Origin of the sequence: Kribbella sp. NPDC050820, from assembly GCF_040653975.1 — a bacterium.
Lineage (GTDB): Bacteria > Actinomycetota > Actinomycetes > Propionibacteriales > Kribbellaceae > Kribbella.
The window spans coordinates 55,747-102,659 of sequence record NZ_JBFAHB010000024.1; the positions used below are offsets into that span (position 1 = coordinate 55,747).

At 68.9% G+C, this 46,913-nt stretch carries 49 protein-coding genes (1 of these 49 running past the window's edge); 22 read left to right on the top strand and 27 right to left on the bottom strand.

The genetic code is table 11. The annotated features are described in order from the left end of the window. Positions 1 to 415, bottom strand: partial view of an HAD domain-containing protein gene (locus AB0H36_RS21655; RefSeq protein ID WP_360525974.1) — the 5' portion only. The gene continues 83 nt to the left of window position 1, outside the view; only the first 415 of its 498 coding nucleotides appear in the window; its start codon is at positions 413 to 415; the stop codon falls past the left edge of the window. A gap of 117 nt (positions 416 to 532) precedes the next feature. Between AB0H36_RS21655 and AB0H36_RS21660 the strand changes: the two genes are divergently transcribed. Genes AB0H36_RS21660 through AB0H36_RS21670 form a run of 3 tightly spaced genes read left to right on the top strand, consistent with a single transcriptional unit; the run spans position 533 to position 2,541 of the window. After that, positions 533 to 1,075, top strand: a complete 543-nt coding sequence (locus tag AB0H36_RS21660; RefSeq protein ID WP_360525977.1) for a TetR family transcriptional regulator — start codon at positions 533 to 535, stop codon at positions 1,073 to 1,075. Between the two features lie 33 nt (positions 1,076 to 1,108). After that, entirely contained in the window at positions 1,109 to 2,329 is a 1,221-nt protein-coding gene (gene xseA, locus AB0H36_RS21665) for an exodeoxyribonuclease VII large subunit (RefSeq protein WP_360525980.1), read from the top strand. Beyond that, a complete protein-coding gene (locus tag AB0H36_RS21670; protein ID WP_360525983.1) occupies positions 2,326 to 2,541 on the top strand; it encodes an exodeoxyribonuclease VII small subunit in 216 nt (71 codons plus the stop codon). Before xseA ends, AB0H36_RS21670 begins: the two co-directional genes overlap by 4 nt. 9 nt (positions 2,542 to 2,550) lie before the next feature. Here AB0H36_RS21670 and AB0H36_RS21675 read toward each other — a convergent pair whose 3' ends face one another. From AB0H36_RS21675 to AB0H36_RS21695, 5 genes are read right to left on the bottom strand one after another with little or no spacing between them, the layout of a single operon-like run. Then, on the bottom strand, positions 2,551 to 3,429 hold the full coding sequence (locus AB0H36_RS21675) for a carbohydrate ABC transporter permease (protein ID WP_360525986.1): 879 nt from the start codon (positions 3,427 to 3,429) through the stop codon (positions 2,551 to 2,553). Next, positions 3,426 to 4,400 carry a sugar ABC transporter permease gene (locus AB0H36_RS21680; protein ID WP_360525989.1) on the bottom strand — a complete coding sequence of 325 codons (975 nt, stop codon included), beginning with the start codon at positions 4,398 to 4,400 and terminating at the stop codon, positions 3,426 to 3,428. Before AB0H36_RS21680 ends, AB0H36_RS21675 begins: the two co-directional genes overlap by 4 nt. After that, entirely contained in the window at positions 4,397 to 5,470 is a 1,074-nt protein-coding gene (locus AB0H36_RS21685; protein WP_360525992.1) for an ABC transporter ATP-binding protein, read from the bottom strand. The genes AB0H36_RS21680 and AB0H36_RS21685 overlap by 4 nt, the downstream gene beginning before the upstream one ends. 10 nt (positions 5,471 to 5,480) lie before the next feature. Then, positions 5,481 to 6,881 carry an extracellular solute-binding protein gene (locus tag AB0H36_RS21690; protein WP_360525995.1) on the bottom strand — a complete coding sequence of 467 codons (1,401 nt, stop codon included), beginning with the start codon at positions 6,879 to 6,881 and terminating at the stop codon, positions 5,481 to 5,483. A gap of 57 nt (positions 6,882 to 6,938) precedes the next feature. Next, on the bottom strand, positions 6,939 to 7,574 hold the full coding sequence (locus AB0H36_RS21695) for a TetR family transcriptional regulator (RefSeq protein WP_360525998.1): 636 nt from the start codon (positions 7,572 to 7,574) through the stop codon (positions 6,939 to 6,941). A 119-nt stretch (positions 7,575 to 7,693) separates the two neighbouring features. On the opposite strand from AB0H36_RS21695, the gene AB0H36_RS21700 reads away from it, so the two are divergent. Continuing rightward, complete coding sequence (locus tag AB0H36_RS21700; protein WP_360526001.1) at positions 7,694 to 8,293, top strand: flavodoxin family protein; 600 nt, start codon at positions 7,694 to 7,696, stop codon at positions 8,291 to 8,293. Further along, the gene (locus AB0H36_RS21705) at positions 8,293 to 8,613 is read left to right on the top strand and encodes a multidrug efflux SMR transporter (RefSeq protein WP_360526004.1); all 321 of its coding nucleotides are present in this window, start codon (positions 8,293 to 8,295) and stop codon (positions 8,611 to 8,613) included. Before AB0H36_RS21700 ends, AB0H36_RS21705 begins: the two co-directional genes overlap by 1 nt. Here AB0H36_RS21705 and AB0H36_RS21710 read toward each other — a convergent pair whose 3' ends face one another. After that, complete coding sequence (locus tag AB0H36_RS21710) at positions 8,614 to 9,291, bottom strand: nucleotidyltransferase family protein (protein WP_360526007.1); 678 nt, start codon at positions 9,289 to 9,291, stop codon at positions 8,614 to 8,616. A 146-nt stretch (positions 9,292 to 9,437) separates the two neighbouring features. Beyond that, positions 9,438 to 10,049, bottom strand: a complete 612-nt coding sequence (locus AB0H36_RS21715; RefSeq protein WP_360526010.1) for a DUF4245 domain-containing protein — start codon at positions 10,047 to 10,049, stop codon at positions 9,438 to 9,440. Positions 10,050 to 10,109: 60 nt separating this feature from the next. Here AB0H36_RS21715 and glpX point away from each other — a divergent pair, with 60 nt between their 5' ends. From glpX to AB0H36_RS21730, 3 genes are read left to right on the top strand one after another with little or no spacing between them, the layout of a single operon-like run. After that, the gene (gene glpX, locus AB0H36_RS21720; RefSeq protein ID WP_360526013.1) at positions 10,110 to 11,144 is read left to right on the top strand and encodes a class II fructose-bisphosphatase; all 1,035 of its coding nucleotides are present in this window, start codon (positions 10,110 to 10,112) and stop codon (positions 11,142 to 11,144) included. After that, positions 11,141 to 12,085, top strand: a complete 945-nt coding sequence (locus tag AB0H36_RS21725) for a carbohydrate kinase (protein WP_360526015.1) — start codon at positions 11,141 to 11,143, stop codon at positions 12,083 to 12,085. The genes glpX and AB0H36_RS21725 overlap by 4 nt, the downstream gene beginning before the upstream one ends. Beyond that, positions 12,085 to 12,555 (top strand): hypothetical protein, encoded by a 471-nt coding sequence (locus AB0H36_RS21730; RefSeq protein ID WP_360526018.1) that lies wholly within the window; start codon positions 12,085 to 12,087, stop codon positions 12,553 to 12,555. The genes AB0H36_RS21725 and AB0H36_RS21730 overlap by 1 nt, the downstream gene beginning before the upstream one ends. Here AB0H36_RS21730 and AB0H36_RS21735 read toward each other — a convergent pair. Continuing rightward, complete coding sequence (locus tag AB0H36_RS21735) at positions 12,552 to 13,220, bottom strand: FCD domain-containing protein (protein ID WP_360526021.1); 669 nt, start codon at positions 13,218 to 13,220, stop codon at positions 12,552 to 12,554. The genes AB0H36_RS21730 and AB0H36_RS21735 overlap by 4 nt on opposite strands. A gap of 60 nt (positions 13,221 to 13,280) precedes the next feature. Between AB0H36_RS21735 and AB0H36_RS21740 the strand changes: the two genes are divergently transcribed. The 3 genes from AB0H36_RS21740 (at position 13,281) to AB0H36_RS21750 (ending at position 15,719) form a co-directional block, all read left to right on the top strand. Then, the gene (locus AB0H36_RS21740; RefSeq protein WP_360526024.1) at positions 13,281 to 14,621 is read left to right on the top strand and encodes a 2-isopropylmalate synthase; all 1,341 of its coding nucleotides are present in this window, start codon (positions 13,281 to 13,283) and stop codon (positions 14,619 to 14,621) included. Between the two features lie 124 nt (positions 14,622 to 14,745). Then, a complete protein-coding gene (locus AB0H36_RS21745) occupies positions 14,746 to 15,222 on the top strand; it encodes a hypothetical protein (RefSeq protein ID WP_360526027.1) in 477 nt (158 codons plus the stop codon). Further along, positions 15,222 to 15,719, top strand: coding sequence for a hypothetical protein (locus AB0H36_RS21750; protein ID WP_360526030.1), 498 nt, complete (start codon positions 15,222 to 15,224; stop codon positions 15,717 to 15,719). The genes AB0H36_RS21745 and AB0H36_RS21750 overlap by 1 nt, the downstream gene beginning before the upstream one ends. A 375-nt stretch (positions 15,720 to 16,094) precedes the next feature. On the opposite strand, the gene AB0H36_RS21755 is transcribed toward AB0H36_RS21750, so the two are convergent. Both AB0H36_RS21755 and AB0H36_RS21760 read right to left on the bottom strand, forming a co-directional pair. Beyond that, a complete protein-coding gene (locus AB0H36_RS21755; RefSeq protein ID WP_360526033.1) occupies positions 16,095 to 16,502 on the bottom strand; it encodes a DUF6326 family protein in 408 nt (135 codons plus the stop codon). A gap of 52 nt (positions 16,503 to 16,554) precedes the next feature. Then, entirely contained in the window at positions 16,555 to 17,244 is a 690-nt protein-coding gene (locus AB0H36_RS21760; RefSeq protein ID WP_360526036.1) for a DUF1707 domain-containing protein, read from the bottom strand. Between the two features lie 346 nt (positions 17,245 to 17,590). Between AB0H36_RS21760 and AB0H36_RS21765 the strand changes: the two genes are divergently transcribed. After that, positions 17,591 to 19,255: a fumarate hydratase gene (locus tag AB0H36_RS21765; RefSeq protein ID WP_360526039.1), complete on the top strand. Its 1,665-nt coding sequence runs from the start codon at positions 17,591 to 17,593 to the stop codon at positions 19,253 to 19,255. A gap of 15 nt (positions 19,256 to 19,270) precedes the next feature. Then, positions 19,271 to 19,699, top strand: a complete 429-nt coding sequence (locus tag AB0H36_RS21770) for a nitroreductase/quinone reductase family protein (protein WP_360526042.1) — start codon at positions 19,271 to 19,273, stop codon at positions 19,697 to 19,699. Here AB0H36_RS21770 and AB0H36_RS21775 read toward each other — a convergent pair. The 9 genes from AB0H36_RS21775 to AB0H36_RS21815 all read right to left on the bottom strand — a co-directional run bounded on the left by AB0H36_RS21775 (position 19,696) and on the right by AB0H36_RS21815 (position 28,325). Then, positions 19,696 to 19,854 carry a hypothetical protein gene (locus AB0H36_RS21775; RefSeq protein WP_360526045.1) on the bottom strand — a complete coding sequence of 53 codons (159 nt, stop codon included), beginning with the start codon at positions 19,852 to 19,854 and terminating at the stop codon, positions 19,696 to 19,698. The two genes, AB0H36_RS21770 and AB0H36_RS21775, sit on opposite strands and share 4 nt — an antisense overlap. 57 nt (positions 19,855 to 19,911) lie before the next feature. After that, positions 19,912 to 20,445: a hypothetical protein gene (locus AB0H36_RS21780; RefSeq protein ID WP_360526048.1), complete on the bottom strand. Its 534-nt coding sequence runs from the start codon at positions 20,443 to 20,445 to the stop codon at positions 19,912 to 19,914. A gap of 1 nt (position 20,446) precedes the next feature. Further along, positions 20,447 to 21,085 carry a DUF402 domain-containing protein gene (locus tag AB0H36_RS21785; RefSeq protein WP_360526051.1) on the bottom strand — a complete coding sequence of 213 codons (639 nt, stop codon included), beginning with the start codon at positions 21,083 to 21,085 and terminating at the stop codon, positions 20,447 to 20,449. 44 nt (positions 21,086 to 21,129) lie between these two features. Next, positions 21,130 to 22,545 carry a class II fumarate hydratase gene (locus AB0H36_RS21790; RefSeq protein WP_360526054.1) on the bottom strand — a complete coding sequence of 472 codons (1,416 nt, stop codon included), beginning with the start codon at positions 22,543 to 22,545 and terminating at the stop codon, positions 21,130 to 21,132. A gap of 21 nt (positions 22,546 to 22,566) precedes the next feature. Further along, on the bottom strand, positions 22,567 to 23,214 hold the full coding sequence (locus tag AB0H36_RS21795; protein ID WP_360526057.1) for a hypothetical protein: 648 nt from the start codon (positions 23,212 to 23,214) through the stop codon (positions 22,567 to 22,569). A gap of 12 nt (positions 23,215 to 23,226) precedes the next feature. Beyond that, positions 23,227 to 23,808, bottom strand: a complete 582-nt coding sequence (locus AB0H36_RS21800; RefSeq protein ID WP_360526060.1) for a dihydrofolate reductase family protein — start codon at positions 23,806 to 23,808, stop codon at positions 23,227 to 23,229. Between the two features lie 100 nt (positions 23,809 to 23,908). Next, positions 23,909 to 24,607 (bottom strand): hypothetical protein, encoded by a 699-nt coding sequence (locus tag AB0H36_RS21805; RefSeq protein WP_360526062.1) that lies wholly within the window; start codon positions 24,605 to 24,607, stop codon positions 23,909 to 23,911. 174 nt (positions 24,608 to 24,781) lie between these two features. Next, the gene (locus tag AB0H36_RS21810; protein ID WP_360526065.1) at positions 24,782 to 26,116 is read right to left on the bottom strand and encodes a PhoH family protein; all 1,335 of its coding nucleotides are present in this window, start codon (positions 26,114 to 26,116) and stop codon (positions 24,782 to 24,784) included. Positions 26,117 to 27,545: 1,429 nt separating this feature from the next. Further along, positions 27,546 to 28,325, bottom strand: coding sequence for an isoprenyl transferase (locus AB0H36_RS21815; protein ID WP_360526068.1), 780 nt, complete (start codon positions 28,323 to 28,325; stop codon positions 27,546 to 27,548). A 259-nt stretch (positions 28,326 to 28,584) separates the two neighbouring features. Between AB0H36_RS21815 and AB0H36_RS21820 the strand changes: the two genes are divergently transcribed. The 3 genes from AB0H36_RS21820 (at position 28,585) to AB0H36_RS21830 (ending at position 31,142) form a co-directional block, all read left to right on the top strand. Further along, positions 28,585 to 29,277: a hemolysin III family protein gene (locus tag AB0H36_RS21820; RefSeq protein ID WP_360526071.1), complete on the top strand. Its 693-nt coding sequence runs from the start codon at positions 28,585 to 28,587 to the stop codon at positions 29,275 to 29,277. A gap of 84 nt (positions 29,278 to 29,361) precedes the next feature. Beyond that, complete coding sequence (locus AB0H36_RS21825) at positions 29,362 to 30,549, top strand: phosphotransferase (protein ID WP_360526074.1); 1,188 nt, start codon at positions 29,362 to 29,364, stop codon at positions 30,547 to 30,549. A 74-nt stretch (positions 30,550 to 30,623) separates the two neighbouring features. Next, positions 30,624 to 31,142: a hypothetical protein gene (locus AB0H36_RS21830; protein ID WP_360526076.1), complete on the top strand. Its 519-nt coding sequence runs from the start codon at positions 30,624 to 30,626 to the stop codon at positions 31,140 to 31,142. Here AB0H36_RS21830 and AB0H36_RS21835 read toward each other — a convergent pair whose 3' ends face one another. The 3 genes from AB0H36_RS21835 to AB0H36_RS21845 all read right to left on the bottom strand — a co-directional run bounded on the left by AB0H36_RS21835 (position 31,143) and on the right by AB0H36_RS21845 (position 36,920). Continuing rightward, entirely contained in the window at positions 31,143 to 32,558 is a 1,416-nt protein-coding gene (locus tag AB0H36_RS21835) for a M28 family metallopeptidase (RefSeq protein WP_360526079.1), read from the bottom strand. It abuts the gene before it with no gap. Between the two features lie 95 nt (positions 32,559 to 32,653). After that, on the bottom strand, positions 32,654 to 34,729 hold the full coding sequence (locus tag AB0H36_RS21840) for a M4 family metallopeptidase (protein WP_360526082.1): 2,076 nt from the start codon (positions 34,727 to 34,729) through the stop codon (positions 32,654 to 32,656). Positions 34,730 to 34,952: 223 nt separating this feature from the next. Next, on the bottom strand, positions 34,953 to 36,920 hold the full coding sequence (locus AB0H36_RS21845) for a thioredoxin domain-containing protein (protein WP_360526085.1): 1,968 nt from the start codon (positions 36,918 to 36,920) through the stop codon (positions 34,953 to 34,955). A 144-nt stretch (positions 36,921 to 37,064) separates the two neighbouring features. On the opposite strand from AB0H36_RS21845, the gene AB0H36_RS21850 reads away from it, so the two are divergent. The 4 genes from AB0H36_RS21850 (at position 37,065) to AB0H36_RS21865 (ending at position 41,609) form a co-directional block, all read left to right on the top strand. Beyond that, the gene (locus tag AB0H36_RS21850; RefSeq protein WP_360526088.1) at positions 37,065 to 38,201 is read left to right on the top strand and encodes an aminopeptidase P family protein; all 1,137 of its coding nucleotides are present in this window, start codon (positions 37,065 to 37,067) and stop codon (positions 38,199 to 38,201) included. 154 nt (positions 38,202 to 38,355) lie between these two features. After that, positions 38,356 to 39,819, top strand: a complete 1,464-nt coding sequence (locus AB0H36_RS21855; RefSeq protein ID WP_360526091.1) for an APC family permease — start codon at positions 38,356 to 38,358, stop codon at positions 39,817 to 39,819. Beyond that, positions 39,816 to 40,262: a hypothetical protein gene (locus tag AB0H36_RS21860; RefSeq protein WP_360526094.1), complete on the top strand. Its 447-nt coding sequence runs from the start codon at positions 39,816 to 39,818 to the stop codon at positions 40,260 to 40,262. Before AB0H36_RS21855 ends, AB0H36_RS21860 begins: the two co-directional genes overlap by 4 nt. Before the next feature lie 6 nt (positions 40,263 to 40,268). After that, on the top strand, positions 40,269 to 41,609 hold the full coding sequence (locus tag AB0H36_RS21865) for a dipeptidase (RefSeq protein WP_360526097.1): 1,341 nt from the start codon (positions 40,269 to 40,271) through the stop codon (positions 41,607 to 41,609). Here the strand turns inward: AB0H36_RS21865 and AB0H36_RS21870 are convergent. The 3 genes from AB0H36_RS21870 to mca all read right to left on the bottom strand — a co-directional run bounded on the left by AB0H36_RS21870 (position 41,606) and on the right by mca (position 43,977). Beyond that, entirely contained in the window at positions 41,606 to 42,631 is a 1,026-nt protein-coding gene (locus AB0H36_RS21870) for a CopD family protein (protein WP_360526100.1), read from the bottom strand. The two genes, AB0H36_RS21865 and AB0H36_RS21870, sit on opposite strands and share 4 nt — an antisense overlap. Before the next feature lie 148 nt (positions 42,632 to 42,779). After that, complete coding sequence (locus AB0H36_RS21875; RefSeq protein WP_360526103.1) at positions 42,780 to 43,082, bottom strand: hypothetical protein; 303 nt, start codon at positions 43,080 to 43,082, stop codon at positions 42,780 to 42,782. Between the two features lie 31 nt (positions 43,083 to 43,113). After that, on the bottom strand, positions 43,114 to 43,977 hold the full coding sequence (mca, locus tag AB0H36_RS21880) for a mycothiol conjugate amidase Mca (RefSeq protein ID WP_360526106.1): 864 nt from the start codon (positions 43,975 to 43,977) through the stop codon (positions 43,114 to 43,116). A 168-nt stretch (positions 43,978 to 44,145) separates the two neighbouring features. Here mca and AB0H36_RS21885 point away from each other — a divergent pair, with 168 nt between their 5' ends. Then, positions 44,146 to 44,598 carry a DUF4307 domain-containing protein gene (locus AB0H36_RS21885; protein WP_360526109.1) on the top strand — a complete coding sequence of 151 codons (453 nt, stop codon included), beginning with the start codon at positions 44,146 to 44,148 and terminating at the stop codon, positions 44,596 to 44,598. A gap of 49 nt (positions 44,599 to 44,647) precedes the next feature. Here AB0H36_RS21885 and AB0H36_RS21890 read toward each other — a convergent pair whose 3' ends face one another. Continuing rightward, the gene (locus tag AB0H36_RS21890; RefSeq protein WP_360526112.1) at positions 44,648 to 46,000 is read right to left on the bottom strand and encodes a hypothetical protein; all 1,353 of its coding nucleotides are present in this window, start codon (positions 45,998 to 46,000) and stop codon (positions 44,648 to 44,650) included. 283 nt (positions 46,001 to 46,283) lie between these two features. Here AB0H36_RS21890 and greA point away from each other — a divergent pair, with 283 nt between their 5' ends. After that, complete coding sequence (gene greA, locus AB0H36_RS21895; RefSeq protein WP_132324853.1) at positions 46,284 to 46,796, top strand: transcription elongation factor GreA; 513 nt, start codon at positions 46,284 to 46,286, stop codon at positions 46,794 to 46,796. The last annotated feature ends 117 nt before the right edge of the window (positions 46,797 to 46,913 follow it).

Consider the following 46,913-nt stretch of genomic DNA (forward strand, 5'->3'; position numbering starts at 1 on the left):
TTCGCGCGTCCACACGGTGCACCACCCCACGCCCGCCGAGCCTCGCCTGATCCTCCGCCCCCACCTCGTCATCCACCCAGACGAACGGGCGGTCGCCCACCCACCCAGCGACGTACGGCGTCTTCCACGACCCCCGCCGTACCGGCCTCCGATCCGGCCACTGGATCACCGGCAAGCGCGGGAGCCCGAGCCGCGGGGCCAGCAAACGGTTCGCGCCGTGCTCCCACGAGGTCGCCCAGACCAGCTCGAACACCTCCGCGAGCGCGTTGAGCTCCACGCCGTGCTGCGGATTCAGCAGCACCACCCACGACCTGTCCCCCTCGACGATCTCGTGTCGCTCGTAGCCGGCCGGAATCCCCTGCGCACGATGCGGATTCAGGGGTCCGTCGAAGTCGAGGAGTAGGAGGGGGTGCATGTCAGGCCTGATGGTAGGTGAGTACGGCGACGCCGGTTGTGCAGCGTCTCCGGGTACTTGGTGAAACCACTCCAGACAGAGCACTATGCACGAAGTGGTTTACCAAGGGAGAAGCTGATGCGGACCAATCCGGAACGGCGGACCGCGCTGGTGGACGCGGCGATCGAGGTGCTCGCGGCCGAGGGCGCGCGCGGCCTGACCTTCCGATCCATCGACCTGGCGGCGAACGTGCCGAACGGGACGACGTCGAACTACTTCGCCAACCGTGACGACCTGCTGCTGCAGGCCGGGATGCGGGTCCACGACCGGCTCGGCGCCGATCCGGAGCATCTGGACCAGCCGCCGTCGACCGAGTCCCTGACCGCGCTGCTCCATCTCCTGCAGGAGCGGCTGACCAAGGACCGGGCCGGTTACCTGGCGCTCCTCGAGCTCCGCCTCGAGGCCACGCGCCGGCCCGCACTCCAGGAGGCGCTGGCCAAGCGGGTCCGGGAGAACCTGGACGAGAACATCCACTTGCACCGCGAGCACGGCCTGCCTGGCGACCCGCTCCTGCTGTACCTGACCGTCGGCGGCTACATGCTGGAGCAGCTGACGCTGCCCGGCGTACTCCCGGACGGCCTGCTCGAAAAGGTGATCCGGCAACTGGCCGCGCCCGGCTGAGAGATTGTCGGCGCGGGGCCGTAGGGTCTGGACGTGGCTTTGGAGACCTCGCCGGATGCGCCTGCAGCCGTTCGCACGATCGCGAACGGTATTGCCAGCTGGATCAACCAGCTCGGCGCGGTGTGGGTCGAGGGGCAGCTGACCGACGTGTCGATCGGGCGTGGGACGACCACGGTGTTCGGCACGTTGCGCGACACCGACGCGGACATCTCGCTGCGGTTCACCTGCAACCGCCGGGTGTTCGAGGCGGTCGACCCGCCCGTCACCGACGGCTCCCGCGTGGTGGTGAACGCGAAACCCAACTTCTTCGCCCGCCGCGGCACGCTCGCGCTCGCGGTCAACGAGATCCGGCACGTCGGGATCGGCGAGCTGCTGGCCCGGATCGAGCGGCTGAAGCAACTCCTTGCCGCGGAAGGCTTGTTCGCGTCGTACCGGAAGAAGGCGTTGCCGTTCCTGCCGCACACGATCGGGCTGATCTGCGGTCGTGACTCCGCGGCCGAGCGGGACGTGCTGGAGAACGCGAAGCGCCGGTGGCCGGCGGTGGCGTTCCGGGTGGAGTACGCGTCGGTGCAGGGGCCTGCGGCGGCGGGTGAGGTGATGACGGCGCTGCGGAAGCTCGACGGAGACGAGTCGGTCGAGGTGATCGTGATCGCGCGCGGCGGCGGATCACTGGAGGATCTGCTGCCGTTCTCGGACGAGGGCCTGATCCGCGCGGTGTCCCAGGCGCGGACGCCGGTGGTCAGTGCGATTGGCCACGAGCCGGACTCGCCCTTGCTTGACCTGGTCGCGGATCTGCGCGCGTCGACACCGACGGATGCGGCGAAGCGGATCGTTCCGGATGTGCGCGAGGAGCTGGATGGCGTGCGGCTGCTGCGGGAGCGCGGTCTGCGGGCGATCACGGGCTGGCTGCAGCGGGAGATGCATGCGCTCGCGGCGATTCGGAGCCGGCCGTCGCTCGCGGCACCGGTGACCGACCTGCAGCGGCGGTCCGACGAGATCACGGCCCTGGTGGAGCGGAACCGTCGTACCTTGACCCATCGGCTGGATCGGGCGAGTGACGACATCACGCACCGGCTGGCGAGCGTGCGGGCGCTCAGCCCGAAGGCGACGCTGGAGCGGGGGTACTCCGTGCTGCAGCTGGCAGACGGGACCGCCGTACGGGAAGTGGCGCAGGTGGCTGCCGGCGATCTGCTGCAGGCACGCGTCAGCGACGGCCGATTCGCTGTCGAAGTCAAGTCCGAGGAGAACACGTGAGCGGAGACCGACCGGAGATTTCCTACGAGCAGGCCCGCGAGGAGCTGGTCGAGGTGGTCCGCAAACTCGAAGCCGGCGGCACCACCCTCGAGGAGTCCCTCGCCCTCTGGGAACGCGGCGAAGAACTGGCCGCCACCTGCCAGCACTGGCTCGACGGCGCCCGCGAACGCCTCGCCAAAGCCCAAGCCACCCACGAGGAAAAGTCCGACTGACCTTCAGGCTCAGCCCTTGACGGCTCCGTGGGTGAAGCCGGTGATGAAGCGTTCCAGGAAGAGGTTGAAGACGAGGGCGATGGGGACCGCGACCAGGACGGTGGCGGCCTGGAGGGACTGCCAGAAGAAGACGTCGCCGCGGACCAGCGCGGTCGGGACGCCGGTGCTGATCGGCTTCTCGCCGGACGGAGACACGAAGGCCAGCGCGTAGATGAACTCGCTCGCGGTCAGCGTGAACGCGAAGACCACCACCGCCACCACGCCGGGGAACACCAGCGGTACGACGGTACGCACGAAGGCGCCGAGCCGGCTGTAGCCGTCGACCATCGCCTGTTCCTCGATGTCCTTCGGGATCGACCGCAGGAAGCCCATCAGGAGCCAGACAGAGACCGGGATCGTGATGGTCGGGTAGACGAGCACGAGTGACCACGTGCGGTCCTGCAGCCCGGCGGCCACCACCACCCGCGACAGCGACAGGAACAGCAGCGTCGGTGGAACCAGGTAGACGAAGAAGATCGCGATGGCCATCGGTCCCGACCACGGGCGGTCCAGCCGGGCCAGACTGTACGCCGCCGGGAGACTGAGACCGAGCGTGATCGCGGTGACCAGCAGACCGACCCAGACCGTGTTCCACACGAACGTCGGGAACTCCGTGCTGTTGAACAGGTAGTCGACGTGCTCACTGGTCGGCGTCAGGTTGAACAGGAACGGGTTGTTGGTCCGCCGGTAGAGGTCGCGGTTCTCCTTGAACGCGGTGATTCCGGCCCAGATGAACGGCCCGGCAGCGCCGAGCGCGGCCAGGATCGCCAGCAGGTACACGGCGATCCGGGACGCCACGTGACGCCGGCGCGCCTGCCGCCGCAACTGCTCGATCTCGGCTGCCTTCACGAGACGTCCATCCGCCGTACCGCCCGGAGAATCGCGATCGCGGCTGCCAGCAGCAACGGGAACAGGAACAACGCGATCGCCGCGCCCTGGCCGACGTCGCCACCCTCGATCCCGCGGAAGAACGCCCAGCTCGCCAGCACCTGGGTGGAGTTGGTCGGGCCGCCCCGAGTCAGCACGTAGACGACGGCCATGTCGGTGAAGGTCAGGATCGCCCCGAACAGCGCCGCCACCGCGATGATCGGCAGCGTCAGCGGGACGGTGATCTCGAGCATCCGCCGCCAGAAGCCGGCGCCGTCCACCGCCGCGGCCTCCTGGACGTCCTTCGGGATGGCCACCAGCCCGGCCATCATGATCACCGCGGCGAGCGGGACCAGCCGCCAGACGTGCACCAGGATGACCGACCCGATCGCGAGGTTCGGCTTGCCGAGCCAGTACATGTTGGCGTCGATCACGCCGAACTCGCGCAGTACCCAGTCGATCGGCGAGAACACCGAGTCCAGCAGCCACAACCACGCGATCGTGGATAGCGCGACCGGCGTGGTCCAGGGCAGCAGGACCAGGAACCGGACCACCCACTTGCCGTGGAAGTCGGCGACCAGGATGTTCGCCAGAATCTTGCCGAGAACAACGATCAGCACCATCGAGACGACCGTGAACACGATGGTGTTGCGCAGTGATCGCCAGAAGACCGGGTCGTCGAAGACGTTCTGGTAGTTCCCCAGCCCGGCCCAGTCGAAGCTCGGGTCCCCGGCCGTGACGTCGCTGAAGCTGAACGCGATCGCGAGGAAGAACGGGACCGCCACCAACGCGACGATGTAGCCGACCGACGGCAGCAGGAACACCCAGGCGAGCAGCCCCTCGCGGTCGGCGAACCGTCGCCGCACTCCCAGATCGACCGGCGGTGAGACCTCGGGTCGCACCTCGGCCGGCTGACTGGGTGGGCGTGGTGGGAGGAGGGCGGGATCGGTCATGACCCGGTCCGCACCGATACGGGCTCGGTCCGCTGGCCGCTGTCCGCGTCGAAGAACCGCAACCGCTCGGCGTGTACGGCGAACTCGTGCTCCTCACCCGGCTCGACCGGAGCCGTCACGGTCGCCGGCAGCCGCGCGATCACCCGCGTCTCCGCCCCCAGCCCGCGGACGACGCCGTACAGGTGCCGGTCTCCGGACAGGTGCTCCACCCGGTCGACCTGGAACGGCACCAGCAGCCGGTCGTCACCGTGCACCAGCGACGCCGGCAGCAGATGTTCGGGCCGGAAGCCGACGAGTACGCCGTCTCGTGGCACGAGGTTCATCGGCGGCGACCCGAGGAAGGTGGCGACGAAGGTGTCCGCGGGCTCGTCGTACACCTCGACCGGTGGACCGAGCTGCCGAATCCGGCCGGCGTACATGACCGCGATCCGGTCGCCCAGGCCCATCGCCTCGACCTGGTCGTGGGTCACGTAGATCGTGGTGGTCCGGACCCGGCGCTGGAACCGCTTGAGCTCGTCGCGCGCGCTCGCCCGCAGCTTCGCATCCAGGTTGGACAGCGGCTCGTCGAGCAGGAACACGCTGGGCTCGCGGACCAGCGCCCGGGCCAGCGCGACCCGCTGCCGCTCGCCGCCGGACAGTTGCCGAGGCCGCCGGTCGAGCAGGGACCCGATTCCGAGCAACTCGGCCGCCCACTGGGTCTTGCCCGCCCATTCCGCCTTGTCGATCCCTTGTGCCTTGAGCGGGAACACGATGTTGGCGCGCACCGTCTTGTGTGGGTACAACGCGTAGCTCTGGAAGACCATTGCGACCCGGCGGGCCCGCGGCGGCAACTCGTTCACGACGTGCCCGTCGATCCGGACCTCACCGTCGGTCGGTCGCTCGAGGCCCGCGATCGTCCGCAGCAGCGTGGTCTTCCCACAGCCCGAGGGGCCGAGCAGCACGAGGTACTCCCCCTCGGCCGTCGCGAGGTCGACCCCGTCGACTGCGTCGACCCGGCCATGTGCGCCGCGACGGCGGGCCCGGCCGCCGTCGAACACCTTGCGCAGGTTGCGGACTTCGACGACAGCCACTCGACCTCACCTACACTCCGCCGACCAGACCGCGCTGCCGCCACTTGTCGAAGATGGGCTTGATCTGCCGCTCGGCATCGGTGACCGCCTGCTCGGGGCTGAGCTCGCCGCGGGCCGCCTTCGCGAACATGTTCGGGATGACGAACGTCGCGAAGACCTCGCCCTCGGCCGTGTTCGCCGGCCCCGGGTAGCCGATGTTGGTGCTCCACTCGATCGCGTTCTTCAGCACCGACAGCTTGTCGGCCGGCTTCGCGCCGAACGGATCGTTGTCCAGCCAGCTGTTCAGCTGCGGCACCAGCTTCGGGAACGCCGGCAGGTCGTAGAGCTTCGAGTGGTACGTCGCCGACGGCCAGTTGGCGGTGTAGTGCAGCAGGAACTCCTTCGCCGCGTCGACGTTGCGCGCGTGGCTCGGGACGATCCAGTTGTACATCACGTGCTGAGCGGCGAGTCCGGCCTTCGGGCCCTTCAGCGCCCGCACGAAGTAGATGTCGTCCGCAACTTCCGGGTTGGCCTCCTGGGCGGTGCGCCAGGCCGAGATCGAGTTCAGGATGTAGGACATCTGGCCGGCGATCAGGCCCTGGTTGTTGGAGGCGGGGTTCCAGGAGAAGACCTCGTTCGTCATCGTGTCCTTGAACAGGCGCTGCATGAACTCGACCGCAGCGATCGTCTCCGGCGAGTTGATCACCACCTCCTCGTTCTCGTTCTGGATCGAGGCGCCGTACGACCACATCAAGGCCCGGCCGGCCATGTTGGAGTCGATCTCCTGGGACATGCCCACACCCATCTGGATGCTCTTGGCCTTCTTGATCTCCGCGCCGCCGCGGTGCAGGTCCTCCCACGACGCCGGGCCGTCGGCCAGGCCGACCGACTCCCACAGGCTCTTGCGATAGTCGCCCGGATCCGGCACCCAGCCCGGCGAGTACGCGTAGTGCTTTCCGGTGGCCGGGTTCTGGCTCGACTTCACACACAGCGCCAACTGCTCGCCGTGTCGCCGCTGGGCCTCCTGCGCGACGTCCTTGAGGTCGACGACACTCGGCTCGAACTGCGACAACGGCGCGATGTACTGGATCAGGTCGTGCCCCTGCTTGGCCTGGATCTCGGCCGCGGTCCGGGCCACGATCTCGGTGTTGTTGATGTGGTCGACGGTGACGTTGACGCCGACCTCCGAGCCCCAGTTCTTCGCGAACGGGTCGAACCACGCGTCGTGGCTCGGCACGAAGTGGCTCCAGAGCAGGATCTTCAGGTCGCCGGACAGCCTCGACGTCGGTGAGGCCAGGGTCGGGCTCGGCGCGGGAACGGTCGCCTCAGGCGGCCCCGCGTCTTCTGCCGCATCACCACACGCCGCGGCACCGGCCGCAACAGCAGTCAGCCACAACAGGCTCCGTCGGGATATACGAGTCGGCTCGTCCATCGCGGACCTCCAGCACGAGACTCTTCTCCCCAGCCTGTTCACGGAGATCCGGTTGGGTCAACTTGTCGAGAGTCGCAGCAGCGACTCGGCGGCCTGACCGAGTCCGGACTTCATCCGGGCCAGGGCGAAACCCCCGATCCGGAGCGCATGGTGCAGGTCAGCGGCCAGCGGGGCCAGGAGCAGGTGCGCCGTGTAGTCGGCGTCCAGGTCCGGGCGGGCGTCTTCGATCAGTAGCGACAGGTGGCGGTGCCAGAGGTGGTAGGAGCCGATGCGGTAGCGGGCGCCTTCGGAGGCGTTCTCGCTGTCCACGAACAGCTCGATGTGCCGGTCCAGCAGGTCGAGGTAGGCGTCCAGGAACGCCGTCACCCGCTCGAGCGCGGACGCGCCGGGGCCTAGCGGCGGTGGACCGCTGAGGACCTTGGCCTGGAGTTCGAGCTCGCGTTCGTCGAGCAGGGCGACCGCCAACCCGGCCCGGTCGCCGAAACGGCGGAACACCGTCCCCTTGCCGACCCCCGCCGCCGCGGCGATCGCATCCAGCGACACGTTCTTCACGCCGTGCTCGGTGAAGAGCCGCTCCGCCGCCTCCAGCACCTTCAGCCGGTTCCGCCGGGCGTCCGCGCGTTCCGGGCGCGCCTGTCCGACGACCGGAAGATCTCGTTGTGAAGCGGACCGCGGTCCGGTACTGTCGTTCATAAGACGGACTGTAGTCCGCTAAAGACCCTGGAGGAAGGCATGAACGAGCGAAGCGAGTTCATCATCAAGCACAGTGCATATCGTGCCTCATCGGCGCCCGGAGCGAAGCGAGGACGTCGATGAGCATCACCCCCGCCCGGATCGTGATCGCGTACCACTCCGGCTACGGCCACACGGCCAGGCAGGCCGAGGCAGTCGCGGCCGGCGCCTCGACCGTGCCGGGCGCCGTCGCCGAGCTCGTGCCGCTGGACGAGCTGACCGAGGACGACTGGGCCCGGCTCGCCGCCGCGGACGCGATCGTCTTCGGCGCCCCGACGTACATGGGCAGCCCGAGCTGGGTGTTCAAGAAGTTCGCCGAGGAGAGTGTCCGGGCCTGGGCCGACAACCTGGCCTGGCGGGACAAGATCGCCGCCGGGTTCACCAACTCCAAGGCGATGTCCGGCGACAAGCTGAACAGCCTGGTCGACTTCGCCGTGTTCGCGGCCCAGCACGGGATGATCTGGGTCGGCCTGGACATCTACCCGGGCTGGGCCGAGAGCACCGCAAGTATCGAGGATCTCAACCGGCTCGGCAGCTGGCTCGGCGCGATGGCGCAGTCCGACGCCGACCTGTCGGCCGAGAAGGCGCCGCCGGCCACGGACCTGCGGACCGCGGAGGCGCTCGGCGCCCGGGTCGCGACCGTCACGCTGCGGCACCTGAGAGGAGCGCTGGCGGCCTGATGGCGTGGTTGGTTCTGCTCGCGGCGGCGGCGTTCGAGATCGCCTTCGCACTCAGCCTCAAGCCGAGTGAAGGGTTCAGCCGGCTCTGGCCGACCGTCGGAGTGCTGGTCTTCGGCGTGACGTCCGTCGTCCTGCTGGCGAAGACGCTGGATCACCTTCCGGTCGGTACGGCGTACGCGATCTGGACCGGCCTGGGATCGATCGGCGTCGTCACGCTCGGCATCCTGCTGTTCGGCGAGCCGATCACGCCGGCCCGGCTGGCCTGCATCGCCCTCATCGTCACCGGCGTCGTCGGCCTGCGACTGGTGGGCGCGGACTGATCAGGGAGTGGCGCGGTGGCGGCGCGGGCCGCGGACGGGCAGTGGCGTGGGATGGGTGTCGTCGAAGGCTCCCGGCGTGAAGGCGCCGTGCGCCGGGTTGAAACCGGACACCAGCCGGCGGTAGTCGTCCCACGTCTCGAGCCGCGGCGGAACGTTGCCGATGGCATCGACCTGGGTGACCGGGTACTGGCCGAGCTCGATCACCTCCCACAGCTCGGCGTCGTTGCGCAGCCCGCGCAGCTCGCCGAACAGCTCGCGGCCGAACCAGCACGGGTGGGCACGGCCGTTGTCGTACCGGCTGACGCCGATCGGGGTGGCCGGGCCGGCGACCTCGGCGACCAGCGACCAGACCGTGGCCGACGTCACACCCGGCTGGTCGCCGAGCAGCACCACGATGCCGTCGGTACGGCGGTCGACGGCATCCATCGCGGGCACGATCGACGAGCTTCCGGTGTCGGCGTGCGGCGACTCGACCACCCGGACGCCGTCGAGGTCGATCCGGTCGCGGATCTGTTCCGACGCGGCACCGAGCGTCATGACCAGCTGGTCGAAACCGCACTCCCGGGCGGTGCCGAGGGTCGCTCCGAGCAGCGTGTCGCCGTGATAGGCCAGAAGTTGCTTGGGTACGCCGAGCTGGGGAGAACCGTCCGCGGCGAGCAGGAGTCCGGTGACGAACATGCTCGCCTCAACCCCGGACCTGGGCTGTCGAAATCAACGCAGGCTCCCTCTGCTGATTTCCCCGAGCAAATTCGAGCCGAAGAATCGATGGAACCCCGCAGCTACCCGACGTGTCAACGACCGTCCGGAACGTGGTCAGGAAATGATCAGCCCAGGACCGAAGCAAACGCTTCAAGGGCGGGGTAACCGGCATTTCCGACCACGATCGTGGTGACGCCGGAACCGACCAGCACCAAGGCGTTCTCGCCCTTGCGGTCCTCCAGCACCTTGCGCTGCCAGGTGACGCCTTCGACGGTCGACGTACCGTCGTCGGTGGTTTTGCCGAGCTCCTCGCTCTGGAATTTCGTGCCGGTCACATTGGACTGTTCCAGGCCGACGTACTTCTTCTCGTTGGTGACCATGCCGAGGTGCCAGGTGACCGGGCTCTGCTCGGGGGTGCGGAACTGCACGCTGGTGGCGGTCCAGCCGTCCGGCATCGGGGCCGGGCCGCGGACCCAGGGGGCGACCTTCTTCGCGTCCTCGAGCTGCGCGGTGTACTCGACCGCCTTGATCCGCTCCTCCTTGGGCCGCCAGGTGACGACCATCAGGAACGCGACCACGACGAAACAGGCCAGCAGCGCCCAGACCATGTTCTTCAGCGTGCGGGCCTTGGCCCGGTCCCGGCGGTTCTGCTCCCGGTAAGCGATCTCCTCGGCTCGTGCGCGCGCTCTCTCGCGTGCCTCCGCCTCGCCGGCAGCACCCTGACCCGTCGAACTCATGACACGAGTGTCCCATCTCGCCGATCAGGGCCCGGAGGGTGTTGGCTACGATCCGGTGGCATGAGTGACCCGACCACACCACCTGCCCATCTCGAGGTCGAGGCGGACGCGCCTGACCGGAACCTGGCCCTGGAGCTGGTCCGGGTCACCGAGGCCGCGGCGATGGCGGCGGGCCGCTGGGTCGGCCGCGGCGACAAGAACGGCGCCGACGGCGCGGCGGTGAACGCGATGCGCACCCTGATCGGCACGGTCGGGATGAACGGCACGGTGGTGATCGGCGAGGGCGAGAAGGACAACGCCCCGATGCTCTACAACGGCGAGCAGGTCGGCTCGGGCGACGGCCCGGACTGTGACGTCGCGGTCGACCCGGTCGACGGCACCACGCTGGTCGCCAAGGGCATGGCCAACGGCATCGCGGTGATGGCGGTGTCGGCGCGGAACTCGATGTACGACCCGTCCGCGGTCTTCTACATGGAGAAGCTCGTGGTCGGCCCGGAGGCGGCCGAGGTGGTCGACATCCGGCTGCCGGTCGCGGAGAACATCCGGCGGGTGGCCAAGGCGAAGGGCTCCACGGTCGACGACGTCACCGTGGTCCTGCTGGACCGGCCGCGGCACGAGGAGCTGGCGACCCAGATCCGGGCCACCGGCGCGCGGATCAAGTTCATCAGCGACGGCGACGTGGCCGGCGCGGTCGAGGCGGCCCGGCCGGACACCGGCCTGGACATGCTGCTCGGCATCGGCGGCACGCCGGAGGGCATCATTGCGGCGTGCGCGATGAAATGCCTGGGCGGCCTGATCCAGGGCCGGCTGTGGCCGAAGGACGACGCGGAGCGGCAGCGGGCGCTCGACGCCGGCCACGACCTCGACCGGGTGCTCAGCACCGACGACCTGGTCAGCGGTGACGACTGCTTCTTCGTCGCCACCGGGATCACCGACGGCGAACTGCTGCGCGGCGTCCGGTACGGCCGGTCCACCGCGCGCACCCACTCGCTGGTGATGCGGTCGCGCAGCGGCACGATCCGCAGCATCGAGAGCGTGCACCAGCTGGAGAAGCTGCGCGCCTACTCCGCCATCGACTTCGAGCACGCCAGATGAGCGCACCTGTCCTCGTCGTCGGCGAGGCCCTCGTGGACATCGTCGGCAGCGCGGCGCGCACCAGGAACGGCAACGGCAAGACCAAGGCGACCCCGGGCGGCTCCCCGGCCAACGTCGCGGTCGGCCTGGCGCGGCTCGGCGTACCGACCGAGCTCGTCACCCGGTTCGGGACCGACGCGTACGGCGACCAGCTCGGCGCGCACCTGTTCGGGAACGGCGTCCAGCTGGCGCCCGGCTCGGTCGACCCGGGATTCCGGACCAGTACGGCGACCGCGACGCTCGACGCGGCCGGGGTCGCGTCGTACCAGTTCGACATCACCTGGGAACCGCCGGCGCTGTCGCTGTCGCGGGGTTGCCCGGCGATCCACACCGGGTCGATCGCGACCGTGCTGGAGCCCGGTTCGGCGGCGATCCACGCGTTCCTGAAGGCGATGGCCGACCAGCCGGTGACGGTGACGCTCGATCCGAACGCGCGGCCGACGATCACTCCGGACCCGGTGTCGACGTGGGCCGCCGTACGTGAGCTGGCCGCGCTGTCCGACCTGGTGAAGCTGAGCGACGAGGACTGCGAGTTCCTGCGGCCCGGGCTGTCGGCGGACGAGATCGCGGCGGAGCTACTGAGCGCCGGCCGGACCCAGTGCGTGGTGATCACGCGCGGCGGGGACGGCGCGATCGGGATCAGCCGCGAGGCGCGGATCGAGGTGACGGCGCCGCGGATCCAGGTCGTCGACACCGTGGGCGCGGGCGACTCGTTCATGGCGGCGCTGATCGCAGGGCTGCACTCGCGCGGGCTGCTCGGTCCGGCGCGGTTGGACGGCCTGACGGACGTGGACCTGCGGGAGGTCGTGGACTACGCGGTGAAGGCCGCTGCGATCACCTGTACGCGGCACGGCGCCGATCCGCCCACGGCCGACGAACACACAGCCACCTGGGGTGCCTGATGTCGGCTGACGCCTGGACCGCCGAGCTCGAGACCAAGGGCAGCGTCGTCTTCCCGCCGCGGCGCGGGCGGCTGGCGATCCGGCTGGCCGGGTTCGCCCTGCTGATGGTGATGTCGGCGTGGACGAACCTCGACCACTGGCGCAACGACGACATCTCCGGGGCCCTCGGCGTACTGCGGCTGACCGCGCTGGCTGCGTTCGTCTACGGCACCGGGCTGACCCTGTGGCAGCTGGTCACGAACCGTCCGGTCGTCAAGGTCGATGCCGAGGGCATCACGCGGGGACGCAGCCTGCGGTGGTCCGGCATCACCAGCATCGACGACCCGACCGGCCCGCCCGGACTCCGGACCGTGCAGATCCGCCCGACCGATCGACGCGCCCGGCCGCTGGCCATCCCGCAGGACAACGTCTCCGACCTGAGCGCGTTCACCCCTTGGCTGCGGTCACTCCACGAGGAGCATCGGGCCTAGCCGACGGTGCTGCGGACCGCGGAGAGGTGCTGTCGGGTGCAGTCGGCGGCGCGCTGTGGGTCCTTGTCGCGGATGGCCTCGGCGATAGCCTCATGGGCAGCCTGGTCATGGCGGTGCCGGTGGGTCTCGTCGAGCTTCAGCATGTCCATCATCGCCCGCCGGATCCGCGGCACCAGCGTGTCGAACAGGTCCGCCAGGGCAGCGTTGTGCGCCGCGGTCACCACCGCCCGATGGAAGGCCAGGTCGGCCTCGACGTACCAGTCGTCCGGTGACTTCTCCGACGCCTTCTTCCGATCCGCCAGCGTGTAGCGAAACATCTTGAGGTCGGCCGGCGTACGACGGGACGCGGCCAGCAGGGCCGCCTCTGCCTCGATCGCGAGCCGCACTTCCATCAGGTCGGCGATGTCGGCCTTGCGGAGCACCTTGTCCCAGTCTTCGGTGGCCTGCAGCGCGATCACGAAGACACCCGCACCCTGCCGGCTCTCCAGGACCCGGCGGCCCGCCAACTCCCGGATCGCCTCGCGGATCGTCGACCGGCCGACCCCCAGTTGAGCCGCCAGCGTGGTCTCACCGGGCAGCTTCTGGCCGAGCTGCCACTCGCCGCTGCCGATCCGCTGCAGCAGCTCCTCGGCGGCCTGCTCGGCGAGCGGGTGACGGCGAATCATGGGCACAGTCTAGAGGTACGCAGGTTGTCAGCTTGTCTGAGGAGTTGTACGTTGGGCCGCATGGACTGGAACCACCAGCAACCCTCCCCGATGCCCAGCCACCGGTACCGCGACATCTTCGCCAAGGTGCCGGTTGCGCCGGTCGACCGCGACTGGCCGGACCGCCGGATCAGCACCGCCCCGCTCTGGGTGCCGGTCGACCTGCGGGACGGCAACCAGGCCCTCGCCGACCCGATGGACCCGGACCGCAAGCGCCGGTTCTTGGAGCTGATGGTTGCCATGGGCTACAAAGAGATCGAGGTCGGCTACCCGTCCGCCTCGCAGACCGACTTCGACTTCGTCCGGTTGCTGGCGACCTCCGACCTGGTGCCGCCGGACGTGACGATCGTGGTGTTCACGCCGGCCCGGCCGGAGCTGATCGAGCGGACCATCGAGTCCGTCGCCGGGATGCGGTCACCGGTCGTCGTTCACATGTATGCGGCCACGGCTCCGACCTGGCGGGACGTCGTACTGCGTCGGACGCGGGACGAACTGGCGGCGCTCATCTATGCCGGGGCCGAGCAGATCCTGCGGCTGGCCGGGGACTCGGTGCGGTTCCAGTTCTCGCCGGAGGTGTTCAACCTGACCGAGCCGGACTTCGTGCTGGAGCTGGGTGATCAGCTGACCAAGCTGTGGGACGCGACGGCCGAGCGGCCGGTGATCCTGAACCTGCCGGCGACGGTCGAGGCGGCGACGCCGAACGTGTACGCCGACCAGATCGAGTACATGCACAAGAACCTGCCGCGCCGCGACGGCGTCATCCTGTCCGTGCACCCGCACAACGACCGGGGTACGGGGATCGCCTGCGCGGAGCTCGCCGTACTGGCCGGGGCGCAGCGGGTCGAGGGGTGCATCTTCGGCAACGGCGAGCGCACCGGGAACGTCGACATCGCCACCCTCGCGCTCAACCTGCACGCGCAGGGCGTGGACCCGATGATCGACTTCTCCGACATCGACGGGATCCGGCGGGTCGTCGAGGAGTGCACGCGGATGCCGATCCATCCGCGGCACCCGTACGTCGGGGAGCTGGTCTACACGGCGTTCTCGGGGACGCATCAGGACGCGATCCGGAAGGGGTTCGCGCGGCGGACCGCCGGCGACTCGTTCTGGGATGTGCCTTATCTGCCGATCGATCCGGCTGATGTGGGGCGTGGGTACGAGGCCGTCGTACGGGTCAACAGCCAGTCGGGGAAGGGCGGGATCGCGCACCTGCTGGAGGCGTCGTACGGCGTGCGGCTGTCGGCGGAGCAGGAGGTCGAGTTTGCGCGGCATGTGCAGCGGCACACGGACGCGACCGGGCGGGAGGCGACGGCGGTCGAGCTGAAGTCGCTGTACGAGGAGGTCTTCGGGTGCTCGAACTGAAGGACGTCGACTTCGTGCGAGACGGACGAACACTCGACTGAGCACCCGCCGGATCCGCGACATGCACCGTGCTGTCCCTTACAGTGAGCAAGCTCCGGGGGGAGTTTCTAAGGCTGGGGGTCTTGTGGGGGCTTCTGCTGAGGTCTGGTCTGCGGAGTTGCGGCGGACCGGGCGGGTGGTGTTTCCGATCCGGCGGTTGACGGTGGTGGTGCGGTGCTTCCTGCCGGGGGTGCCGATCGGGATCGGGGTCTTCACGCGGCCGGAGCCCAGTTTCTTGGCCGAGGACATCATGGCTGGAGTCCTCGTCATCGTCTGGGTGGGGCTGGTCGGATTCGGAGTGTGGCACCTGGTGACCGGGCGGCCGGCGGTGACGGTCGACGACGAAGGTGTGCGGGTTGGCCGGCGGAAGTTCCTGCCGTGGGGTGGGATCGCGCCGATCCACGTGCCGCTGGGTCACCGGCTCTTCACTGAGCTCCGGCTGATGCCGCACGACGCGCGGGACAAGAAGCTCACCATCGGCCGTGACCAACTGCGGGACGTTCCCGCCTTCGCGCGCTGGCTCGAGGACGAGCGGCTCGAGAAGGGGGCAGCATGGTTGTGATGGGTGAGCGGTCCCCGGAGGTCTGGACGGAGGAGTTCGAGCGGACCGGGCGGGTTGTGTTTCCGGTACGGCGGCGGCCGGTGCTGATCCAGTTCGTCTTCTTCCTGGCGCTGATCAGCCCCTCTCAGGTCAACTCGGTGACCGAGATGCAGAGCGCGGACGTTGCCGAACTCGTACTCCGCCTGCTCGGCACGACCAGCCTCCTCGTCTGCTTCGGCATGCTCGTGTGGCAGTTCGTCACCCAGCGGCCGGTCCTGGTCGTCGACCGGGAAGGCATCCGCTACGGCAACAAACGGTTCATGCCGTGGTCCGACGTCGGGACAATCGGGATCCCGACCGGCCCGAAGTTCTTCATGGCGGTCCCCGTGCTCCCGGCCGACGTCTGGGCCAAAGACCTCCAGGTCCGCCAGTACAACGTCAAGGACCTCCCGGCCTTCGCGGCGTGGCTGACCGTCGTACTGAAGCAGCAACGGGCCAGTGAGTCAGCGGCTGACTAGTGCCACGTCAACCAACGTTGGGGTCCTAACGCCAGCTTGTGTGCAATTCGACAGGAGGTGTCCGGTCCACGACCCCGAACGCCCGTCGGTTCAGGCGGGCAGCAGCCAGCCGTGGGCATACACGTCCTGTCGAACTGCACCGAAGACCATCACACTCCCGGCACCCCGGTCCACCTCCACGCCATCACAACCCCACCCCGGCACCGCACCTGCCGACCGGGGCAATTTCACCGGAGAACCCCGCAACTGACCGTTCTCCCCCACACATACCGAGAGGGAAGGGACCAGATCACGGGAGAACCCGGCAAATGCCTCCCACAGCCGGCGCACTGGCTGACGGCTCGGCCGGCCAGCTGGCAGTCATCGGCTCCGGGATTACCTCCCCAACCCTGCTTCACGCGGCACTAGTTGCTTGGGCCATGTCCAGGCGTAGTACGCAACGGCGGCCAGGAGCAGGATCTCGAGCGCGCTGCCGAGGACATAGTAGGTCCACTCACCGATCGCGCCGGCGATGATCGTGATCCCATACCCGAGGGCGAGGACGAGGTTGGCGACCCGGCCGATGCTCGGTGGGAGCACCAGGCTGGCGAACACCATCAGGCTGGGGACGACGATGTACGCCGTCGTCCCGGCCAGAAACGCCTGGTTGACGGTGAAGCCGCCGAGCTCACCGGCGTCCAGATCGGCACGGACGTCCGGCCGGTAGAGGCTGAACAGGTCGACGTACGCGAAGACGAACAGCGTCGACGTCCAGAGGCCGGCGAGCTTGACCCGCACGTTCACCGGGGCCGGGGTCCAACATGATCGTTCCCCTTCGGACCGGCGGCTGGACGGGTCAGGCGAGGCCGAGGCGTTTGGTGAGGCGGGGGCCTCGTTTGATCTTGATCTCGGCGAGGATGGCGGTGCCGCGGATGTGGAAGGTGGTGGGGCGGCCGCCGGAGGGGGTGGCGTCGGTGGGGCCGGACTGTTGTTCGGAGACCGAGCCGAGGATGGGGTTGCTGTCCAGGTGGACGATCGCGTTCTGCGGGACGCGGATCTTCACGTCGGCGAGGATCGACTTCACCTCGATGTACACGTCGTCGTACGGCAGCTGCGCCTCGGTGTAGTCCAGGGTGATGTCGCCGAGTACGGCGTTGACCTCCTGGTGCTGCGGGACGAGCCAGTTGCCGGTGCGCTTGGTCTCCGACATGAACGCGTTGATCACCGGGCCGGCGTGCACCGTCGTCCCCGGCTGCTGCGGGGACACCGCCGGCGCACTGGGTGCGGTCGGGCCGTTCGGCAGGTCGGCGGTGAGCTCGACCAGCTCGCCGTACGTCTTGGAGGCGTACAGGGTCTCGAGCCGCTCCTCGAGCTCGCCGTACGACAGCCGTCCCTCGCCCGCGGCGTCGCGCAGGACGTCGGCGACCTCCTCGCGCTCCAGGTCCGACACCCGGCGCCGCAGCGCCAACTCGTCGCCCGTCATCGGGGCCGGCGCGGGGACCGCGTCCTGCGGTCGGTTCTGCTGGGGGATCTCATCCTGGGCCACGACAAAACCTTACGCGCGCACCATCCCACCCGCAGTCGGGTCTCCTCCCCGATTCAACCCTGATCCCACCCCTGAATCCGGGGTGTGCTGTTCGTCGCGGGCCTGGCGGGGATCACTGGTGTGGCCTACGCGCTCCGGGACCGCGTCCCAGCGGGGACGGCGCAGGGAAACAACTACCAGCGGTCGTGGAATCGGCTGGCGCTCGGGCGGGAGTTGCCCGGGGCTTGGCGGGCGGTGCGGAGCTGAGTGTTGCCTAACCTCCTGGTGAGACGGAGGTCGCGGGCGGGGGTGGGCGTGGGCGGATTAGGGTGGTAGGGCTCAGACCACGTGTGATGGAGGTACGCCGGTGTCCGCCGACTTCAGTTACTCCGACTTGTTGCCGCTTGGTGCCGACGACACGGAGTACCGCCTGCTGACGACCGAGGGCGTGAGCACATTCACGGCAGGCGATCGGACCTTCCTGCAGGTGCAACCGGAGGTCCTGCAGGCGCTGACCGCCGAGGCGATGCACGACATCTCGCACTACCTGCGTACGGCGCACCTCGCGCAGCTGCGCCGGATCATCGACGACCCGGAGGCCTCCGGCAACGACCGGTTCGTCGCCCTGGACCTGCTGAAGAACGCGAACATCTCGGCCGGCGGCGTGCTCCCGATGTGCCAGGACACCGGCACCGCGATCGTGATGGGCAAGAAGTCCGAGGGCGTGCTGACCGGCGCGGTCGACGAGGAGTGGATCAGCCGCGGCGTGTACGACGCCTACACCAAGCTGAACCTGCGCTACTCCCAGATGGCCCCGCTGAACATGTGGGACGAGAAGAACACCGGCTCCAACCTCCCGGCCCAGATCGAGCTCTACTCGACCCCGGGGACGACCGACCCGGCGTACAAGTTCCTCTTCATGGCCAAGGGCGGCGGGTCGGCGAACAAGTCGTTCCTGTTCCAGGAGACCAAGGCGGTGCTGAACCCGTCCCGGATGATGGAGTTCCTGGACGAGAAGATCCGCTCCCTGGGCACGGCCGCGTGCCCGCCGTACCACCTGGCCGTCGTGGTCGGCGGGACGTCGGCGGAGTACGCGCTGAAGACCGCGAAGTACGCGTCCGCGCACTACCTCGACACGCTGCCGGCGAGCGGATCGCCGCTGGGGCACGGGTTCCGGGACGTGGAGCTCGAGGAGGAGGTCTTCAAGCTCACCCAGGAGTTCGGGATCGGCGCGCAGTTCGGCGGCAAGTACTTCTGCCACGACGTCCGGGTGATCCGGCTGCCGCGGCACGGCGCGTCCTGCCCGGTCGCGATCGCGGTGTCCTGCTCGGCCGACCGGCAGGCGCTGGCGAAGATCACGCCGGAGGGTGTGTTCCTGGAGCAGCTCGAGCGGGACCCGGCGCGGTTCCTGCCGGACACCACGGACGAGCACCTGGACGAGGAGGCCGACGTCGTCCGGATCGACCTGAACCGGCCGATGAGCGAGATCCGCGCCGAGTTGTCGAAGCTGCCGGTCAAGACCCGGCTGTCGCTGAACGGGCCGCTGGTCGTCGCGCGCGACATCGCGCACGCGAAGATCAAGGAGCGGCTGGACGCGGGCGAGCCGATGCCGCAGTACCTGCGCGACCACGCGGTGTACTACGCCGGTCCGGCGAAGACGCCGGAGGGGTACGCGTCGGGCTCCTTCGGGCCGACCACGGCGGGGCGGATGGACGCGTACGTCGACCAGTTCCAGGCGGCCGGCGGATCGTTCGTGATGCTTGCCAAGGGCAATCGGTCGAAGAAGGTGACGGACGCGTGCAAGGAGCACGGCGGGTTCTACCTGGGGTCGATCGGCGGGCCGGCGGCGCGGCTGGCGCAGGACTGCATCAAGTCGGTGGACGTGATCGAGTACGCCGAGCTGGGGATGGAAGCGGTGTGGAAGATCGAGGTCGAGGACTTCCCCGCGTTCGTGGTGGTGGATGACAAGGGCAATGACTTCTTCACGGACACGAAGAAGCCGGTACCGCTCACTGTGCGTCCTCGTAGCTGAACAGAGGTGGTCCGCATGAGTCGGCGGATGGCGCGGATGAACAACAGGATCGGGGTGTGGATGTACCGCACCCTCGACGGGCGGCTGGCGAGTGGGAGCAAGGACGTGCGCGTCCTGATGCTGACCACGCCCGGCCGCCGGACCGGCGTACCGCACTCGACCTGTGTGCGGTACCTGGAGCGGCCCGACGGGCTGCTGGTGTGGGGAACGGGCTCGGGCTCGCGCGAGGACCCGGACTGGTTCCGCAACCTGCGCGCGGCGCCGACCACGGACGTGCAGATCGGCGCGGAGCACCGGACGATGCATCCGCGTGAGCTGACCGGCCAGGAGCGTCAGGTCGTCTGGACCGACGTGATCCTGGCCGAGGATCCACGGATCGGGCGATTCGCCACCAAGGCCAAGCGCACCATCCCGGTCGCGGTGCTGGAGCCTGTGGAGAACTAGCCCGCCTTCATGTCCACCGGGTCGGGGAGCTTGAGGAGGAGCGTCTTCGCGGCCTGGACGACATCGGCTTCGTTGTGGCCGAAGGCCTGCAGGTACGACCCGAGCGCGGATCGCAGTAGTCGCAGCTCCTCAGGTTGCAGCTCGATCGTGTACATGTTTCCAAGGTAAGACCCAGCCCGGGACTGACAACCCCTCGTGATCCACCCGTTGTCTCAGCCGTGCCAGCCGACCGTGCCGAGCACCTCGGCGGCGACCTCCGCGGGCGCCCGGTCGTTCGCCACCGTGAAGTCCTGAATCGGCTGATGCGTCGCCGCCTGAGCCAGCGCAGCCTCCAGATCCCACTCCGGCCCGCGGGTGGTCCGAGTCCGGTCGGCGATCAGCTCAACCGGCGTGTCCAGCCGCACCAGCTGTACGTCGCAGTCGTGCAACGCCGACGCGTACGCCGCTCGGAGCTCGGGTGTCTCCACCTGACCGCTGACGACCATGAACTGGGCACCGGCATCGCGGTAGGTGGTCCACACCGCGGCGAGGTTGTGGACCCGCAGCTGGTCGTGGAACCGGAGGCCGGGGAGAGGGCGGCCGGCGATGGCCGGCACCGGCTGTCCGGCAGGGCCGAACTGGGCGACGGCGTCGAGGTCGAGCACCGCGGTGCGGTGCCGGCGCGCGGTGAGGAGGGCGCCGATGGTCTGGGCGATGGTGGTCTTGCCGACGCCACCGCCGCCGGTCAACAGGAGGGCCCGGGGCATGTCAGCTGTGCAGCTCCTCGGCGATCAGCGTCGGCTGGTGGTCGGTCGGGGCCGTCGGCAGGCGCCAGTTCGCGGGCGGCATCCAGGACTGCCAACCGTCGGAGAACGGCGGCCCCCAGGCCTCGATCTCCCGCACCGCCGCGTGCCCGTCGGCGATGATCCGCTCCGCCTCGGCCGCGGTGAAGCGGCCCGCGGTGACCGCGCCCTCCAGCTCGTCCTCGTCCTTCCACTCGATCGTGCGGTCCGGCTGGATCCACAGGTCGAGGACGTGGTCGACGGTGCTGGTACGGCGCCCCGCGACATCCCGCTCGTGCGGCGCCTCCAGGTTCACGTACCACCCGCGGAAGGTGCCGTCGTCGGCCCAGAAGTGCCACACCGACCACGGCTTGCCGGGCGGCAGCACCTTGAGGATCCCGGTGCCGCGCCAGACGTCGAGCTTCAGCACCCGCTCCTCGGTGAACATCGCGACCGGACCGGCGTACCTGGTCTCCCGGCCGTCGGTGAGGACCGGCTTGATCAGCGGCGTCCCGGGCGCCAGCCAGGCGACCAGCCCGTCGGCGTCGTCGCGCACCACGGTCATCGGCCGGACGTTCGGCTTGTCCTCGTGCCGCCCGGTCCCCTGGTACACCCACTCGATCACCGTGCCCGGCTCCCACAAGCGCCCCGGCGCAGGCGCTGCCGCGCTCACTGCTGAGCCGGATTCTGGGCCGGCCGGGTCATCGACAGTACGTCGAGCGCCGCGTCCAGCTGCTCCTCGGTGAGGTCACCCTTCTCGACATGACCGTTCTCGATGACGACCTCACGGATCGTCTTGCCTTGCTTGAGCGCGCTCTTGGCGACCGCGGCGGCGTTCTCGTAGCCGATGTAGCGGTTGAGCGGGGTGACGATCGACGGTGACGACTCGGCCAGCGCGCGGGCGTGCTCGACGTTCGCGGTGATGCCGTCGACGCAGCGGTCGGCGAGCAGCCGGGAGGAGTTCGCCAGCAGGGTGATCGACTCGAGCAGGTTGCGGGCGATCACCGGGAGCATCACGTTCAGCTCGAAGTTGCCGCCGGCGCCGGCCACAGTGATCGCGGTGTCGTTGCCGATCACCTGGGCGGCGACCATCAGGGTCGCCTCGCAGATCACCGGGTTCACCTTGCCCGGCATGATGCTCGACCCCGGTTGCAGGTCGGGCAGCTGGATCTCGCCGAGCCCGGCCCGCGGCCCGGAGCCCATCCAGCGCAGGTCGTTGCAGATCTTGGTCAGGCTGACCGCGACCGTCTTGAGCTGACCGGACAGCTCGACCAGGCCGTCCCGCGCGCCCTGCGCCTCGAAGTGGTCCTCGGCTTCACGCAACTCCAGGCCGGTACGCCGGTTCAGCTCGGTGATCACCTTCGCCGCGAACCCCGGCGGGGTGTTGATCCCGGTGCCGACCGCCGTACCGCCGAGCGGCAGCTCGGTGACCCGGAGCAGCGTCGCGCGGACCCGGTCGGCGCCGCGCCGGATCTGCTGGGCGTAGCCGTCGAACTCCTGGCCGAGCGTGACCGGCGTCGCGTCCATCAGGTGCGTACGGCCGGACTTCACCACCGCGGCGAACTCGGATCCCTTACGGGACAGGGATTCCACCAGGTGCTCGAGCGCCGGCAGCAGGTCCTGGACGACGCCGGCGGTCGCAGCGACGTGGATCGCGGACGGGAAGGTGTCGTTGCTGGACTGGGAGGCGTTGACGTGGTCGTTCGGGTGCACCTCGGCGCCGAGCTCGCGGGAGGCGAGGGTGGCGAGCACCTCGTTGGTGTTCATGTTCGTCGACGTCCCGGAGCCGGTCTGGAACACGTCGATCGGGAACTCCGCGTCGTACTCCCCCGCGGCCACCTTGTCCGCGGCGGCGACGATCGCGTCGGCCTGCGCCCGGTCGACGACGCCGAGCTCGGCGTTCACCACCGCGGCCGAGGCCTTGATCTGGGCGAGCGCGTGCACGAGCGCGGGCTCCAGCGGCCGGCCGGAGATCGGGAAGTTCTCCACCGCACGCTGGGTCTGCGCCCGCCACAACGCGTCCCGAGGCACCTTGACTTCGCCCATCGTGTCGTGCTCGATCCGGAATTCCACGTTGTCACCCATACCTGCAGCGTACGTCGCTCGTCACTGTCGGCAGCCCTGGTAGACGTAGTAGGTCTCGGCCCGTTCTTGCAGCTGCACCGGGACCGGCTTCACCTCGCACGCGCCGAAAACTGACGCGACAACATCCTCCAGGGCGCCGGACTCGGACGACGACCAGACGGTCAGCACACCGCCGGCTCGAAGCTTCGACCTGCACGTGGTGACGAACGGCGAGGCGTAGATGGCCGAGTTCTCGTTGTAGACAAGGAAGTCCGGGCCGTTGTCCACATCCAGCAGGATCGCGTCCAGCGAGGCATCCTCGGCCTCGGCAACCACATCCCGTACGTCGCCGACCACGACACCCACCCGTGGATCGTCCAGCACCGACGGCACCAGGCCGGAGCGCATCCACGAGACCAACTCGGGCTCGATCTCGGCGACCACCACCTGGCCGAGCCGCGGGTCGGCCAGCAGCGCTCGCACGGTGTAGCCGAGCCCCAGACCGCCCACGAGCACGCGGTCAGGACGCCGTACCGAGGCCAGGGCCGCCGACGCCAGCAGCTCCTCGCTGGAGGTCTCCACGTCGTCCATCACGAAGACGCCGTTCACCCGCAGCTCCAGCGCACCGTCGTCGCGGCGACGGAGGACGAGCTCACCCCGCTCACTGCTCCCCCGCGCGATCTCCAGCACCCGGTCATCTTCTCAGTAGCGCACCTTGTACCGCAGATGGGTGACGTTCGCGCTGGGTACGACGGCAGTCCGCTCCAGCTGGAACTGCCGGCCGATGCCGTCGAACAACCGGGTGCCCGACTTCAGCAGGACAGGGACCAGATGCAGCTGGATCTCGTCCAGCAACCCCGCGGCAAGGCACTGCTGAGCGGTGCTCGCGCCGTGTACGCCGACGACCTTGTCGCCCGCCGCCTTCTTCGCCTGCTCGACCGCCGACTCGATCCCGTCGGTGACGAACGTGAACACCTGCGGCGCCCGTACCGTCTCCGGCGCCGGAGCCTGGTGGGTCGCGACGAAGCACGGGATCTGCCCGGCCGGGCCGCCGTCGCCCCAGCCACCGTCGCCCTCGGCGAGGTCGTAGGAGCGCCGGCCCATCAGGATCGCGCCGACGTTGGCCGCCATGCCGTCGAGGACCTCGGTGTCCTCCGGGGCCGGCTCCCACAGCCAGCGGTGCAGGATGTCGCCGCCGGTGCCGAGCTGGTGCTCCCGGGTGACGTCCGGGCCGGTGACGAATCCGTCCAGCGACATCGAGATGCCCGAGATGACGAGTGCCATGATGACTCCTTCGCAGAGGTGGTTGCCTACCTCTCGAAGCCTGCCGCGCACCCGGCCCCCGGCGCTTCCGTGCTCACCACGGAAGCGGCACGGAAAACGGTCAGTACCAGCCCTTGGCCTGCGAGTGCGCCCAGGCGGAGCAGGGGGAGCCGTAGCGGTTGTCGATGTAGTCGAGGCCCCACTTGATCTGGGTGATCGGGTTGGTCCGCCAGTCGGAGCCGTACGCCGCCATCCGGTTCCCGGGGAGCGCCTGCGGAATGCCGTACGCGCTGGAGGTCGGGTTGTCGGCGTCGACCTGCCAGCGCGACTCCTTGTTCCACAGCTTCTCGAGGCAGCCGAACTGGCTCTCGCTCCAGCCGTGGTCGGACAGCAGGTTGCGGGCGACCTCCTTGGGCGTGCCCTCGTACTTCTCGCGCTCGGCGTCGCGGCTGGCGCGCTCCTCGCGGGAGTTCTGGCTGGTCTTCTGCAGCGCCTCGTACCGCTTCAGCGCCGCGTTCTTGGCGGCCTGCTTGGCGTCGGCCTGGTCCTGCGCGAGCTTCCGGGCCTGCTCGACGGCCTCGAGCTGGTTGCGCAGCTTGGAGACTTCCTTCGCCTGCTCCTCGGCGCTCTGCGGCTTTTCGGACGGGGTTGCGGCAGCGCGGGCCCGCTCGCTGTTCAGAACGGCCATCTCGGCGCGTCCGGAGACCTGCTCTGCGGCCTGGCTGCTCCCGGGGGAGCTGAAGAGGTCGATACCGGCGACAACGGAGACGACGGCGATCCCTGTCACTGAGAGAGCCGCGACGGAGCGCTTCGCTTTCATCTGTCCTTCCGAGAAAACCCGACCCCCGTCGGCTGGCAACAGGAACATACTCTGGCCTAAACGGACCGTGATCACAAGCAGGTCACAAACAGCGGTGCGGCCGCCTGATGGCGACCGCACCGAAGTCTTACCTTGCTTTTACAGATTCCTATTACCTAACAGTAGGAATGCTCCTTACAGCTGCAAGTCGTCCAGCATCTCCGTCACGAGCGCGGCGATCGGGGAGCGCTCCGAGCGGGTCAGCGTGACGTGCGCGAACAGCGGGTGGCCCTTCAGTTGCTCGACCACCGCGACCACGCCGTCGTGCCGGCCGACCCGCAGGTTGTCCCGCTGGGCGACGTCGTGGGTGAGCACCACCCGCGAGTTCGCGCCGACCCGGGACAGCACGGTCAGCAGCACGTTGCGCTCCAGCGACTGCGCCTCGTCCACGATCACGAACGCGTCGTGCAGCGACCGGCCGCGGATGTGGGTCAGCGGCAGCACCTCGAGCATGCCGCGGTCGATCACCTCGTCGATCACGTCACCGCTGGTCAGCGCGCCGAGCGTGTCGTACACGGCCTGGGCCCACGGCTGCATCTTCTCGGACTCGGTGCCGGGCAGGTAGCCGAGCTCCTGGCCGCCGACCGCGAACAGCGGCCGGAACACCACGACCTTCTTGTGCTGCCGCCGTTCCATCACCGACTCCAGGCCCGCGCACAGCGCGAGCGCGGACTTGCCGGTGCCGGCCCGGCCGCCGAGCGAGATGATCCCGACGTCCGGGTCCAGCAGCAGGTCGAGCGCGACCCGCTGCTCCGCCGACCGCCCGCGGATCCCGAACGCCTCCCGGTCGCCGCGGACCAGCCGGATCCGCTTGTCCGGCATCACCCGGCCGAGTGCGCTGCCCCGCTCGGACAGCAGCACCAGCCCGGTGTGGGTCGGGAACTCACCGGCCTGCGGGAGCTCCAGCACGCTGCTCTCGTACAGGTCGTCGACGTCCTGCGTGCCGACCTCGAGCTCGCTCATCCCGGTCCAGCCGGACTCCAGGGTCAGCTCGGCGCGGTACTCCTCGGCCATCAGGCCGCAGGCCGACGCCTTGACCCGCATCGGCAGGTCCTTCGAGACCAGCGTGACGTCCTTGCCCTCGGCCTTGAAGTTGCAGGCCACGGCCAGGATCCGGCTGTCGTTGTCGCCGAGCCGGAAACCGGCCGGCAGGCTCTCGGGGTCGGTGTGGTTCAGCTCGACCCGGAGGGTTCCACCCTTCTCCCCCACTGGCAGGGGCGCGTCCAGACGTCCGTGCAGGATCCGGAGCTCGTCCAGCAGCCGCAGCGCGGTACGTGCGAAGTAGCCGAGTTCCGGGTGATGCCGTTTGCCCTCCAATTCGGTGACGACGACCACCGGGACGACCACCTCGTGCTCGTCGAACCGCATCATCGCGTGCGGGTCGGACAGGAGCACCGAGGTGTCCAGCACGAAGGTGCGCTGGGCCGGTGTGGATGAGGTACTTGACGCCTTGGCGTGGGTGGCAGCCATGTCGCACGTCCTCTCGGGCCGCGACGTGCACCACGCCCGGCCCACCAGTGGTTAAGTGATGGACCGGGAGCTGGCCCCGGGGTCTGGTGCAGACCCCGTCCGCTGCGCCGCACGAGCGACAACGGGAACCAGTGAGATCGAGACCTGGGGTCTCGGGCACTCCGTTCTGCCCCTCATGGGGCAACCGGCTGGCGAACGACTCTCAAGCTGATCGGGCCTCCCGGACAGCCGGCTTCCCCTCCGACCGTCACTTAGGAGGGTAGATCTGCCACCCAAACGGCGCAGCCCGACACGCCCGTCCGCGGGGTTAACGGCGTGTTACACCTTGCTCCACCCAGACGGGGGAGCCCGATCACCCTCCGGAGTGGTCCGGTACGGCGCTGTCCCGGCGACGCTGGCGGCATGCGTAAAAACTGGCCGGAACTGACCGGATATGCGACCGCGGTGTGGTCCTTCGCGTACGGCGTACTGGGCGTCTACTGGTCACTCGGCGGAGCGGCGTACCCGTTTGCGAAAGTGGCCGATAACCGGGCGACCGGCTCGATTCTGGAAGGGTCCTCGGCCGAGATCGTGGCCCCGATCATGGCCGCTGTCGGGCTGGGCGGCGCCGTACTCGCGCTGGTGATGACCAGGCGGCGGGGACGAGGCTGGGTGCTGCAGACGATCGCGGCCGTCCTCGCGGTCGGCCTCGCGCTCGTGATCCCCGACTACACGCTGGTCGCGCTCCTCGCGCTCTCCCCCGCCCTCGTGGTCTTCGCGTTCACCGGCGTCCCGGGCCCGCAGGACCTCGGCGACGTCCTCTACTGGCACCGGCTGAACCTGGTGATCCTGTTCGTCGGCGGCCTGCTCTGGGCCGCGACTGCGATCGCCTACCACCGCCGCAGCCGCGACGCCTGTGTGTCCTGCGGCCGCAGCGATCACGGCGACAAGCGCTGGACCACACCTGAGTCCGCACTTCGCTGGGGACGCTGGGCCGTCGCGGTCTCCGTCGTGGCGAACCTGCCCTACGAGTTCACCCGAGTGGCCTGGTACTTCGGCTGGCCGCTGGGCATCCCCGAAGAGTTCCACCAGATGATGGTCGACACCCCGGGGATGCTGGAGATGGGCCTCGGGCTGGCGGTGATGGGCATCACCGGCGGCATCCTCACCCACGGCCTGGTCCGGCCCTGGGGCGAGGTCTACCCGCGCTGGATCTGGTTCAAGGCGGGCAAGCGGGTGCCACCGCTCCTCGCGATCATCCCCGCCTCGCTGGTAGCCGTCGTACTGATCCCGGCGGGCCTGATGAACGCCCAGCTCCAGACGGACGGCGACGCCTGGGCGGTGAACCTCCCGGGCGTCCTCTGGGTGCTCTGGGGAGCAGGCCTGGGTACGGCGACCTATGCCTACTACCTGCGACGGCGTACGGAGTGCCGCCGCTGTGGACGCGGGGTCACGTTCCGAAGCGGCGCTCTCGCTGCGCGTAGCTCCGAATCGCCCGCAGGAAGTCGACGTGCCGGAAGTCCGGCCAGAGCGCCTCGCAGAAGTAGAACTCGCTCAGCGCGCTCTGCCACAGCAGGAACCCGCCCAGCCGCTGCTCCCCCGACGTCCGGATGACCAGGTCCGGGTCCGGCTGGCCCTTGGTGTACAGGTGCCCGGCGATGTGCTCGACGTCGACGCGCTCGGCGAGCTCCTCGATCGAGATGCCCTTCGCGGCCTCCTCGAGCAGCAGCGAGCGGACCGCGTCGGCGAGCTCGCGGCGGCCGCCGTACCCGACCGCGACGTTGACCAGCATGCCCTCGACGCCCTGGGTGGCCGTCTCGGCCGCCTTGAGCGCCTCGGCGGTGGCGCCGGGCAGCAGGTCGAGCGCGCCGACCGGGTGGATCCGCCAGCGGCCGATCGCGGTGAGCTCCTCGACCGTCTGCTCGATGATCCGCAGCAGCGGCTCCAGCTCGTCGGCCGGCCGGCTCAGGTTGTCGGTGGACAGCATCCAGACGGTGACCACCTTGACGCCGACGTCGTCGCACCAGTCGAGGAACTCGGTGATCTTGTTCGCCCCGGCCTCGTGACCGCGCGACACCGGGTCGCCGGCCGCCCGGGCCCAGCGCCGGTTGCCGTCGATGATGACGCCGATGTGCCGCGGGATCCGGTCCGGCGAAAGGGACCGGCGGACCCGACGCTCGTACAGCGTGTACAGGGCGTCGCGCAGCTTCTGCTTGCCAGGTGTCCGCATGGGCAGGTTGCTCTCCTCGAAGACTCTCGGCCACAACGCTAGCCCAGAATCGCCGCCGTTGAGAGGGCTCCAGCGAGCTCCCGGCGAACTCGCGGACCCGCCGAACTTTCGCGAGAGTTCGTGCGTCGGACACGCGAGGGGAGGTGTGCGCGCCCGTGATCTCGCCTACATTTCATCCTTATGGACCAGTGAACTTACGGTTCCGTAGGTTACGGTTGCGTAGGTACAGAACCGCCCGGCACCCCTCGAAAGGACGGCGATGACCGCTAGCAGCACCCAGCCCCAGGAACTCGGTCATACGCTCTCCGGGCGGCTCGGACCGCTCAAACCCAAGCTCCGCGGCTGGCTGCACGCCGGCACCTTCCCGTTCGCCACCGCCGCCGGCATCGTGCTGATCTGCCTGGCCCCGGACGCGGGCGCCCGCTGGGCGGCGGCGGTCTACACGATGGGCGCGATGCTGCTGTTCGGCATCTCCGCGCTGTACCACCGGTTCTACTGGGGACCGACCGGTGAGGCGATCCTGCGCCGGCTCGACCACAGCAACATCTTCCTGCTGATCGCCGGCACCTACACGCCGCTCGGCATGATGCTGCTGGACGGCAAGGACCGGTTGCTGCTGCTCAGCATGGTCTGGGGCGGCGCGCTGCTCGGCATCCTGTTCCGGATCTTCTGGGTGGGCGCCCCGCGCTGGCTCTACACCCCGATCTACCTGGCGCTGGGCTGGGTGGCGATCTTCTGGATGGGCGACTTCTACCACTTCGGCGGCGCCGCGGTGGTCACCCTGATCGCGGTCGGTGGCGGTCTGTACTCGATCGGCGCCGTCGTGTACGGCACCAAGCGGCCGAACCCGTCTCCGCTGTGGTTCGGCTTCCACGAGATCTTCCACGCCTTCACCGTGGCCGCGTTCGTCTGCCACTACATCGCGGTGAGCATCGCGACGTACCAGGCGTGATTTCCCGGACTCCGTGCCAGCCCTGAAGACTGGCTGAAGATCCTCCCGCACGATGGGCAGTAGCCATCGTTTGGGGGGACACGAATGATCACCGCACTGGAACCACTCGGCCGCGACGCGCTGGCCCGGGATGATTTCACCGCTCTGGTCCGGACCATCACCGGGCACCCGGAAGCCGACCCCGGCGACGTCCGGGTCGAGCCGGTCGACTACCTGATCGGCACACCGAGCACCGAGGCCCTGCTCCGCGTCTTCGGTACGGCGTCACTGCCGACCGGATCGCCGGAGACGTACGAGGTCGGCTGGTCCTGCTTCGTCAAGAAGCTCCAGTCGGTCCGGCACTGGCCGCTCCTGCACGTCGTGCCCGAGCAGTACCGGGAGATCTTCATCCAGAACCTGCCCTGGCAGCTGGAGATCGCCGTCCATCGCAGCGGCGTCGCAGACCTGCTGCCCGCGGGGATGCGCCTGCCCAAGGCCTACCGGATCGACCTGTACGACGACGACCGCGGCACCGTGTGGATGGAGAACGTCGTCCAGGAGCCGGGCCCGTGGCCGCTGGAGCGGTTCGAGCGCGCGGCCTACCTGCTCGGACGGCTGTCCGCCCGCCGCCAGCCGCATCTCGTCGAGCCGCTGCTCCCGCGCGGCGGCGACTTCAACCGGCCCGGCTACGCACTGCGCTACTACACCAACGGACGGGTGATGATGAGCGCGCTGCCGGCCATCGCCCATCCGGAGACCTGGCGGCATCCGTTGCTCGCCGCGGCCGTCTGCCACCTCGGCGACCACCGGCTGCGTGACGACCTGCTCGACCTGGGTGCCCGGCTACCCGCCGTACTGGATGCTCTGGACGCGTTGCCGCAGTGTTACCAGCACGGAGACGCGAGTCCGCAGAATCTCCTGGTTCCACAGGGGAAGCCGGACGAGTTCGTGGTGATCGACTGGGGGTTCGACTGTCCGCAGGCGGTCGGGTTCGACCTCGGGCAGCTGCTGGTCGGGCTCGCCCACGCAGGTGAACTGGCGCCCGATGCGCTGCCGGTCGTGCACAAGACGATCCTCAGGGCGTTCATGGCCGGCCTGGCCGAGGACGGGATGACGGTGACCGAGGAGCAGGTGCTGTACGGCTACCTGGGGTCGCTGCTCGCCCGGGCGACGTTCACCGCGCTGCCGCTGGAGGCGATCACCCAGCCCGGCGACGAGGTCACGCAGGCGATGTTCGAGGAGCGCGTGCTGCTGACGCGGTCACTGGTGGATCTGGTCTCCACGGTGGTGTGAACGGTGGTGTGACGACAACATCTCAGTCCTGTCACAGCTGCAACGAATGCCGCCGCTGCGGGTATCCATGGTGCGTGAGGAACCTCAGCAGATACGCAGCCGCGGCCACAGTCGGCGCCGTCGCCGGACTCGTCCTGGCCGGGTGCGGGAACGAGTCCGACGGCGGCACGGGCGGTACCCCGTCCAGCCCGCCCACACCGACGATGCCGACGGTGACCCAGTCGACGCCGGTCGGTGCCGCTTTGCCCCTCGTCGTCACCCGGACCGGCGGCTTCGCCGGGTTCGACGACAAGGTGGTGATCGACACCGACGGTGTCGCGACGGTGAGCGCACGCGGCAAGGAGACGGTCCGCTGCCAGTTGGACAAGGCCCTGCTGACGCGGATCACCACGGCCGCCGAGCAAGTCGACTGGGCCAGCCTCCCGGTAGTCAAGCCGACGGTCCGCTACCCCGACGACATGATCCTCGCCGTCACCGCCAACGGGAAGACCGCCCGGCTCGAGGAGCCGAAGGTGAAGCCGCTGGCGGCCCCGGTGAGCACCCTGCTCACCGAAGCCACCATCCCACCGGGCAAACTCTGCAAGCCGATCTGATCAGCCGGTGGTGACCGCGACGTCGTCGATGACGAAGCTGGTCTGCAGGGAGGAGTCCTCCTGTCCGAGGAAGCGGACCGTGACCGTCTTTCCCTTGTAGGCAAGGACGTTCAGGGTCTTCTGGACGTACGACGTGCTCTTGTTCAGGTTCGAGTACGTCGCCAGCGTGGTGGTCGTGGATCCGTCGACCACCTGCACCTTGACCGTGTCGTACACCGTGGAACTCGTCGTCTCCGCGGTGTCGATCCGGATCCACAGCGACAGCGACGCGGCGGTCGCCGACGCCGGGATCGTCACCGACTGGCCGACGTTCTCGGTCGTCGTCCGGCCGTTGCCCTGCAGCCACGCCTTCCAGCTGCCGCCGTGCGCCGGACGCCCGGCGTTGTTGGTGATCACACCGGTGGTGCCGGTCCAGTTCACCGCGCCGGACTCGAAGCCCGGGTTCAGCAGCAGGTTGTCACCGGTCGGCGGCGGGCCTTCGCTGTAGTCCTTCTGGGCGTAGTTCCAGACCATGTGGCCGATGGCGTCGATCTGCCGGTCCAGCGAGGTCAGGTCGAGGTTGTTGATGGTGTCGCAGGACCGGTGGTAGCACGGGTCGAAGGCCTGACCCGCGGTACCGCCCCACTTGGCGGCCTGGGCGGACGTCTTCGTCCCCTCGGCGCCGGAGAAGGTGCCTGCGGTCGGGATGCCGAGCGACCGGAACGCGGCGTGGTCGGACCGGCCCTGGATATCGATGAACTCGGTCTGGACGTTCTTGCCGGCGAAGAACGCGACCAGGTCGTCCCGGGCGCCGTCGCCGGCCGGGTTGTCGTCGTACACGAAGTAGCCCGGGTTCGGCGACCCGATCATGTCGAAGTTCAGGTAGAGCTCGATCTTCGCGCGCTCGGTGGCGGACAGGTTGTTGACGTAGTACCGGGAGCCGACCAGGCCGAGCTCCTCGGCGCCCCAGAAGCCGAACCGCAGCCGGTTCCTGGGCGTCTGGCCACTGGCAGCGTAAGCGAGGGCGGTTTCGAGTACGCCGGCGCTGCCCGTTCCGTTGTCGTTGATGCCCGGACCGGAACTGACCGAGTCCAGGTGCGAGCCGGTCATCACGACGTGGTTCGCGTCGCCGTGCGGCCACTCGGCGATCACGTTGTACGACGTGCCCGCCGAGGTGGAGAAGGACTGCAGGGTGGTGGTGTAGCCGGCCGCGTCGAGCTTGGCCTTCACCCAGTCGGCGGAGGCCTTGTAGCCGGGGCGGCCGGTGTAGCGGTTGCCGCCGTTGTTCGTGGCGATCGACTGGAACTGGTCGAGGTGCGCCTTGGCGTTGGTGACCGAGATGTCGGGGGACTCGACCGCGCCGGCGACGTTGCCGGGGGCAAGCACCGCGGCAGCCAGCACAGCGATGCCGGCGCCGTAGTACAGGGACTTTCGCATGGGGGCGATCTCCTTTGGCCTCAATCAAAGAAGATCCGGGGCGCGCGAGCCTGGGCGGAGGCCGCGCGCCCCGGACGGGTGTCACCGACGGTGGATCAGCCCGCCGTCAGCGAAGTGTCGTCGACCACGAAGCTGGTCTGCAGCGACGAGTCCTCGTTCATCAGGAACTTCACCGAGACCGTCTTGCCCTTGTAAGCGGTCACGTTGAAGGACTTCTGCGTGTAGGTGGTGTTCTTGTTCAGGTTCGAGTACGTCGCCAGCGTCGTCGTGGTCGAACCGTCGACGATCTGGATCCTGGCGGTGTCGTACACCGTCGAGGTGGTGGTCTCGGAGGTGTCGATCCGGATCCAGAACGAGAGCGTCGCGCTGGTGGCCGACGCCGGGATGGCGACGGACTGCGAGATGTTCTCGGTCGAGGTGGTGCCGTTGCCACCCAGCCACAGCTTCCAGCTGCCGGTGCGCGCCGGACGGCCGGTGTTGTTGGTGATCGGGCCGGCGGTGCCGGTCCAGTTCACCGCGCCGGACTCGAAGCCCGGGTTCAGCAGCAGGTTGCTGCCGGTGGGCGGCGGCTCGGTGCCACCGCCACAGACGGCCGCGCCGGCCGGGACCGAGATGCCGTTGAACGCGGCCTCGATGCCCTTGCACTGGGTCGAGTCGGCGCCGTACAGCTCCTTGGCCGAGTTGATCGCGCCTTCGCGGGCGTCCTTGTAGGTGCTGCCCGAGCTGAGCTTGGTGCTCAGCGTGCGGTACCAGACCTTCGCGGCGACGTCGCGGCCGACACCGGCGATGGTGGCGCCGTTGCAGGCGGTGCTGCTGTGCGTCACGCCGCCGATCACCTTGCTGCCGGTGCCCTCGGAGGCCAGGTAGAACCAGTGGTTCAGCGGGCCCGAGGAGTAGTGCGGGTCCATGCCACCGGTGCTGGTCGACCAGCAGTCCACGCTGCGGCCGTCCTTCGACGGCTTGTCCATGTAGCGCAGCGGGGTGCCGTTGCCGTTGATGTTGATCTTCTCGCCGATCAGGTAGTCACCCGGGTCGGACGTGTTGTTGGCGGAGAACTCGGTCGCGGTGCCGAAGATGTCCGAGGTGGACTCGTTCAGGCCGCCCGCGTCGCCGAAGTAGTTCAGGTTCGCGGTCGCCTCGGTGACACCGTGGCTCATCTCGTGACCGGCGACGTCGATGCTGGTCAGCGGGCGCTGGTTGCTGGCGCCGTCGCCGTACGTCATCTGAGTGCCGTCCCAGAACGCGTTCACGTAGGCATTGCCGTAATGCACCCGGGAGCGGGAGCCCTGGCCGTTGTTCCAGATGCCGTTCCGGCCGTGGACGTTCTTGTAGTAGTCCCAGGTGAGCTGGGCGCCGTAGTGCGCGTCCACACCGGCGGTTTGGCGGTTCGACGTGGCGCCGTTGCCCCAGGTGTCGTCCGGGTCGGTGAACGTCGTGCCGTTGCCGGAGGTGGCGCCGTTGAGGTCGGTGGTCCAGTTGCCACCGCGACTCGGGTCGGTCATCGAGTAGCTGCCCGAGGTGCCGATGCTGACGGTGCCGGAGTACAACGAGTTGCCGGTGCCGGTCTTGATCTCGTCGGACTGCGCCAGTACGGCGCCGGTCTTGGCGTCGATGTAGGAGTGCAGCACGGACGGGGTCTGGTCCGCCTGCACGCCGGTGGTGACGACGTCGTAGGCGAGCACGGGCTTGGTCTCGGTGACGAACACGACCAGCGAGCCTTTGTTGCCGGTGGCCTTGAACTTGGCGGTCTTCGCGGCGGTGCTCAACGCGGCCGACTGGGACAGAGTCGGCTTGGTCGCGACACCGACGGACTTCGCGCCGCGGTTGTAGGTCACCTTCCCGATCGTCTCGCCCTTACGCTTGACGATCAGGTCACCGCCGACGACCGGCAGGCCGTTGTAGGTGCGCTCGTACCGGACGTACTCGGTGCCGTCCGGGTCCTTCACCACGTCACGGACCTTGAGCGCCTCACCGCTCGCGAGTCCGAGGGCTGCGGCCGTCTGCGCGGTCAGCGCCTGTTCGGCCTGAACTGCGGCCGGCTGGTTGAAGCCGGACGCGGGGAGCGGAGCCGCACGATCAGCGGCTCCCGCGGGTGAGCCGGCAAGCGTCGCCCCGGCAAGTCCTGCTGCCGCGACGATGGCCACCGCCCCTGCTGATGTCAGTCGTTTCAAGACAACATCTCCTCACGGTGTGGTCGCTGTTTGGGCGCAGCGACCAATTCAGTTGGGGACGCCGGATGTCTGACCCATCAGTGCCACTGCCTCGTTTGTGACACTGCGTGTCAGGACATGCGAGATCTGTTACATCCGACTGAGGGAGGACTCTCGTCCCCGGACGGCCCGGAGTCAAGGGATTCCCGCGAAACCGCAGGGAAAACCCGCACTGCCCTCGTTGTCAGCGGGCGGGGGTCAACTCCCGGCGAAGGTCTTCCGGCAACACGATCGGGAGCCGGCAGGTGAACTTCTGACACACGTACGCGGCCGGCTTGCCGTCGATCAGGCCGCGGCCCTCCATCAGCGGTACGGCGAGGCCGGGGTCGCCGTGGACGATCGCCGTCCCCCAGGGTGCGGTGGTCAGCGCGGTCCGGAGCAGGTCGGCCGCGCTACCCGTGATCGCGATCTCGAGGGGGCCGGAGGCAATCGTCTCGGCGACCGCGAGCGCCCGGCCGGCGAACCGTGGTGCGCGGGCGGCGATCGTCGTGGAGGCCTGCAAGGCCTGCTGGGCGGCGGTTTCGTACCGGACTGATCCGGTCAGGCCGGCCAGCGTCGTGAAGGCCTCGGCGGCGAGGCTCACGCCGGACGGGCTGGCGTTGTCGGTCGGGTCCTGCGGACGCCAGACCAGCTCCTCGGCGTCGGCCGCGGTGTCGTAGTAGGAGCCGTCGGCAACGAACTGCTCGAGGACCCGGTCGAGCAGGTCTTGCGCAGTCTCGAACCACGTCACGTCGCCGGTGACACCCAACAGCGTGAGACAGGCCTGGGCGTACGCCGCATAGTCCTCGAGGACACCGTGGGCGGTGCCGCGGACGCCGTCCCGCGAGGTCCGGTGCAGTCGCCCGGACTCGTCGAGGTGGACGTCCCGGACCAATCTGGCCGCGTCTGCTGCCGCTTCGACGTACTCGGGCTTCTCGAAGACGACGCCGGCCCGGGCGAGCGCGGTGATCGCGAGGCCGTTCCAGGCGGCGACCACCTTGTCGTCGCGGCCCGGGTATGTGCGGGTGCTGCGTGCCTCGCGCAGGGTGGCGCGGATGCGGTGCCAGCGGTCGGGGTCGTCGGGGTCCTGACGGAGTTGGAGGACCGAGGAGCCGTGCTCGAAGGTGCCGGTGACGTCGCAGAGGTCGATGACCCACTTCGCGTCGTCGTCAGGCAGGGCTTGATGAAGTTGCTCCGGCGTCCAGACGTAGTACTTGCCTTCTTCCCCTTCTGTATCCGCGTCCAGGGCCGAGGCGAAACCGCCTTCGTCGGTGCGGAGCTCAGCGAGCAGGAAGCCGGCGGTCTCCTCGGCGATCCGGCGGGCCAGCGGGTCGGCGCCGATCGTCCACCAGTATGTGTAGACGTCGAGCAGCAGGGCGTTGTCGTAGAGCATCTTCTCGAAGTGCGGCACGATCCACTGGCCGTCGACCGAGTACCGCGCGAACCCGCCGGCGAGCTGGTCGTACATGCCGCCGCGGGCCATCCGGCCGCAGGTCTGCGCGACCATCGCGAGCGCGTCCTCGGAGCCGGTCCGGCGGTGGTGGCGCAGCAGGAAGTCGAGCACCATCGACGGCGGGAACTTCGGCGCCGCCCCGAACCCGGCATCCACCGGATCGAAGTCGATCTTCAGCAACGCGGCGGCCCGGTCGAGGTCGATCGTCTCGCCCGGTTGATGCTGCTGGGCGCCGAGCTGCTCGACCACGCGCCGGCCGATCCCGTCGATCTGGTCGCGCTTGGTCCGCCAGGCGTCGACGAGTGACTCGAGCACCTGCCGGAAGGACGCCATACCGCTGCGTGGCTCGTCCGGGAAGTACGTGCCGCAGAAGAACGGCTCGGCGTCCGGGGTCAGGAACACCGACATCGGCCACCCGCCGTGCCCGGTCATCGCGACCGTCGCGGACATGTAGATCGCGTCCACGTCCGGACGCTCCTCACGATCCACCTTGATGCTGACGAAGTGCTCGTTCAGGTACGCCGCCGTCGCCTCGTCCTCGAACGACTCGTGCGCCATCACGTGACACCAGTGACAGGCCGAGTACCCGACCGACAGGAACACCGGCACGTCCCGCTCCCGCGCCTCCGCGAACGCCGCGTCCGACCACTCCCGCCAGGCCACCGGATTGTCCTTGTGCTGCAGGAGGTACGGCGATGTCGCGTTCACCAGGCGGTTCACCACTACGACCGTCTCCCATCACCTGCGCGGGCGTTCCGTGTCACCCCACTACAACACATCCCGCCGCGTACCCCGGTTTCACCCCGTCCGGATGAGTCCGGTCCCGGACCGGCCGTCCTAGCGTGGATGTCCGGAGGTGGCGACATGACGACGTCCACGGAACGCACAGCCATCCCCTTCACCCGGGACGACTACGCCGCACGCATGCGTCGGGTGGTGGACGACGCCGCCGGGGTGGGACTCGCCGGCGTGATCGTCGCGCCCGGACCGGACCTGGTCTGGCTGACCGGCTACCAGCCGACGGCGATCACGGAGCGGCTCACGATGCTGGTGCTGTCCGCCGATCGCGAGCCCACGCTGGTGGTGCCGACGCTCGAGCGACCCGACGCGGAGTCGGCCGAAGGCGCCGGCGCCCTCACCATGATCGACTGGACCGACGGATCCGACCCCTACCCGCTGACCGGGAGCCTGCTGGCGGCCGACGGCTCCTTCGGGATCTCGGACTCTGCCTGGGCCATGCACCTGCTCGGGCTGCAGCGGGCGAGACCGAAGACGACGTACCACGCGTTGAGCCAGGCCATGCCGATGATGCGTGCGGTCAAGGACGCCAACGAGCTCGGCCGGCTGGCCGCGGCGGGCGCGGCGGCGGACGCGACGTACCAGGAGATCGTTCAGGTCCGCTTCGCGGGCCGGCGCGAGACCGAGGTGGCGGCCGATCTGGCCCGGCTGCTGCGCGAGTTCGGCCACGAACAGGTCGACTTCACCGTGGTCGGTTCCGGTCCCAACGGCGCCAATCCGCACCATGAGGCAGGCGAGCGGGTGATCCAGCCCGGAGACGCGGTCGTGCTCGACTTCGGCGGCCTGATGTTCGGGTACGGTTCCGACACCACGCGGACGGTCTGCGTCGGCGAACCGAGCGCCGAAGTACAGAAGGTGCACGACATCGTCAGGGCCGCACAGCAGGCGGGGTTCGAGGCCGTCCGGCCGGGGGTGCCGTGCCAGGACATCGACCGCGCTGCCCGGGCCGTCATCACCGACGCCGGCTACGGAGAACAGTTCATCCATCGCACCGGCCATGGGATCGGAGTCACCACCCACGAGCCGCCGTACATGATCGAGGGTGAGGAGCAGCCGCTCGAGCCGGGCATGTGCTTCTCCATCGAGCCCGGGATCTATCTCGCCGGCCGCTTCGGGGTCCGGATCGAGGACATCGTGACAGTCACCCAGGACGCCGGACGGCGGTTCAACAACACCGACCACCACCTCCGGGTCGTCGAGTAGCAGCTTCACGAGTGAGACAGCCCGTCTCATTCTCATCCGCAGCGGATGAACCGCCTGTGACCGCTGGTTCCTAGCCTGTGACCAGTACCAGCGCTGCATCGTGACCGAGGGGGACGATGATGGTTGGTGTTCGATCAGTTCGAGTGTGGTTGCCATGAGCTCGGCAGACGTCCCGGTCGTGCCGCCCGCGGCAGCCGAAACTGCCAAGGCAAAGGTCCCCGCCACCGCGTGGATCTCCTGGGTCGCGCTGGCGATGATGACGACCAGTTCGGTCGCCAGCCTGAGAGCCGCACCGACCATGGCCGTCTACGGCCTGGCCTGTGTCTTCCTGTACCTGCTCCCCGCCCTCGTGTTCCTGCTGCCCACGTCGCTCGTGTCCGCGGAGCTGGCGTCCGGGTGGACCGGTGGCGTCTACCGATGGGTCTCCGAAGGCCTGTCCAAACCGCTGGGATTCCTGGCGGTCTGGTGCCAGTTCGCGATGACGATCTTCTACTACCCGAGCCTCCTCGGGTTCGTCGCGAGCACCCTCGCGTACGTGTTCAACCCCGACCTGGCCAGCAGCGGCGTCTGGACCGCGGCGGTGATCATGGTCACCTACTGGACCGGTGTCTGGGTCTCGTCCCGGGGTACGAAGGGCGTGGCCGGCCTGGCCAGCGGCGGCCTGATCATCGGGACCCTGGTCCCGGGCACCGTCCTGGTCACCCTCGGCATCGTTTTCCTTGGCCAGGGCAACGAGTCCGCTGCGCCGATGACCGCCGACAACATCTTCCCGGCCTGGGCAGGGCTCGCGAGCCTCGTGCTGATCGTGAACAACTTCCTGTCCTACTCCGGCATGGAGATGAACGCAGTCCACGTGTCGTCCCTGCGGAAGCCGGCTACGGAGTTCCCGAAGGCGATCTTCCTCGCGATGGGCCTGGTGCTCGCGATCTTCATCCTGCCCGCGCTGGCGATCAGCTGGATCGTCCCGGCCGAGCAACTGTCCCTGACCGCCGGCGTGATGCAGGCCTTCGACGCGGTCTTCGCGAACTTCGGCTGGCAGTGGCTGACGCCGATCGTCGGCATCATGCTGGTGACCGCATCGCTCGGCGGCATGCTGACCTGGCTGGCCGGCCCGTCCAAGGGCCTGCTGCTGATCTCCCGGCAGGAGGGCTACCTGCCGCCGTACCTGCAGAAGCTCAACAAGAACGGTGTGCAGCAGAACATCCTCGTCGTCCAGGGCGCGATCACCACCGTGATCGCACTGCTCTACGCCTTCATCCCCGACGTCTCGAGCGCGTACTGGATCTTCTCGGTGATCACCACGCAGGTGTACCTGATCATGTACCTGCTGATGTTCGTCGCCGCGATCCAGCTCCGGCGCAAGCAGCCCGACCACCCGCGGGGTTACCGAGCACCCATGCTCATCGGGATGTGCGGTGTGGGCTTCGCCGCCTCGCTGGCCGCACTCTTGGTCGGGTTCGTCCCGCCGTCGCAGTTCGAGTCCGGCAACTCGCTCCTGTACGTCGTGTTCGTCGCCGTCGGCGCGCTCGGCCTCGGCCTGCTGGTGCCGTACCTGTTCCTCAAGCTGCGGAAGCCGACGTGGAAGCAGCCGGAGTCCACGGAGGTGACGGAGTCATGAGCACCTCGGCGGAGACCCAGACCGGCCGCGAACGCAAGACGATCTACATCGTCGTCGCAGTGGTCCTCGTGGTCCTGCTGGTCATCGGCTGGATCGCCTACAGCAACACGAAGTACACCCGGGAGGCGGAGCAGAAGGCCGACCAGCTCATCGCGGCACTGAAGGCCGAGGGGGTGGAGCGGACTCCGACGCGCGACCAGCTCGTCTACGTTCTCGGCACCGAGGGCGGCGCGACCTGCAGCAACCCGAACGACGCGCTCAGCAAGGGAATCCTCCTGTCGCTGCTGTCCAACGGCGCGGCCGGGCCGGGGCTCCGGCCCGTGATCGCGGACAGCCGGGTCGTCCAGGGCCAGCTGCTGATCATCGAGATCTACTGCCCGGAGGAACTGCAGGAGTTCCAGGAGTTCGTCAACGATCTCAAGACCGACGACGTCGCGGGGTGAGTGACCGTGGAACTGCGAACCCGAATCGCGGAGCTGATGCCGCAGGCGCGGGCCGAGCTCACCGAGCTCGTCGCGATCAGGTCCGTCGCGGACCCGCGCCAGTTCCCGCCCGAGGAGTGCGAGCGCGCCGCGACCTGGGTGCTGGACAAGTTCAGGGAGCTGGGTTTCTCCGACGCGGCGCTGCGCGAGACGGCCGACGGCAGTCGCGCTGTGGTCGGGGCCCGGCCGTGCTCTGACCCGAGTGCTCCGACAGTGCTGCTGTACGCCCACTACGACGTCCAGCCACCACTCGACGAGGCTGCCTGGCGCACGCCGCCGTTCGAGCTGACCGAGCAGGACGGCCGCTGGTTCGGCCGCGGGACCGCAGACTGCAAGGGCAACATCGTCATGCACCTCGCCGCGCTTCGTGCGCTCGGTGACGAGGTGCCGGTGAACCTGAAGCTCGTGGTCGAAGGGTCCGAGGAACAAGGGACCGGCGGCCTCGAGTCGTTCGTGCCGGACCACGCCGAGCTGCTCCGCGCGGACGCGATTCTGGTCTGTGACACCGGCAATGCGGCCGTCGGCCGGCCCGCGGCCACAGTGAGCCTGCGCGGCATGGTGAACGTCGTGGTGACAGTGGAGGCGCTCAGCTCCGAACTGCACTCCGGCATGTTCGGTGGTGCAGCGCCGGACGCACTCGCGGCGCTGATCGCGATGCTGGCCGGCCTGCGCGACGAGCAGGGCAACACCACGATCAAAGGGCTCGACAGCAGCCAGACCTGGTCGGGCGAGCCGTATCCGTCCGACCAGTTCCGCCGGGACGCGATGGTGATGGACGGCGTCTCCCTGTCGGGCAGCGGCACTGTCTCGGACATGCTGTGGGCGCGTCCGGCGGTGACCGTCCTGGGCATCGACTGCCCACCGGTCGTCGGGTCGGCGGCCGCGATCGTACCGAAGACGGCGGCGCGGCTGAACCTGCGGATACCGCCAGGGGTGAGCCCGGACGATGCCGCGACCAGCCTGATCGACCAGCTTCAGGCAGCCGCCCCCTTGGGTGTCCACGTCGGCACCCGGATCGAGGCGGAAGGGGCCCCGTTCAAGGCCGAGATCGACGGGCCGGCCTACCGTGCGATGGCGTCGGCGATGCAGGACGCGTACGGAACGCCGATGACCACGCTGGGCCAGGGCGGGTCCATCCCGCTGTGCAACGTGTTCGCGGACACCTATCCCGAGGCCGAAATCGTCATGATCGGCGTGGAGGAGCCGATGGCCCTCATCCACGCGCCGAACGAAAGCGTCGACCCGAACGAGATCGCGGCGATGGCACTGACCGAGGCGCTCTTCCTTCAGCGCTACGCGATCCGCTAGACGGTCTGGGAGAGGGCTACCGACAGGCCCAGGGTGAGGGCCATGATCACGAGCTCGAAGCCGACCACCCGCCAGAACGGGTGGCCGCGCTCGAGCAGGTTGTCGTGCGCCCGGCTGCGGCGGACCGCGCTGGCGATGATCAGGATCAGGAAGGCGGCGACCTTCGCCAGCAGCAGGGCGCCGTACGAGTCCTCGGTGAGGGCGTCGGGCACCGACTCCCAGCCGCCGCCCTTCGCCGCGAGCCGGCCGGCGCCGCTGAGCAGGCCACTCAGGAGTACGGCGATCGACGAGATCAGCGCCACCTGGTTGAACCGCTCGAGCACGAGCGACAGTCCGCCGCGGCTGGCCCGGCCGTAGCGGACCAGGCCGGCGAGTCCGCCGATCCAGCTCGTCGCGGCGATGACGTGGATGGCCAGGGCCGCTCCGGCGATGACGACGTACGACTCGTTTCTCGGGTACGCCGTGACCGCGTTCGGGACGAGCGCCATGATCGCGACGACCACGCCGAGACCGGCCGCTGCCGAGGTCTGGACGCGGCGGACGCCGACCGCCAGCGCCACCACGAGGATGCCGGTGATCAGCAGCGCCTTGACCTCCGGGATGCCGAGCGCGTCGTCCAGCCGGAGCCGGAGCAGGTCGACCGGGGTGTCGAGCAGGATCGCGGCGGTGACGATCGCGCCGGCGAACGCCGTACCCGCCCAGATGATCGCCGAGTTGCTGGCGTCCCGCACCGCCCGGCGGCCTTGGACACCGAGCGATCCGCCCTCGATCCGGAGCAGTATGACGGCCGCCAGCAGAGCACCCGCACATCCGACGGTCGCGAGCGTGGAGACCAGTCGCAGCAGCGGCAGCAGCCAGTTGACGAGCTGGCCGGGACCACCGATGCCGCCGACGTCCCGCGGTTCGCTGCCGGCCGCGTACAGGGCAACCACCAATGCGAACGAGGCCACCAGAACAGCGCTCGCGCCACCCATGAGCAGCCGGCCGGGCATGCGGTGCCGGGCAGAGCGGGTCGCGGTCACAAGGCGTCCCCGCCCTCGGCACGATTCAGCACGCGAGTCACTATAGGGTCAGCCGAAGGTGGGCTGCCCAGTCCGACACCATCTCGTGATGGAGCGGTGCGGACTCAGGGTCGATTCAGCGCCGGCTCAGCGCTGCTCGAGTGCTGCTTCAGGGCTTCGAGTGCGCGTTGCTGTCACTGTCCGTCGACGGCTTCGTCGCCGCCGTCGGTTCCGTCGGCTCGGCATCGCCGGCCGGGGCCGCTGAGCTGTCCGTGCTCACTGGGCCGTCGGACGGTGCTTGGTCGCGCGCAAAATCGCGGTCGAAGTCGATCTTCTTCAACTGCTTGCCCATGTTGCGCACCAGCAGCGCCGTGGCGGCACCGAGCGCGAGCACGATCAGCAGCGCGACCCAGCCGGGGCGCACCGAGTTCGGATCGATCTCGGCCGCCGGAAGGAAAGTCATCGCTGTCACGCCACCAGTCTCTCACTGTCTACGCCCGCCGTCAGCGCAGCCCCGCGAACAGGTCGTCTTCGGGAAGTTCGGAGTCGATCAGGCTCCGGGCCAGCTCGTAGTCCTCGGTCGGCCACGCCTCCTGGTGCACCTCCAGCGGTACGGCGAACCACGCGCCGTCCGGGTCGATCTGGGTGGCGTGGGCGAGCAGCGCCTTGTCCCGGACGGCGAAGTACTCCGCGCACTCGACCCGGGTGGTGATCCGGCGCTCGTTCTCCGGGTCAGGCTTCCAGTCCTTGAGGCGCTCGGCGTACGGCGACTCCAGGCCGCGCGCGACCATCCCGTCGTGCAACGCCTTCATCCGCTCGTAGTGGAACGTGTGGTGGTAGTACAGCTTCAGCGGCTGCCACGGCTCGCCGAGCTCCGGGTAGGCGTCCTTGTCGCCGGCCGCCTCGAACGCGGCGACGGTGATCTGGTGGCACATCACGTGGTCCGGGTGCGGGTAGCCGCCGTTCTCGTCGTACGTCGTGACGACCTGCGGGCGGAACTCGCGGATCAGCTTCACCAGCGGCGCGGCCGCGTCCTCCACCTTGCGCGCGGCGAAGCAGCCCTCCGGCAGCGGCGGCAGCGGGTCGCCCTCCGGGAAGCCGGAGTCCACCCAGCCCAGCCACTCCTGCCGGATGCCGAGGATTGCCCGGGCCGCGTCCATCTCCCGGCGGCGGATCTCGGTGATGTTCTCCAGCACCTCCGGCCGGTCCATCTTCGGATTCAGGATCGATCCACGTTCGCCGCCGGTACACGTGGCGACCAGGACCTCCACGCCTTCCGCCACGTACCGAGCCGTCGAAGCGGCCCCCTTGCTCGACTCGTCATCTGGGTGGGCATGCACATGCAGCAACCGAAGCTCTCCACTCACAAGACACAATGGTCCTCCAACCCCACCCCACCCCCACGACCGACCCCTGGATAACCCGTGACCGACCCAACACCCCCCGACCCCACCACCCCCACCCCACCCACACCCGAAGCGCCCCCCTCAGCCACCGGGAGTGGGTCTGGCTCGACTCCAACCTCGGCCGGAGGGGTGAGCAACGGGGCAGCGGCCGGGTCGGCCGCATCGAAGATGAGCGCAGCGGGCGACGACCTGGATGCGAGGTACGGGCGGAGCGGGCGGTCGAAGAAACCGGTGGTGATCGGCGTGGCCGCCGTGATCGCCGCGATCGGCCTGACCTGGCTCATCTGGGCGGCGTTCGTACAGTCGACCCCACCCGTGACCTCCCGCCTGCTCGGCTTCGAGATCACCTCACCGACCTCCGCGAAGGCGACGATTCAGGTCGACCGCACCGAGTCCACGGAAGCCACCTGCCGCCTGCAAGCCAAGGCCGCCGACTTCTCCATCGTCGGCGAACTGACCGTCACAGTCCCCGCCGACTCCCCCCGCAAGCAAACCCTCCCGGCCACCCTGACCACCCAACGCGCAGCCACCTCAGTAGTCCTCATCGGCTGCACCACCCCCGACAACCCCCGCCCCCAGTGAGCCAGAAGCCGGGCCAGCACCGGCCCGGCGTACTTCGTGAGGGCGAGTGTCAGGCCGGGCCGTCGTACTTCTTGAGGGCTGCGACGAGGGCGGCCTCGGTGACCTTCAGGTGCTTCCGGATCACCTGCTCGCGGACGGCCGGATCGTCGTCGCCGCGAGCGAGGTCGGCATACAAGGCGTTGACGGTGGCCAGGCCGTACTTCTCCGCCAGGTACTCGACGATGATCCAGCTCACCCCGTAGCTGTTCTCGTCGTACTCGCCGTGGAAGACGCCGTCGATCGGGAGGACCGTGCGCCGGGGTATCTCCTCGCGCAGCAACTCGCGGCGGTGAGCGTCGACCCCTCGCCGGTAGCCGCTCCGCTCGGCGAGTCGTAGCTCGCCGTACTCTGCGTACCCTTCCACCAGCCAGGTCGGCGCACCGTTCCCGAGCGACGCCATCGCCGCGTGCGTGAACTCGTGGGCGAGCAGCAACCGGTCGGCCTCGCGGCGTTCGCCGGGGTTGATCACCACGCGGCTGCCGGTGACCATGAACTCGGTGGCCTCCGGATTCGCCGGGCTGAAGTTGTGCGCGGCGACGGCAGCAGCAGGATGCCCGCCGGTCCGCCACCCGGGATCCATCGACTGACGGTCGGCCAGCGCGATCACCAAAATCCCCGCCGGTGCGCGCCGGGTGACGGAACGCACCCCCGGCATGGCCGCTTGTGACTCTCTCGCCAGCCGTTCACCGTTGCGGCGTTCGGCCGCCGGGACGATGACCAGTACGCCGGGCTTCCGGGCGACCGCGATAGCGCCGAGGTCCCAGGGTTCGCGGTAGCCGCCGCTGAGTTCGCTCTCGATGCCAAGGTCGTCGTCGGCCACCAACAGCCACTGGCCGCCACGTTCGGCGAAGGTGTGGCCGAGCGAGACCGCGCGCGGAGACGAGTCGATGCCGGCGATCTGCACCAGCATGAGGACACGGACTGTCCGGGCGCTCGGGCCGTGCTGCGCCCGCGGCTCCGGAGCCCATCTGGCGTCCCGCTGGAAGCTGAGGTGACGAACGCCGATCATCCGCAGGTTGGCGAACACCTGCTGGTGACTCTGCCGCAACTTCCGGTTCTTCGGGTCGACAGCCTGGAGGTACTGCGGCAGGCGGCCGGAGAGCACCGCCGACGCGCGTGCCTTCAGGACCGCGTCGATGCCGGCCAGCATCCGTTCCTCGTCCGAGGGTTCGGACGTTGTCACGGTCGGCGTGCCTGCCGCCGCGCTGGCCTCTCCACCGGCGTCCTGCCGCCCCACGACACCCCAGATCACCGCTGCCGCCACGACCGCGAGCACGACGACGCCCGCGATCCACAGCAGCGGCCCCCGCCCCCGCTTCCGGTTCACCGGCTCGACGCCGACCGGCTCCACATCCATGTCCATCCCCCACCTACCTGCCTGCCGGGTGCAGCCAGGCCGGCAAAGACTACGCCGTACCGGGGAAAACGCCCAGGTCAGACGTGAAGCCGGGGCCGACGGCAATCGGTTGCCGCCGGAAGTGTTCACGATGTGGGATAGACCATTTGGTAAGTGATTTCCCAGCGGTTGAGGCCGCAAAGAACTGTGGGGTTCCGCGCCGTAACTTGCTACGCTCAGTGGATTGGTCGCCGTCGACGACGGCGGCCAGAAGCATTTCTGCCCATCCCACCGACACAAGGAGCAGCCCGTGACGCAGAGGATCGAAGAGGACAGCGTTGTCTGGCTGACGCAGGACGGTTACGACCAGCTGAAGTCCGAGCTCGAGCACCTCAAGGGCCCGGCCCGTGCCGAGATCACACAGCGCATCAGCGAGGCCAGGGACGAGGGCGACCTCAAGGAGAACGGCGGTTACCACGCCGCAAAGGACGAGCAGGGCAAGATCGAGGCGCGGATCCGGCAGCTGGAGGACATGCTGCGCCGGGCCCGGGTCGGCGAGACCCCGAAGGCCGGCGCGAAGATCGGGCCGGGGATGAAGGTCTCGATCAAGTTCGCCGGTGACGACGACGTCGAGACGTTCCTGCTCGGCTCCCGCGAACTGCTGGCCCTGGATGCGTCGGTCGACATCGACGTCTACTCGCCGCAGTCCCCGCTGGGATCCGCGATTCTGGGGAAGAAGAAGGGCGACAAGGCCACCTACGAGGCCCCGAACGGCAAGGACGTGACCGTCGAGATCGTCGCCGCCGAACCCTTCACCGGCTGACCCCACCACAGCTTCGAAGCGGCCCGCGGGGGAAACCAACCCCGCCCGTCAACGTGAGGGGGGGGGGGGGGGCGATTGGGACAATAGGGATTTTGTCGTGTGGGGGGGGTGGGAGAT

Coding starts and splice junctions, on each gene's coding strand:
- AB0H36_RS21660 (WP_360525977.1), top strand. CDS start 533: ATGCGGACCAATCCGGAACGGCGGACCGCGCTGGTGGACGCGGCGATC.
- AB0H36_RS21680 (WP_360525989.1), bottom strand. CDS start 4,400: ATGACCGATCCCGCCCTCCTCCCACCACGCCCACCCAGTCAGCCGGCC.
- AB0H36_RS21690 (WP_360525995.1), bottom strand. CDS start 6,881: ATGGACGAGCCGACTCGTATATCCCGACGGAGCCTGTTGTGGCTGACT.
- AB0H36_RS21695 (WP_360525998.1), bottom strand. CDS start 7,574: ATGAACGACAGTACCGGACCGCGGTCCGCTTCACAACGAGATCTTCCG.
- AB0H36_RS21700 (WP_360526001.1), top strand. CDS start 7,694: ATGAGCATCACCCCCGCCCGGATCGTGATCGCGTACCACTCCGGCTAC.
- AB0H36_RS21705 (WP_360526004.1), top strand. CDS start 8,293: ATGGCGTGGTTGGTTCTGCTCGCGGCGGCGGCGTTCGAGATCGCCTTC.
- AB0H36_RS21710 (WP_360526007.1), bottom strand. CDS start 9,291: ATGTTCGTCACCGGACTCCTGCTCGCCGCGGACGGTTCTCCCCAGCTC.
- AB0H36_RS21715 (WP_360526010.1), bottom strand. CDS start 10,049: ATGAGTTCGACGGGTCAGGGTGCTGCCGGCGAGGCGGAGGCACGCGAG.
- glpX (WP_360526013.1), top strand. CDS start 10,110: ATGAGTGACCCGACCACACCACCTGCCCATCTCGAGGTCGAGGCGGAC.
- AB0H36_RS21725 (WP_360526015.1), top strand. CDS start 11,141: ATGAGCGCACCTGTCCTCGTCGTCGGCGAGGCCCTCGTGGACATCGTC.
- AB0H36_RS21730 (WP_360526018.1), top strand. CDS start 12,085: ATGTCGGCTGACGCCTGGACCGCCGAGCTCGAGACCAAGGGCAGCGTC.
- AB0H36_RS21735 (WP_360526021.1), bottom strand. CDS start 13,220: ATGATTCGCCGTCACCCGCTCGCCGAGCAGGCCGCCGAGGAGCTGCTG.
- AB0H36_RS21740 (WP_360526024.1), top strand. CDS start 13,281: ATGGACTGGAACCACCAGCAACCCTCCCCGATGCCCAGCCACCGGTAC.
- AB0H36_RS21750 (WP_360526030.1), top strand. CDS start 15,222: ATGGGTGAGCGGTCCCCGGAGGTCTGGACGGAGGAGTTCGAGCGGACC.
- AB0H36_RS21770 (WP_360526042.1), top strand. CDS start 19,271: ATGAGTCGGCGGATGGCGCGGATGAACAACAGGATCGGGGTGTGGATG.
- AB0H36_RS21775 (WP_360526045.1), bottom strand. CDS start 19,854: ATGTACACGATCGAGCTGCAACCTGAGGAGCTGCGACTACTGCGATCC.
- AB0H36_RS21780 (WP_360526048.1), bottom strand. CDS start 20,445: ATGCCCCGGGCCCTCCTGTTGACCGGCGGCGGTGGCGTCGGCAAGACC.
- AB0H36_RS21790 (WP_360526054.1), bottom strand. CDS start 22,545: ATGGGTGACAACGTGGAATTCCGGATCGAGCACGACACGATGGGCGAA.
- AB0H36_RS21800 (WP_360526060.1), bottom strand. CDS start 23,808: ATGGCACTCGTCATCTCGGGCATCTCGATGTCGCTGGACGGATTCGTC.
- AB0H36_RS21805 (WP_360526062.1), bottom strand. CDS start 24,607: ATGAAAGCGAAGCGCTCCGTCGCGGCTCTCTCAGTGACAGGGATCGCC.
- AB0H36_RS21810 (WP_360526065.1), bottom strand. CDS start 26,116: ATGGCTGCCACCCACGCCAAGGCGTCAAGTACCTCATCCACACCGGCC.
- AB0H36_RS21815 (WP_360526068.1), bottom strand. CDS start 28,325: ATGCGGACACCTGGCAAGCAGAAGCTGCGCGACGCCCTGTACACGCTG.
- AB0H36_RS21820 (WP_360526071.1), top strand. CDS start 28,585: ATGACCGCTAGCAGCACCCAGCCCCAGGAACTCGGTCATACGCTCTCC.
- AB0H36_RS21825 (WP_360526074.1), top strand. CDS start 29,362: ATGATCACCGCACTGGAACCACTCGGCCGCGACGCGCTGGCCCGGGAT.
- AB0H36_RS21835 (WP_360526079.1), bottom strand. CDS start 32,558: ATGCGAAAGTCCCTGTACTACGGCGCCGGCATCGCTGTGCTGGCTGCC.
- AB0H36_RS21850 (WP_360526088.1), top strand. CDS start 37,065: ATGACGACGTCCACGGAACGCACAGCCATCCCCTTCACCCGGGACGAC.
- AB0H36_RS21855 (WP_360526091.1), top strand. CDS start 38,356: ATGAGCTCGGCAGACGTCCCGGTCGTGCCGCCCGCGGCAGCCGAAACT.
- AB0H36_RS21860 (WP_360526094.1), top strand. CDS start 39,816: ATGAGCACCTCGGCGGAGACCCAGACCGGCCGCGAACGCAAGACGATC.
- AB0H36_RS21890 (WP_360526112.1), bottom strand. CDS start 46,000: ATGGACATGGATGTGGAGCCGGTCGGCGTCGAGCCGGTGAACCGGAAG.